Source organism: Pseudomonas sp. EA_15y_Pfl1_P101, from assembly GCF_963970835.1.
Lineage (GTDB): Bacteria > Pseudomonadota > Gammaproteobacteria > Pseudomonadales > Pseudomonadaceae > Aquipseudomonas > Aquipseudomonas tritici.
The window spans coordinates 115343-170106 of sequence record NZ_CAXAPA010000012.1; the positions used below are offsets into that span (position 1 = coordinate 115343).

The 54764-nt window shown below is 58.8% G+C and carries 59 protein-coding genes and 4 pseudogenes (2 of these 63 running past the window's edge); 27 read left to right on the forward strand and 36 right to left on the reverse strand.

The window, feature by feature from the left end; genetic code table 11:
- The 3 genes in view from AACY36_RS19620 to AACY36_RS19630 are tightly spaced (at most 37 nt apart) and all read left to right on the forward strand, a layout consistent with a single transcriptional unit that may run on beyond the window.
- On the forward strand, window positions 1-561 hold the 3' portion of the coding sequence (locus AACY36_RS19620; protein WP_339418826.1) for a PLP-dependent cysteine synthase family protein. It extends 354 nt beyond the left edge of the window; only the last 561 of its 915 coding nucleotides appear in the window; the start codon falls outside the window, past its left edge; its stop codon occupies window positions 559-561.
- A 37-nt stretch (window positions 562-598) separates the two neighbouring features.
- Window positions 599-1591, forward strand: a complete 993-nt coding sequence (locus AACY36_RS19625; protein WP_339418827.1) for a serine O-acetyltransferase — start codon at window positions 599-601, stop codon at window positions 1589-1591.
- A gap of 2 nt (window positions 1592-1593) precedes the next feature.
- Window positions 1594-2322 carry an alanyl-tRNA editing protein gene (locus AACY36_RS19630; protein ID WP_339418828.1) on the forward strand — a complete coding sequence of 243 codons (729 nt, stop codon included), beginning with the start codon at window positions 1594-1596 and terminating at the stop codon, window positions 2320-2322.
- A 75-nt stretch (window positions 2323-2397) separates the two neighbouring features.
- On the opposite strand, the gene prpD is transcribed toward AACY36_RS19630, so the two are convergent.
- The 6 genes from prpD to AACY36_RS19660 all read right to left on the reverse strand — a co-directional run bounded on the left by prpD (window position 2398) and on the right by AACY36_RS19660 (window position 10706).
- On the reverse strand, window positions 2398-3882 hold the full coding sequence (prpD, locus tag AACY36_RS19635) for a 2-methylcitrate dehydratase (RefSeq protein WP_339436455.1): 1485 nt from the start codon (window positions 3880-3882) through the stop codon (window positions 2398-2400).
- A gap of 124 nt (window positions 3883-4006) precedes the next feature.
- Window positions 4007-5197: a 2-methylaconitate cis-trans isomerase PrpF gene (gene prpF, locus AACY36_RS19640; protein WP_339418831.1), complete on the reverse strand. Its 1191-nt coding sequence runs from the start codon at window positions 5195-5197 to the stop codon at window positions 4007-4009.
- A gap of 9 nt (window positions 5198-5206) precedes the next feature.
- Window positions 5207-7801: a Fe/S-dependent 2-methylisocitrate dehydratase AcnD gene (gene acnD / locus AACY36_RS19645; RefSeq protein ID WP_339418832.1), complete on the reverse strand. Its 2595-nt coding sequence runs from the start codon at window positions 7799-7801 to the stop codon at window positions 5207-5209.
- 136 nt (window positions 7802-7937) lie between these two features.
- A complete protein-coding gene (gene prpC, locus AACY36_RS19650) occupies window positions 7938-9065 on the reverse strand; it encodes a bifunctional 2-methylcitrate synthase/citrate synthase (RefSeq protein ID WP_339418833.1) in 1128 nt (375 codons plus the stop codon).
- A 40-nt stretch (window positions 9066-9105) separates the two neighbouring features.
- Window positions 9106-9999, reverse strand: coding sequence for a methylisocitrate lyase (prpB, locus tag AACY36_RS19655; protein WP_025854214.1), 894 nt, complete (start codon window positions 9997-9999; stop codon window positions 9106-9108).
- Window positions 9996-10706 (reverse strand): GntR family transcriptional regulator, encoded by a 711-nt coding sequence (locus AACY36_RS19660; RefSeq protein ID WP_445262854.1) that lies wholly within the window; start codon window positions 10704-10706, stop codon window positions 9996-9998. Before AACY36_RS19660 ends, prpB begins: the two co-directional genes overlap by 4 nt.
- Window positions 10707-10978: 272 nt before the next feature.
- On the opposite strand from AACY36_RS19660, the gene rloA reads away from it, so the two are divergent.
- From rloA to AACY36_RS19685, 5 genes and pseudogenes are all read left to right on the forward strand, one after another.
- Window positions 10979-11512 carry a retropepsin-like aspartic peptidase RloA gene (gene rloA, locus AACY36_RS19665; protein WP_339418834.1) on the forward strand — a complete coding sequence of 178 codons (534 nt, stop codon included), beginning with the start codon at window positions 10979-10981 and terminating at the stop codon, window positions 11510-11512.
- Window positions 11513-11517: 5 nt separating this feature from the next.
- Window positions 11518-13050, forward strand: a complete 1533-nt coding sequence (rloB, locus tag AACY36_RS19670) for an osmotic stress tolerance membrane protein RloB (protein ID WP_339418836.1) — start codon at window positions 11518-11520, stop codon at window positions 13048-13050.
- Window positions 13050-14036 (forward strand): alpha-L-glutamate ligase-like protein, encoded by a 987-nt coding sequence (locus AACY36_RS19675; protein ID WP_339418837.1) that lies wholly within the window; start codon window positions 13050-13052, stop codon window positions 14034-14036. The genes rloB and AACY36_RS19675 overlap by 1 nt, the downstream gene beginning before the upstream one ends.
- 93 nt (window positions 14037-14129) lie before the next feature.
- Complete coding sequence (pabB, locus tag AACY36_RS19680; protein WP_339418839.1) at window positions 14130-15473, forward strand: aminodeoxychorismate synthase component I; 1344 nt, start codon at window positions 14130-14132, stop codon at window positions 15471-15473.
- 45 nt (window positions 15474-15518) lie between these two features.
- Window positions 15519-15638, forward strand: a pseudogene (locus tag AACY36_RS19685) (transcriptional regulator); the annotation flags it as partial.
- Between the two features lie 119 nt (window positions 15639-15757).
- On the opposite strand, the gene thrH reads toward AACY36_RS19685, so the two are convergent.
- On the reverse strand, window positions 15758-16375 hold the full coding sequence (gene thrH / locus AACY36_RS19690; RefSeq protein WP_339436457.1) for a bifunctional phosphoserine phosphatase/homoserine phosphotransferase ThrH: 618 nt from the start codon (window positions 16373-16375) through the stop codon (window positions 15758-15760).
- A gap of 153 nt (window positions 16376-16528) precedes the next feature.
- Here thrH and AACY36_RS19695 point away from each other — a divergent pair, with 153 nt between their 5' ends.
- The 4 genes and pseudogenes from AACY36_RS19695 to AACY36_RS19710 form a co-directional block, all read left to right on the forward strand.
- Window positions 16529-17263, forward strand: a complete 735-nt coding sequence (locus AACY36_RS19695; protein WP_339418842.1) for a phosphoadenylyl-sulfate reductase — start codon at window positions 16529-16531, stop codon at window positions 17261-17263.
- Between the two features lie 376 nt (window positions 17264-17639).
- Complete coding sequence (locus tag AACY36_RS19700; protein ID WP_339497436.1) at window positions 17640-19166, forward strand: NCS1 family nucleobase:cation symporter-1; 1527 nt, start codon at window positions 17640-17642, stop codon at window positions 19164-19166.
- A gap of 13 nt (window positions 19167-19179) precedes the next feature.
- A complete protein-coding gene (locus AACY36_RS19705) occupies window positions 19180-19908 on the forward strand; it encodes an aspartate/glutamate racemase family protein (protein WP_339427928.1) in 729 nt (242 codons plus the stop codon).
- A gap of 14 nt (window positions 19909-19922) precedes the next feature.
- A pseudogene (locus AACY36_RS19710) lies at window positions 19923-20075 on the forward strand (SDR family oxidoreductase); the annotation flags it as partial.
- Between the two features lie 76 nt (window positions 20076-20151).
- On the opposite strand, the gene AACY36_RS19715 reads toward AACY36_RS19710, so the two are convergent.
- On the reverse strand, window positions 20152-20841 hold the full coding sequence (locus AACY36_RS19715) for an HAD-IA family hydrolase (RefSeq protein WP_339418847.1): 690 nt from the start codon (window positions 20839-20841) through the stop codon (window positions 20152-20154).
- A 242-nt stretch (window positions 20842-21083) separates the two neighbouring features.
- Here AACY36_RS19715 and AACY36_RS19720 point away from each other — a divergent pair, with 242 nt between their 5' ends.
- The 3 genes and pseudogenes from AACY36_RS19720 (at window position 21084) to AACY36_RS19730 (ending at window position 22341) form a co-directional block, all read left to right on the forward strand.
- Window positions 21084-21410, forward strand: a complete 327-nt coding sequence (locus AACY36_RS19720; protein WP_339418849.1) for a helix-turn-helix domain-containing protein — start codon at window positions 21084-21086, stop codon at window positions 21408-21410.
- A 67-nt stretch (window positions 21411-21477) separates the two neighbouring features.
- A pseudogene (locus tag AACY36_RS19725) lies at window positions 21478-21708 on the forward strand (DUF2784 domain-containing protein); the annotation flags it as partial.
- 54 nt (window positions 21709-21762) lie between these two features.
- Window positions 21763-22341: a DUF4337 domain-containing protein gene (locus AACY36_RS19730; RefSeq protein WP_339427926.1), complete on the forward strand. Its 579-nt coding sequence runs from the start codon at window positions 21763-21765 to the stop codon at window positions 22339-22341.
- Between the two features lie 130 nt (window positions 22342-22471).
- Here the strand turns inward: AACY36_RS19730 and AACY36_RS19735 are convergent, their stop codons facing one another.
- The gene (locus AACY36_RS19735) at window positions 22472-22840 is read right to left on the reverse strand and encodes a hypothetical protein (protein ID WP_339418852.1); all 369 of its coding nucleotides are present in this window, start codon (window positions 22838-22840) and stop codon (window positions 22472-22474) included.
- Window positions 22841-23183: 343 nt separating this feature from the next.
- Between AACY36_RS19735 and AACY36_RS19740 the strand changes: the two are divergent.
- Together AACY36_RS19740 and AACY36_RS19745 are read left to right on the forward strand one after the other, a co-directional pair.
- Window positions 23184-23393: pseudogene (locus AACY36_RS19740) on the forward strand (EamA/RhaT family transporter); the annotation flags it as partial.
- Window positions 23394-23579: 186 nt separating this feature from the next.
- The gene (locus AACY36_RS19745; protein ID WP_339497437.1) at window positions 23580-23915 is read left to right on the forward strand and encodes a hypothetical protein; all 336 of its coding nucleotides are present in this window, start codon (window positions 23580-23582) and stop codon (window positions 23913-23915) included.
- An 89-nt stretch (window positions 23916-24004) separates the two neighbouring features.
- Here AACY36_RS19745 and AACY36_RS19750 read toward each other — a convergent pair whose 3' ends face one another.
- Window positions 24005-25069 carry a 2,3-butanediol dehydrogenase gene (locus AACY36_RS19750; protein WP_339418893.1) on the reverse strand — a complete coding sequence of 355 codons (1065 nt, stop codon included), beginning with the start codon at window positions 25067-25069 and terminating at the stop codon, window positions 24005-24007.
- Between the two features lie 1633 nt (window positions 25070-26702).
- On the opposite strand from AACY36_RS19750, the gene AACY36_RS19755 reads away from it, so the two are divergent.
- Entirely contained in the window at window positions 26703-28109 is a 1407-nt protein-coding gene (locus AACY36_RS19755) for a hypothetical protein (RefSeq protein WP_339497438.1), read from the forward strand.
- Between the two features lie 69 nt (window positions 28110-28178).
- Window positions 28179-28889 (forward strand): hypothetical protein, encoded by a 711-nt coding sequence (locus tag AACY36_RS19760; protein WP_339497439.1) that lies wholly within the window; start codon window positions 28179-28181, stop codon window positions 28887-28889.
- Here the strand turns inward: AACY36_RS19760 and AACY36_RS19765 are convergent.
- The 24 genes from AACY36_RS19765 to AACY36_RS19875 form a co-directional block, all read right to left on the reverse strand.
- On the reverse strand, window positions 28879-29850 hold the full coding sequence (locus AACY36_RS19765; RefSeq protein ID WP_339497440.1) for a hypothetical protein: 972 nt from the start codon (window positions 29848-29850) through the stop codon (window positions 28879-28881). The two genes, AACY36_RS19760 and AACY36_RS19765, sit on opposite strands and share 11 nt — an antisense overlap.
- Window positions 29823-30527, reverse strand: coding sequence for a hypothetical protein (locus AACY36_RS19770; RefSeq protein ID WP_339497441.1), 705 nt, complete (start codon window positions 30525-30527; stop codon window positions 29823-29825). The genes AACY36_RS19765 and AACY36_RS19770 overlap by 28 nt, the downstream gene beginning before the upstream one ends.
- The gene (locus AACY36_RS19775; RefSeq protein ID WP_339497442.1) at window positions 30524-31075 is read right to left on the reverse strand and encodes a baseplate complex protein; all 552 of its coding nucleotides are present in this window, start codon (window positions 31073-31075) and stop codon (window positions 30524-30526) included. The genes AACY36_RS19770 and AACY36_RS19775 overlap by 4 nt, the downstream gene beginning before the upstream one ends.
- Entirely contained in the window at window positions 31072-31995 is a 924-nt protein-coding gene (locus AACY36_RS19780; RefSeq protein WP_339497444.1) for a hypothetical protein, read from the reverse strand. The genes AACY36_RS19775 and AACY36_RS19780 overlap by 4 nt, the downstream gene beginning before the upstream one ends.
- A complete protein-coding gene (locus AACY36_RS19785) occupies window positions 31992-32429 on the reverse strand; it encodes a phage tail assembly chaperone (RefSeq protein ID WP_060765821.1) in 438 nt (145 codons plus the stop codon). Before AACY36_RS19785 ends, AACY36_RS19780 begins: the two co-directional genes overlap by 4 nt.
- Window positions 32430-32438: 9 nt before the next feature.
- Window positions 32439-34652 (reverse strand): phage tail protein, encoded by a 2214-nt coding sequence (locus AACY36_RS19790; protein WP_339497446.1) that lies wholly within the window; start codon window positions 34650-34652, stop codon window positions 32439-32441.
- 9 nt (window positions 34653-34661) lie between these two features.
- On the reverse strand, window positions 34662-35186 hold the full coding sequence (locus AACY36_RS19795) for a phage tail protein (protein ID WP_057976306.1): 525 nt from the start codon (window positions 35184-35186) through the stop codon (window positions 34662-34664).
- Window positions 35183-36355 carry a baseplate J/gp47 family protein gene (locus AACY36_RS19800; RefSeq protein ID WP_060765818.1) on the reverse strand — a complete coding sequence of 391 codons (1173 nt, stop codon included), beginning with the start codon at window positions 36353-36355 and terminating at the stop codon, window positions 35183-35185. The genes AACY36_RS19795 and AACY36_RS19800 overlap by 4 nt, the downstream gene beginning before the upstream one ends.
- Window positions 36352-36669 carry a DUF2590 family protein gene (locus tag AACY36_RS19805; protein WP_057976310.1) on the reverse strand — a complete coding sequence of 106 codons (318 nt, stop codon included), beginning with the start codon at window positions 36667-36669 and terminating at the stop codon, window positions 36352-36354. Before AACY36_RS19805 ends, AACY36_RS19800 begins: the two co-directional genes overlap by 4 nt.
- Window positions 36666-38900 carry a phage tail tape measure protein gene (locus AACY36_RS19810; protein ID WP_339497448.1) on the reverse strand — a complete coding sequence of 745 codons (2235 nt, stop codon included), beginning with the start codon at window positions 38898-38900 and terminating at the stop codon, window positions 36666-36668. The genes AACY36_RS19805 and AACY36_RS19810 overlap by 4 nt, the downstream gene beginning before the upstream one ends.
- 6 nt (window positions 38901-38906) lie before the next feature.
- Window positions 38907-39050, reverse strand: coding sequence for a DUF6890 family protein (locus tag AACY36_RS28365; protein ID WP_032872601.1), 144 nt, complete (start codon window positions 39048-39050; stop codon window positions 38907-38909).
- A 20-nt stretch (window positions 39051-39070) separates the two neighbouring features.
- Window positions 39071-39358, reverse strand: a complete 288-nt coding sequence (locus AACY36_RS19815) for a putative phage tail assembly chaperone (protein WP_038449138.1) — start codon at window positions 39356-39358, stop codon at window positions 39071-39073.
- Window positions 39359-39371: 13 nt separating this feature from the next.
- Entirely contained in the window at window positions 39372-39848 is a 477-nt protein-coding gene (locus tag AACY36_RS19820; RefSeq protein ID WP_339497449.1) for a lysis system i-spanin subunit Rz, read from the reverse strand.
- Window positions 39848-40381, reverse strand: coding sequence for a lysozyme (locus AACY36_RS19825; RefSeq protein WP_339497450.1), 534 nt, complete (start codon window positions 40379-40381; stop codon window positions 39848-39850). The genes AACY36_RS19820 and AACY36_RS19825 overlap by 1 nt, the downstream gene beginning before the upstream one ends.
- A complete protein-coding gene (locus tag AACY36_RS19830; RefSeq protein WP_057701077.1) occupies window positions 40378-40584 on the reverse strand; it encodes a hypothetical protein in 207 nt (68 codons plus the stop codon). Before AACY36_RS19830 ends, AACY36_RS19825 begins: the two co-directional genes overlap by 4 nt.
- Complete coding sequence (locus AACY36_RS19835) at window positions 40581-40799, reverse strand: TraR/DksA family transcriptional regulator (RefSeq protein ID WP_003235240.1); 219 nt, start codon at window positions 40797-40799, stop codon at window positions 40581-40583. Before AACY36_RS19835 ends, AACY36_RS19830 begins: the two co-directional genes overlap by 4 nt.
- Window positions 40799-41248, reverse strand: a complete 450-nt coding sequence (locus tag AACY36_RS19840) for a phage protein (protein WP_057976321.1) — start codon at window positions 41246-41248, stop codon at window positions 40799-40801. The genes AACY36_RS19835 and AACY36_RS19840 overlap by 1 nt, the downstream gene beginning before the upstream one ends.
- Window positions 41249-41252: 4 nt before the next feature.
- Window positions 41253-42368: a DUF2586 domain-containing protein gene (locus AACY36_RS19845; protein ID WP_057976323.1), complete on the reverse strand. Its 1116-nt coding sequence runs from the start codon at window positions 42366-42368 to the stop codon at window positions 41253-41255.
- Between the two features lie 11 nt (window positions 42369-42379).
- Window positions 42380-43060, reverse strand: coding sequence for a virion morphogenesis protein (locus tag AACY36_RS19850; RefSeq protein ID WP_339497453.1), 681 nt, complete (start codon window positions 43058-43060; stop codon window positions 42380-42382).
- Complete coding sequence (locus AACY36_RS19855; RefSeq protein ID WP_057976327.1) at window positions 43050-43499, reverse strand: phage tail protein; 450 nt, start codon at window positions 43497-43499, stop codon at window positions 43050-43052. Before AACY36_RS19855 ends, AACY36_RS19850 begins: the two co-directional genes overlap by 11 nt.
- The gene (locus AACY36_RS19860; RefSeq protein ID WP_057976328.1) at window positions 43496-43966 is read right to left on the reverse strand and encodes a head completion/stabilization protein; all 471 of its coding nucleotides are present in this window, start codon (window positions 43964-43966) and stop codon (window positions 43496-43498) included. The genes AACY36_RS19855 and AACY36_RS19860 overlap by 4 nt, the downstream gene beginning before the upstream one ends.
- 98 nt (window positions 43967-44064) lie before the next feature.
- On the reverse strand, window positions 44065-44793 hold the full coding sequence (gpM, locus tag AACY36_RS19865; RefSeq protein ID WP_339497456.1) for a phage terminase small subunit: 729 nt from the start codon (window positions 44791-44793) through the stop codon (window positions 44065-44067).
- A complete protein-coding gene (locus AACY36_RS19870; RefSeq protein WP_339497458.1) occupies window positions 44790-45812 on the reverse strand; it encodes a phage major capsid protein, P2 family in 1023 nt (340 codons plus the stop codon). Before AACY36_RS19870 ends, gpM begins: the two co-directional genes overlap by 4 nt.
- A 1-nt stretch (window position 45813) precedes the next feature.
- Entirely contained in the window at window positions 45814-46728 is a 915-nt protein-coding gene (locus AACY36_RS19875) for a GPO family capsid scaffolding protein (protein ID WP_339497460.1), read from the reverse strand.
- 163 nt (window positions 46729-46891) lie between these two features.
- Here AACY36_RS19875 and AACY36_RS19880 point away from each other — a divergent pair, with 163 nt between their 5' ends.
- The 3 genes from AACY36_RS19880 to AACY36_RS19890 all read left to right on the forward strand — a co-directional run bounded on the left by AACY36_RS19880 (window position 46892) and on the right by AACY36_RS19890 (window position 50056).
- On the forward strand, window positions 46892-48943 hold the full coding sequence (locus tag AACY36_RS19880; RefSeq protein WP_339497462.1) for a terminase large subunit domain-containing protein: 2052 nt from the start codon (window positions 46892-46894) through the stop codon (window positions 48941-48943).
- The gene (locus AACY36_RS19885; protein WP_339497496.1) at window positions 48855-49724 is read left to right on the forward strand and encodes a phage portal protein; all 870 of its coding nucleotides are present in this window, start codon (window positions 48855-48857) and stop codon (window positions 49722-49724) included. The genes AACY36_RS19880 and AACY36_RS19885 overlap by 89 nt, the downstream gene beginning before the upstream one ends.
- 74 nt (window positions 49725-49798) lie before the next feature.
- Window positions 49799-50056, forward strand: coding sequence for an ogr/Delta-like zinc finger family protein (locus tag AACY36_RS19890; RefSeq protein WP_083221499.1), 258 nt, complete (start codon window positions 49799-49801; stop codon window positions 50054-50056).
- Window positions 50057-50094: 38 nt separating this feature from the next.
- On the opposite strand, the gene AACY36_RS19895 is transcribed toward AACY36_RS19890, so the two are convergent.
- Window positions 50095-50280: a hypothetical protein gene (locus tag AACY36_RS19895; RefSeq protein WP_339497466.1), complete on the reverse strand. Its 186-nt coding sequence runs from the start codon at window positions 50278-50280 to the stop codon at window positions 50095-50097.
- Between the two features lie 75 nt (window positions 50281-50355).
- Window positions 50356-50706, reverse strand: coding sequence for a helix-turn-helix domain-containing protein (locus AACY36_RS19900; protein WP_339497468.1), 351 nt, complete (start codon window positions 50704-50706; stop codon window positions 50356-50358).
- Window positions 50707-50790: 84 nt separating this feature from the next.
- Here AACY36_RS19900 and AACY36_RS19905 point away from each other — a divergent pair, with 84 nt between their 5' ends.
- The 5 genes from AACY36_RS19905 to AACY36_RS19925 all read left to right on the forward strand — a co-directional run.
- On the forward strand, window positions 50791-51003 hold the full coding sequence (locus AACY36_RS19905; RefSeq protein ID WP_068932236.1) for a hypothetical protein: 213 nt from the start codon (window positions 50791-50793) through the stop codon (window positions 51001-51003).
- Between the two features lie 29 nt (window positions 51004-51032).
- Entirely contained in the window at window positions 51033-51512 is a 480-nt protein-coding gene (locus AACY36_RS19910) for a YmfL family putative regulatory protein (RefSeq protein ID WP_339497469.1), read from the forward strand.
- The gene (locus tag AACY36_RS19915; RefSeq protein WP_339497470.1) at window positions 51509-51871 is read left to right on the forward strand and encodes a hypothetical protein; all 363 of its coding nucleotides are present in this window, start codon (window positions 51509-51511) and stop codon (window positions 51869-51871) included. Before AACY36_RS19910 ends, AACY36_RS19915 begins: the two co-directional genes overlap by 4 nt.
- Window positions 51872-51943: 72 nt before the next feature.
- The gene (locus AACY36_RS19920) at window positions 51944-52177 is read left to right on the forward strand and encodes a hypothetical protein (RefSeq protein WP_306494215.1); all 234 of its coding nucleotides are present in this window, start codon (window positions 51944-51946) and stop codon (window positions 52175-52177) included.
- A 4-nt stretch (window positions 52178-52181) separates the two neighbouring features.
- Window positions 52182-54764, forward strand: partial view of a toprim domain-containing protein gene (locus tag AACY36_RS19925; protein ID WP_339497478.1) — the 5' portion only. It continues 216 nt past the right edge of the window; 2583 of the gene's 2799 nt are visible here — the first part of the coding sequence; it begins with the start codon at window positions 52182-52184; its stop codon lies off the right edge, out of view.

Genomic DNA, 54764 nt, shown 5'->3' on the forward strand with positions numbered 1-54764 from the left:
AGTCGCCTGGGTAACAACTCCCACGGCGAAAAGTGCATGGAGCTGCAGCTGGAAAACCCCAGCTATGTGATGCTCAACCAGCAGCGCAACGGCGCTAACCCACAGACTCATCGCGACACCACTGCACCAGAAATCCTCCGCGCCTTTGGCGAGCAACGCGCAGACTATTTCGTCAGCGGCATAGGCACCGGTGGGCATATCACCGGCATCGGCGAAACCCTGAAAGCTGCCTGGCCAGCCCTTCGCGTCATGGGCGTGGAACCGGAAGAATGTGACCTGCTGAAAAACCAGCACGCGCCGCACCACATCCAGGGCCTGTCGATTGGCCTGATACCAAGCATCCTCAACCTGAGCGTGATCGACGGCATGCTCAAGGTCTCGCGCCAGGAATGCATCGACATGATGAAACGCATCATGCGCACCGACGCCATCAGCCTGGGCCTGTCTTCCGCCGCCAGCATGGTGGCCATCGCCAAGCTTGCCCCCGAACTGCCGCCCGAAACGGTGGTGTTGACCATGGTCTACGACAATGCCGACAGCTACCTGCCGAGTTTCGAATAATCGGTTTTCCAACCATCCAGAACGCGGGGGTGCCTCTATGGGCGGCTTTATCGACATGCAACAGTTGCACGATGAGTTGATCACTCACCTCATCAAGACCCTCACACCCGTGCAAATGAAACAGCTGGAACCGCACCTGGCACCGTTGATCCAGAATGCCGCCCAGGCAGTGGCCGAGGACCTGATCGCCTACGCCTACCGCGATCCGGCATCACGTGGGCGTGGCGAGCTGATCCTGGAGTCCTACGCTTCGTTCAAGGCGGTGCTGTATTACCGGCTGGCGCACTTGGTGTGGAACTTTCCCGACCAGACCAACGGGATGTTTTCCCGCATCGCGCTCAAGCTCAGTAACCAGGGCAAAGTGCTCTCCGGCGCCGAGATTCACCCGGCAGCGCGGATCGGCCGACGCTTCGTGCTGGACCACGGCTACGGCACGGTGATCGGCGAAACCTGCGAGATTGGCAACGACTGCTACATCCTCTGCGGCGTCACCCTGGGCGCCCGTGGCATCGCCAACAACCCCGACGGCAAGCGCCACCCGCGCCTGGGCAATAACGTCGAAGTCGGCTCCGGCGCCCGCGTGCTGGGCTATGTACTGATCGGCGACAACGTATTTATCAGCCCATCCTGCGTGATCACGCAGGACGTTCCCGCTGGCACCAAAGTGAAGGTGGTGAACCAGATCCAACTGCAAAAGAACGATGAGTCGGACCACAGCAACTACCTCGGCGCCTTCGCCCTGGATGAGCGGTTACATGTGGTTGGCGAGATCAATGCCAGCCACAAGGTGACGGTGCTGGACGCCGACTTTCACCCCTTGCAGGGCCTGATGCTGGAGCCCACGGTAAAAGAGCGTCACCACCTGCAGTTCCGGTTGCACCGGGTGGAGTCGGGCAACCCATTGCCGCGCTTGCCACTGAACCTGAAGGTCTGCGGCCCCGAATTTGAAATCACCCTGCTCTCACCTCCTGGCTTGAGTGCAATGGTGCGTTCCCTGCTGCAAGCCAGCCCACTGATCGTGCGAGGTTGAACATGTCTGTGCACACCATGGAAACCCTGGCGCTGTTCGACAGCGCGCCCTACCAGAATGCTTTCAGCGCACGGGTGATTGCCGTCAGCGAACACGGCATTGCCCTGGAGCACACGCTGTTCTATCCCACGGGTGGCGGGCAGCCAGGCGACGCCGGCCACCTCACGCTGGCGGACGGTACGCGGGTCGAAGTGACGGGCACGGTGCGCGACCCGGTGCTGCGCTCGATCATCTGGCATCAGGTGGAATACTGCCCCGAGCAACTGGTCGCCGGGGTGCAGGTGGACGCCGGACTCGATTGGGATCGCCGTTACCAGCACATGAAAATGCACACCTGCCTGCACCTGTTGTGCTCGATCATCAACGCACCGGTAACGGGATGCAGCATCAGCGCGGACAAGGGGCGCCTGGATTTCGACCTGCCGGAAATGACCCTCGATAAAGACACCATCACCCGCGACCTCAATGCGCTGATTGAACAGGCTCACGCGGTGAAGACCCTGTCGATGCCGGCCTCGGAGTACGCCACCTTGCTGCAGATCACCCGCACCCAGGCGGTGGCTCCACCGGTGATTCAGGGCTCGGTCCGGGTGATTGAAATTGCCGGTATCGATATCCAGCCGTGTGGGGGCACGCATGTGACCAACACCGAAGAAATCGGCCGGGTGTTTTGCGAGAAGATCGAGAAGAAGAGCAAGCACAACCGCCGAGTTATTTTACGGTTCGAATGACCTCTGGCCCTGACTTGATAGCACTGACAATAAAGATCATTGATAGGGTTTCCACCGATGAATACGTAGTGCCAATCAGATCACGAACAGGTCCACGAACCGATTCACGGGCATCGCCTCAAGCCGCGCCTGGTCCTTGCACAACGCAACAATCTCGCCACAGCGCTGTGCAGTAAACCGCGTAGCCAGGTTGGCCTTGAACTTGTCTTCCAGCAAGGGAATGCCATCCACTCGGCGCCGGCGATGCCCAATCGGGTACTCAACCGCCACCTGCTCAGTGCTGCTGCCATCCGTGAAGAACACCTGAACGGCGTTGGCGATGGAACGCTTGTCGGCCTCCAGGTATTCACGGCTGTAGCGCGGGTTTTCGACAATGACCATTTTTTCCCGCAACTGATCGATAATTGGATGCGCGGCGTGGAATTCATCTTCGTACTGCTCGGCCACCAGATTGCCGAAGGCCAGCGGCACCGCAGTCATGTATTGCAGGCAATGGTCACGGTCCGCTGCATTCGCCAGTTGGCCGACCTTGGAGATAATGCGAATCGCCGACTCATGGGTGGTAATAACGATACGCTCGATTTCATGCAGGCGATCTTTTACCAATGGATGCAAGGTCACCGCCGCTTCACAGGCCGTTTGCGCGTGGAACTCTGCCGGGAAGCTGATCTTGAACAGCACGTTCTCCATCACATAAGTGCCGTAGGGCTGGGACAGGCTGAACGCGCGGTTGTCCTCCGGCTTGAGCATCAGGTCCTTGTTGGTGTGGCTGAACAGCACGTCGTAGAACCCCCACTGCGGCGCGCTCAATACGCTGGGAATACCCATCTCGCCACGCAACGCGATATGCGCCAGCCGCACACCCCGACTCGACGCATCCCCTGCCGCCCAGGATTTGCGCGACCCGGCGTTCGGCGCATGCCGATAAGTGCGCAACGCCTGCCCATCGACAAACGCATGGGACAACGCCGCAAGCAACTGCTCCCGGTTGGCGCCCATCAGCTTGGCGGTGACGGCCGTGGAGGCGACTTTTACCAACAGCACATGGTCTAGGCCGACGCGGTTGAACGAGTTTTCCAGGGCAATCACGCCCTGGATTTCGTGGGCCATGATCATCGCTTCCAGCACGGTGCGAACTGTCAGCGGTGCGTCGCCATTGGCCACGCGCTTTTGCGACAGGTGATCGGCGACGGCGAGGATGCCGCCGAGGTTATCCGAAGGGTGACCCCATTCGGCGGCGAGCCAGGTGTCGTTGTAGTCGAGCCAACGCACGATGCAACCGATGTCCCACGCCGCCTTGACCGGGTCCAGCCGGAACGACGTCCCCGGCACCCGCGCGCCAAACGGCACCACCGTGCCCTCGACGATCGGCCCCAGGTGCTTGGTGCACTCGGGGAAGCGCAAGGCCAGCAGGCCGCAACCTAATGTGTCCATCAAGCAGTGGCGGGCGGTGTCCAATGCGTCCTGCGAGTCGATCCGGTAGTTGAGGACATAGTCGGCGATGTCCTGCAGGACCTGGTCGTAGTCGGGGCGGTTGTTCTGGTCGACGTTGGCGCTCATGGCAGTGCTCCAAAAAATGGTTGGGGGGTAGTCCTCGGGGTCACGGTTGATCGGGTTGCGGCCGGTCTGGTTACCTGCCTATATGCGTAATGCACTACTTACCCTGTGGGGTCTGTGTTGGGGGTTAGAACGCGTCGCCGGGCACGCGTACAAAGCCTTCCATCAGCACCCGTGCGCTGCGGCTCATGATGGCTTTCTTAACAATCCATTCGCCGTTCACTTGAGTGGCTTCGGCCCCGACACGCAAGGTGCCGGACGGATGCCCAAACCGCACGGCGTTACGCTCGATACCACCGGCTGCGAGGTTGACCAAGGTCCCGGAAATGGCCGCCGCGGTGCCAATCGCCACCGCCGCCGTGCCCATCATCGCGTGGTGCAGCTTGCCCATGGACAGCGCACGCACCAGCAAGTCCACATCGTCGGCCTTGATCGTCTTTGCGCTGGAGGCCACGTAATCCGCAGGCTTGGCCACAAACGCCAGCTTCGGCGTGTGCTGGCGCTGCGCGGCTTCGTCCAGGTGTTTGATCAGGCCCATGCGCAACGCGCCGTAGGCCCGCACGGTTTCGAACATGGCCAACGCTTTCGGATCGCTGTTGATTGCGCCTTGCAGTTCGGTACCGGTGTAGCCGAGGTCTTCAGCGTTGATGAAAATCGTCGGGATGCCGGCATTGATCAGCGTCGCCTTGAAGGTGCCGACACCGGGTACTTCCAGGTCATCCACCAGGTTGCCAGTGGGGAACATCGAGCCACCACCGCCCTCCTCTTCCGCCGCCGGGTCCATGAACTCCAACTGCACTTCGGCTGCCGGGAAGGTCACGCCATCCAGTTCGAAATCGCCGGTTTCCTGCACAGCGCCGTCGGTGATCGGCACGTGGGCGATGATGGTCTTGCCGATATTCGCCTGCCACACGCGCACCACGGCCACGCCGTTACGGGGCACGCGGGCGGGGTCAACCAAACCGGCGCTGATGGCGAAGGCGCCGACTGCCGCCGACAGGTTGCCGCAGTTGCCGCTCCAGTCGACGAAGGGTTTATCGATGGATACCTGGCCGAACAGGTAGTCCACGTCATGCTCAGCGCGGGTGCTTTTGGCCAGGATCACGGTTTTGCTGGTGCTCGACGTGGCACCGCCCATACCGTCGATCTGCTTGTCATAGGGATCGGGACTGCCGATCACCCGCAGCAACAGGGCATCCCGCGCAGCGCCCGGTACCTGCGCCGCTTCGGGCAGGTCCTGGAGGCTGAAAAATACACCCTTGCTGGTGCCGCCACGCATGTAGGTGGCGGGGATCTTGATTTGCGCTACGTGTGCCATGGTTACCCCTCAGGCGGTCGCCGCCGATTCCAGGAAGTCCTGGGCAAAACGCTGCAACACGCCGCCCGCCTCGTAGATCGACACTTCTTCGGCGGTGTCCAGGCGGCAGGTCACCGGCACTTCGACACGTTCGCCATTCTTGCGGTTGATCACCAATGCCAGCGTGGCACGCGGGGTGCGCGCGCCGACCACGTCGTAGGTCTCGCTGCCGTCGATCTTCAGCGTATGGCGATCCGTGCCCGGCAGGAACTCCAGCGGCAACACGCCCATGCCCACCAGGTTGGTGCGGTGGATACGCTCGAAGCCCTCGGCGGCAATCGCTTCCACACCGGCCAGTCGCACGCCCTTGGCCGCCCAGTCGCGGGACGAGCCCTGGCCGTAGTCGGCGCCGGCGATGATGATCAGCGGCTGCTTGCGCTCCATGTAGGTTTCGATGGCTTCCCACATCCGCGTGACCTGGCCTTCCGGCTCGATGCGCGCCAGAGATCCCTGCTTGACCTTGCCGTTTTCAACAACCATTTCGTTGAACAGTTTCGGGTTGGCAAAAGTCGCGCGCTGCGCAGTCAAGTGGTCGCCACGATGCGTCGCGTAAGAGTTGAAGTCGACTTCCGGCAAGCCCATTTTCGCCAGGTATTCGCCGGCGGCGCTGTCGAGCATGATTGCGTTGGACGGCGACAGGTGGTCAGTGGTGATGTTGTCCGGCAGCACCGCCAGCGGGCGCATGCCCTTGAGCGGCCGCGCGCCGGCCAGCGCGCCTTCCCAATACGGCGGACGGCGGATATAGGTGCTCTGCGGGCGCCAGTCATACAGCGGCGCGACTTTCGGGCCGGTGTCTTCGTGGATCGCGAACATCGGAATGTAGACCTTGCGGAACTGCTCCGGCTTGACCGAGGCCTTGACCACCGCGTCGATCTCTTCGTCGCTCGGCCAGATGTCCTGCAGGCGGATGTCCTTGCCGTTGGCGTCGAGGCCGAGCACGTCCTTCTCGATATCGAAACGGATAGTGCCGGCAATCGCGTAAGCCACCACCAGCGGCGGCGAGGCCAGGAACGCTTGCTTGGCGTACGGGTGAATACGCCCGTCGAAGTTGCGGTTGCCCGAGAGCACGGCGGTCGCGTACAAGTCGCGGTCGATGATTTCCTGCTGGATGACCGGGTCGAGTGCGCCGGACATACCGTTGCAGGTGGTGCAGGCGAAGGCCACGACACCAAAACCAAGCTGCTCCAATTCAGTGGTCAAGCCGGCTTCGTCGAGGTACATCGCCACGGTTTTCGAACCGGGAGCCAGGGAGGATTTGACCCAAGGTTTGCGCACCAGCCCCAGTTTGTTGGCGTTGCGCGCCAAGAGGCCTGCGGCGATGACGTTGCGCGGGTTGCTGGTGTTGGTGCAACTGGTGATGGCGGCGATGATTACCGCGCCGTCGGGCATTTGCCCCGGCACTTCTTCCCACTGGCCAGAGATACCTTTGGCCGCCAGGTCACGGGTAGCGACGCGAGCGTGCGGGTTGCTCGGGCCGGCCATGTTGCGCACAACGCTGGACAGGTCGAAGGTGAGGCCGCGCTCGTATTGCGCGCCTTTGAGGTCATCGGCCCACAGGCCTGTGTGGCGGGCGTATTGCTCAACCAAGGTGACTTGTTCGTCTTCGCGGCCAGTAAGCTTGAGGTAAGCGATGGTCTGTTGATCGATGTAGAACATCGCCGCGGTGGCGCCGTATTCCGGTGCCATGTTGGAGATGGTTGCACGGTCGCCGAGGGTGAGGTTTGAAGCGCCCTCGCCGAAAAACTCCAGCCACGCGCCGACCACTTTTTGCTTACGCAGGAACTCGGTCAGCGCCAGCACCATATCGGTGGCGGTGATGCCGGGTTGCAGCTTGCCCGTCAGCTCCACGCCGACACTTTCCGGCAGGCGCATCCACGAGGCGCGACCGAGCATCACGCTTTCGGCTTCCAGACCACCGACGCCGATGGCGATCACACCCAGTGCGTCTACGTGCGGGGTGTGGCTGTCGGTGCCAACGCAGGTGTCGGGGAATGCAACACCGTCACGCACCTGAATCACCGGGGACATTTTCTCCAGGTTGATCTGGTGCATGATGCCGTTGCCTGGCGGGATCACGTCGACGTTCTTGAAGGCCTTCTTGGTCCACTCGATAAAGTGGAAACGGTCTTCGTTGCGACGGTCTTCGATGGCGCGGTTTTTCTCGAACGCGTCCGGGTCAAAACCGCCGGCTTCGACGGCCAGGGAATGGTCGACGATCAGTTGGGTCGGCACCACCGGATTGACCTGCGCCGGGTCACCGCCTTGCAGGGCGATGGCATCGCGCAAGCCGGCGAGGTCGACCAAGGCGGTCTGGCCGAGAATGTCGTGGCACACCACGCGCGCCGGGAACCACGGGAAGTCGAGGTCGCGCTTGCGTTCGATCAGTTGGCTCAGGGACGCGTTGAGGGTGGCCGGGTCGCAACGACGCACCAGGTTTTCTGCGAGGACGCGGGAGGTGTAGGGCAAGGTGGCGTAGGCGCCGGGGGTGATTGCCTCGACAGCCGCGCGGGCGTCGAAGAAATCCAGGCGGCTGCCGGGGAGTGGTTTGCGGAATTCAGTGTTCATCGTCAGGGCTCGGTCACGGTAGATACAAAAGGAAAAGACGACGCGGATTTGATGTGAAATGCGATCCAATGTAGGAGCGAGCAAGCCCGCTCCCACATTGGATTCAGTGACCACTTCAAGACGCCGGTCTCTTCATTCAGCGACGTTCGATTGGCACGAACTTGCGCTGCTCAACGCCGGTGTATTCGGCGCTTGGACGGATGATGCGGTTGTTGGCGCGCTGCTCGAAGACATGCGCGGCCCAGCCAGTCAGGCGCGAGCACACGAAGATCGGGGTGAACAGCTTGGTCGGGATGCCCATGAAGTGATACGCCGAGGCATGGTAGAAATCGGCGTTGGGAAACAGCTTCTTCTGTTCCCACATGGTTTTGTCGATGGCTTCGGAGACCGGAAACAACACCTTGTCACCCACCTCGTCAGCAAGTTTTTTCGACCAGCCCTTGATCACTTCATTGCGCGGGTCGTTGTCTTTGTAGATCGCGTGGCCAAAGCCCATGATCTTGTCCTTGCGCGCCAGCATGCCGAGCGTGCCTTCGACAGCTTCTTCAGCCGAAGAGAATCGCTCGATCATCTCCATCGCCGCTTCGTTGGCGCCGCCATGCAGCGGCCCGCGCAGGGAGCCGATGGCGGCGGTAACGCAGGAATAGAGATCGGACAGGGTCGACGCACACACGCGGGCGGTGAAGGTCGAAGCGTTGAATTCGTGCTCGGCGTAGAGAATCAGCGACACGTTCATGACTTTCTCGTGCAACTCGCTCGGTTTTTCGCCGTGCAACAGATGCAGGAAATGGCCGCCGATGGTCGGCTCGTCGGTCACGCAGTCGATACGCTTGCCGTCGTGGCTGAAGCGATACCAGTAGCACATGATCGCCGGGAAGGCCGCCAACAGACGATCGGTGACGTCGCGCTGCACGCTGAAGTCTTTCTCCGGCTCGATATTGCCAAGGAACGAGCAACCGGTGCGCATCACGTCCATCGGGTGGGCGTCGGCAGGAATGCGTTCCAGCACTTCCTTGAGCGCTTGGGGCAGGTCGCGCAGCTTGCCCAGCTTTTTGCGGTAGTCCGCCAGCTCGGCCTGGGTCGGCAGTTCGCCGTACAGCAGCAGGTAGGCGACTTCTTCAAACTGCGCATCGGCGGCCAGTTCACGCACGTCGTAGCCGCAATAGGTCAGGCCGGCGCCCGCTTGGCCGACGGTGGACAGTGCGGTCTGCCCGGCCACCTGGCCACGCAGGCCGGCGCCACTGAGTACTTTTGCTTCAGCCATGTTCTTTCTCCAATCTTGAATTTATTAGGGAGGCCATTCGTTACTTCTTGGCTGCGAACAGCGCGTCGAGCTTCTGCTCGAAGGTGTGGTAGTCGATGCGATCGTAAAGCTCCATGCGGGTTTGCATGGTGTCGATCACATTCTGTTGGGTGCCGTCGCGACGGATCGCGGTGTAGACGTTTTCGGCGGCCTTGTTCATGGCGCGGAACGCCGAGAGCGGGTACAGCACGATGGAAACATCAGCAGATTTCAACTGTTCGGTGGTGTACAGCGGTGTGGCGCCAAACTCGGTGATGTTGGCCAGGATCGGCGCTTTCACGCGGGAGGCAAACAGCTTGTACATCTCCAATTCGGTAATGGCCTCCGGAAACACCATGTCGGCGCCAGCTTCGATGCAGGCGGCGGCGCGTTCCAGGGCGGATTCCAAACCCTCGACGGCCAGGGCATCGGTGCGCGCCATGATCACGAAGCTGTCATCGGTGCGCGCATCCACGGCGGCCTTGATGCGGTCGACCATTTCCTGCTGCGACACAATTTCTTTGTTCGGGCGATGGCCGCAGCGCTTGGCGCCGACCTGGTCTTCGATATGGATGGCAGCCGCGCCAAACTTGATCATCGACTTGACGGTACGCGCCACGTTGAACGCCGAGGAGCCGAAACCGGTGTCCACGTCCACCAGCAGCGGCAGGTCGCACACATCCGTAATGCGGCGTACGTCGGTGAGTACGTCATCCAGGCCGGTGATGCCCAGGTCCGGCACGCCGAGGGAGCCGGCAGCCACCCCGCCACCCGACAGGTAGATCGCCTTGAAACCGGCGCGCTTGGCCAGCAGCGCGTGGTTGGCGTTGATCGCGCCGACCACCTGCAAGGGGTGCTCACTGGCGACGGCGTCACGGAAACGCTGGCCGGGGGTGCTTTTATTGTTAGAACTCATGACTCACCTCTATCAGTAGCACCGCCTGGGAAGTGACGGGCAATGTTGCGTTTGGACGCGCCGATGTGCCGGCGCATCAACAGTTCGGCCAATTCACCGTCGCGATCGGCAATCGCGTCAAGAATGCGGTGGTGCTCGGCAAAGGCCTGGCGTGGACGATGGGGGGTGGCGGAAAACTGGATTCGGTACATGCGCACCAGTTGGTACAGCTCGCCGCAGAGCATTTGGGTCAGGGTGCGGTTGCCAGCGCCTTGAATGATCCGGTAATGAAAGTCGAAGTCGCCTTCCTGCTGGTAATAACCGAGGCCGGCCTGGAACGCTTCATCGCGTTCGTGGGTGTGCAGCACTTGGCGCAGCTCTTCGATTTCAGCATCGGTCATGCGCTCGGCGGCCAGGCGACAGGCCATGCCTTCGAGAGATTCGCGGATTTCATAGAGTTCGATCAGCTCGGCATGGCTCAACGACACCACCCTCGCGCCGACGTGAGGCACACGCACCAGCAGGCGCTGGCCTTCCAAGCGATGGATCGCCTCACGCAACGGGCCACGGCTGATGCCGTAGGTGCGAGCCAGTTCCGGCTCGGAGATCTTGCTGCCCGGGGCGATCTCACCCTTGACGATGGCGGCCTGGATACGCCGGAAGACGTTCTCGGACATGGTCTGGGAATCGTCTTGCACCATCACTGGGGGTTCCAGCTGATCCAGCATATTGTCGACACCTTTAAAAACAATGCATTAAAAACTAGCCAATCAGACCAATATAGTCAAAGAATAAAACTACATTGTCGACAATCGTCTAATAACTACCTCTGAACGCGTGCACGGCATGGCCGCCTGCCAGCGCTGGCGCCAAAACAGCATCATGTTAGAATGCTCGCGGTATTTGCCTGACATCGCTAGATGAAACGGCGCACGAGGGAGCTTGCGCAGTAATGCCAGTCGCCTTGAATCAAACATCGCACTGCACCGCCTCAGGATTTATGAGACTCAAGCCCTTACCCCTGTTCTGCCTATTGTTCATGCCAGGCCTTGGCGTCGCTGCCGAGAAGACCGTGTATGGCCTCAACGAATACGCCCAATTGGCCGGCATCAATCTGGAAGTCGCCGCCAAACTGGACACCGGTGCCAAGACCGCCTCCCTCAGCGCCCGCGACATCAAGCGCTTCAAGCGCAATGGCGAATCCTGGGTTCGCTTCTACCTGGCCATCGACACCGCCCATTCCCACCCCATCGAACGCCCCCTGGCGCGCGTCAGCAAGATCAAGCGCCGTGCCGGTGACTACGACCCCGATGAGGACAAAAACTACACCGCCCGTCCGGTGATTGCCCTAGACATCTGCATGGGCACTGCTTTACGCAGCATCGAAGTGAACTTGACTGACCGCAGCGCATTCCAATACCCGCTGCTGATTGGCTCCGAAGCGCTGAAACGCTTTGATGCGCTGGTCGACCCCAGTCTTAAATACGCAGCGGGCAAGCCCGCTTGCGCCGCCGACGCTCATACCGCCGAGTAAAACGAATGCGCTCTCTGACCCTGCACCTGAAATTCCTGATCGCCATCCTGGTGGTGTTGGGTATTTCGGTCACCACCTATCAGATCTTCGTGCTGGGGATCCCCGTTACCGAGGACGCCACCGACGACTTGTGGAACATCGACGCCAAGGTCGAGTTCGTCGCCAACCCGAAAGATCCCGTGAAAATCCAGATGTTCGTACCGCCCTTGAGCCGCGACTTCGTCAGCCTCAACGAGAGCTTCATCTCGAATAATTACGGCGTGAGCGTCAACCGCACCGACGGCAACCGCAAGGTCACCTGGTCGGCACGCCGCGCCAAGGGCAACCAGACCCTGTATTACCGCCTGGTCCTGACCAAGCGCTACAGCGGCGAAAAGGTCAAGGTCAAGGGCCCCACCTTCCGCGACAGCATCGCGGTGGAAGGCCCGGAGAAGATCGCCGCCGAAGCCCTGCTTGCGCCGATCCGCCAGCACTCGGCCGACGTCGAGACCTTTATTACTGAAGCCATCAAGCGCACCAACAACCTCAACGACGACAATGTGAAACTGCTGCTCGCGGGCGATCCGTCGACGCCGCACAAAGCCAAGATCGTCGAATTGCTGCTGTCCATTGCCCACGTGCCGGTGGAAAAAGTCCACACCATCCGCCTGGTCGCCGACCAGCCGCAAAGCCCGGAACTGTGGCTGCGCAGCTTCAACGGCAATGAATGGTTGTACTTCAACCCGGAGACCGGCGAACAAGGCCTGCCCGCCGACCGCTTGCAGTGGTGGACCGGCGATGAAAACCTGATCACCGTCGATGGCGGCAAGAAGGCCATGGTGACCTTCAGCCTGAACAACAGCGAAATGAACGCGATTCGCCTGGCCAAGCTGACCGACGAGAACACCGACGCCAACTTCCTCGAATACTCGCTGTACGGCCTGCCGCTGCAAACCCAGCAGACCTTCATGATCATGGTGATGATCCCGATCGGCGTGTTGGTGATTTTGATCCTGCGCAACCTGATCGGCCTGCAGACCCTGGGAACGTTCACCCCGGTGCTGATCGCCCTCGCGTTCCGCGAGACGCAGCTGGGCTTCGGGATTGTGCTGTTTACGATTATCACGGCGCTGGGTTTGTCGCTCAGATCGTACCTGGAGCACTTGAAGCTGCAGATGCTGCCGAGGTTGTCGGTGGTGTTGACCTTTGTGGTGGTGCTGATCGCGGCCATCAGCCTGTTCAGCCATAAACTGGGGCTGGAGCGTGGGCTGTCGGTGGCGCTGTTCCCGATGGTGATTTTGACCATGACCATCGAACGCCTGTCCATCACCTGGGAAGAACGCGGCGCCAACCATGCGTTGAAAGTGGCGATTGGTACGCTGTTCGCCGCATCCCTCGCGCACTTGATCATGAGCGTGCCGGAGCTGATCTACTTTGTGTTCACCTTCCCAGCCATCCTGCTGATTTTGGTGGGCTTCATGCTGGCCATGGGTCGGTATCGCGGCTACCGCTTGACCGAGCTGGTGCGATTCAAGGCCTTCTTGAAGGCAGATCAGTAATGTTCGGATTCTGGAAGACCTGGAAGGCGCTGGAAGCGCGGGGGATCATGGGCATCAACCGGCGTAACGCCGACTACGTGCTCAAGTACAACAAGCGCAGCCTGTACCCGATTGTGGATGACAAGATCATCACCAAGGAACGCGCGCTGGCGGCCGGCATCCATGTGCCGGAAATGTACGGGGTGATCTCCACCGAGAAGGAAATCGACAAGCTCAACGAGATCATCGGCGGGCGCAGCGACTTCGTGATCAAGCCGGCCCAGGGCGCCGGCGGCGACGGCATCCTGGTGGTGGCGGACCGCTTTGAAGGGCGCTATCGAACGGTGTCCGGCAAGATCATCAGCCATGAGGAGATCGAACATCAGATTTCCAGCATCCTCACCGGCCTGTACTCATTGGGCGGCCACCGTGATCGCGCGCTGATCGAATACCGCGTGGTGCCTGACCAGATCTTCAAGAGCATCAGCTATGAAGGTGTGCCGGACATTCGCATCATCGTATTGATGGGTTACCCGGTGATGGCCATGCTGCGCTTGCCGACCCGCCAGTCGGGCGGCAAGGCCAACCTGCACCAGGGCGCGATTGGCGTCGGCGTCGATCTCGCCACCGGCTTGACCCTGCGCGGCACCTGGCTGAACACCATCATCACCAAACACCCCGATACCACCAACGCGGTGGATGGCGTGCAACTGCCCAACTGGGACGGTTTCATGAAGCTCGCAGCCGGCTGCTATGAGCTGTGCGGGCTGGGTTACATCGGCGTGGACATGGTGCTGGACCAGGAGAAAGGCCCGCTGATCCTGGAACTGAATGCGCGGCCTGGGTTGAATATTCAGATTGCCAACGACTGCGGTTTAACCTTGCGTACGCATGCGGTGGAAGCGCGACTGGAAGAACTGAAAGCAGCCGGCGTGACGGAAACCCCGGAAGAGCGGGTGAAGTTCGTGCAGGAAATGTTTGGGCATATTGGGGCTTTCGCCAGCTAAAAGCTGCAAGCTATAAGCTTCAAGACACAGCCCTCGTGTTTGTTACACTTGCAGCTTGAAGCTCAAAACTTGCAACTGCCTTTAAGGCCCCTCATGTCAACCTGTTCCGTACACCCGCTGCCCTACCGGGCCAACCCCGCCGAGTATTTCGCGGTCATTCGCCACGCGCCTGGTGCCGTGCTGCTGGACAGCGGCCGGCCAGCGGCTGAACGCGGGCGGTATGACCTTCTCAGCGCTTGGCCGCAAGCGACGCTGACGGTATCGCCTGACGAAAGCGGTGGCGATTTCCTGCAACGGTTGCGGGAAAATCTCACGCAGCTGGGTGAGGCGGATTTGCCTGTCGGGTATGAGCTGCCATTTGCCGGAGGCCTGATCGGCTACCTGAGCTATGACTTTGGTCGGCACCTTGAGCAGATGCCACACCTTGCAACAGACGACCTGCACCTGCCGGATGCGCGCTTTGGGCTGTATGCCTGGGCGCTGATCAGCGATCACCACACGCAGACCAGCCAGTTGGTGTTTCATCCGGCACTGGCCGACAGCGAGCAGCAACGGTTGATTGCGCTATTCAGCACTGGCGCTATCGACGCGCCCGCGTCCTTCAAACTTCAAGGCCCCATGGCCCCGGACCTCACCGCCGAGGCTTACCGCCAGGCCATCGCGCGCATCCAGGATTACATTCAGGCCGGCGACTGTTACCAGGTCAACTTTGCTCAACGCTTCCGTGCACCGTGCATTGGCGATCCATGGGTCGCCTACTGCGCATTGCGCAAAGCCTGCCCGACACCGTTCTCCGGGTTCCAAAGCCTGCCGGACGACGGCGCGGTACTGAGCCTGTCGCCCGAGCGCTTCGTGCACATCAGCAAGCGTCGCGTCGAAACCCGCCCCATCAAAGGCACCCGCCCACGTGGCCTGACGCCCGAAGAAGACGCTGCCAACGCTGCCGAACTGCTGGCCAGCCCCAAGGACCGCGCCGAAAACCTGATGATCGTCGACCTGTTGCGCAACGACCTCGGCCGTACCTGCCGCACCGGCTCGGTGAGCGTGCCGGAGCTGTTCAGCCTGGAAAGCTACCCTAACGTCCACCATCTGGTGAGCAGCGTTATCGGCGAGTTGGCCGACGACAAAGACGCTCTCGACCTGATCGCGGGCAGCTTTCCCGGCGGCTCCATCACTGGCGCACCGAAGATCCGTGCGATGCAGATCATCGACGAGCTGGAGCCTACTCGACGCGGGCTGTACTGCGGTTCTTTGGTGTATCTGGATGTTCGGGGGGAGATGGACAGCTCCATCGCCATCCGTAGCTTGCTGGTCAAGGAGGGGCAGGTCTGCTGCTGGGGCGGCGGCGGGATTGTGGCGGACTCGCAATGGGAGGCGGAGTATCAGGAGTCGCTGACGAAGGTGCGGGTGTTGTTACACACTTTGGAAGGCTTGTAGCGTCAGCGCCCCCGAGTTCCAGGTGGGAATTTACTCTTTGAAACGGGTACCAGTGGGCGGGTATCAGAGGTGTTGAACCACAAGCGCACGCTCAGCCTGTCGATGATCAAGCGGCTGCACGAAGGCTTGCGTATTCCTTATGAGAGCTTGCTGGCAGGGGTTTAGGCGGTGAACCTGCTGACCCCATCGCAGGCAAGCCCGGCTCCCACATTTGATCGGGTTCACATCATTCAAATGTGGGAGCTGGCTTGCCTGCGAAGAGGCCACCAGCCGCGCCGAAGGACTTACAGGCTCAACGGGCGATTCGACGCCTTGATGAACTCGTTCTTCAAATCCTCAAACGTATGCACCGCCGGGAACTGCGGGAACTCGCGGATCACATTCTCCGGCGCATGGAACAGAATCCCACGGTCGGCTTCGCCCAGCATGGTGGTGTCGTTGTAGGAATCGCCTGCGGCGATCACGCGGTAGTACAGGCTCTTGAAGGCCAATACCGACTGGCGCTTGGGGTCTTTCTGACGCAATTGATAACTCACCACGCGGTCGGTTTCGTCGGTGATCAGACGGTGGCAGAGCAGGGTAGGGAAACCCAGTTGGCGCATCAGCGGCTGGGAGAATTCGTAGAAGGTGTCTGACAGGATCACCACCTGAAAGCGCTCACGCAGCCAGTTGACGAACTCGATAGCGCCGTCCAGCGGCTTGAGGGTGGCGATCACTTCCTGGATGTCGGCGAGCTTGAGCCCGTGTTCATCGAGGATGCGCAGGCGTTGCTTCATCAGCACGTCGTAGTCGGGAATGTCCCGGGTGGTGGCCCGCAGGGATTCAATACCGGTTTTTTCGGCGAAGGCGATCCAGATTTCCGGAACCAGTACCCCTTCCAGGTCAAGACAGGCAATTTCCACAAGACACTCCCATTTAGATGTTGTTGATTGAGCGGGCAAAAGGACTGCCGAACTCTAGCGACTCACGCTCGCCGCCGCAACGCAGGGCGGATTTTGATACCATCACTCCCCTATAGAGCGCTCAGCGCCACTGACCTGTAGGAAACCGTCCTGATGAACCAAGCCTTCGACGTCGTTGAACTCGCCGCGACTTACGCCAACAAGTCTGCGCAGGACATTCTCAAGCTGGCGTTCAGCCAGTTCGGTGATGATCTGTGGATTTCCTTCAGCGGCGCCGAGGACGTGGTGCTGGTAGACATGGCCTGGAAGCTGAACAAGAACGTCAAAGTGTTCAGCCTCGACACCGGCCGCCTGCACCCGCAGACCTACCGGTTTATCGAGCAGGTGCGCGACTTCTACAAGATAGACATCGAGTTGATCTCACCAGACCAGCGCGAGCTGGAGCCCTTCGTCAAAGAGAAGGGCCTGTTCAGCTTTTACAAGGACGGCCATGGCGAATGCTGCGGCGTGCGCAAGATCGAGCCGCTGCGCCGCAAGCTTTCCGGCGTAAATGCCTGGGCCACCGGCCAGCGCCGCGACCAGAGCCCGGGTACACGGAGCCAGGTGGCTGCACTGGAAATCGACACGGCGTTCTCTACGCCTGAGCGCACTTTGTACAAGTTCAACCCGCTGGCGCAGATGACCAGTGAGGAAGTCTGGGGTTACATCCGCATGCTGGAGCTGCCGTATAACAGCTTGCATGAGCGTGGTTTCATCAGCATTGGTTGCGAACCTTGCACGCGTCCGGTGTTGCCGAACCAGCATGAACGCGAGGGGCGTTGGTGGTGGGAAGAGGCTACACAGAAGGAATGTGGGTTGCATGCGGGGAACATCATCAGTAAGGCCTAAGTCCTTAGCGCCCACATTTGTTTTGTGTTGACCTCTAGAATGTACACATAGATGTAACCATCGGTGCCATTTATGTGTGCAATCCTCCTCGATGCGCACCATAACGTAACACCTCTACTCGCCCTCTGTTTTCCGTCGTGATCTATCCCTCTCCCATAGAAAAATAAATAGCTGTTCAAACGGTCAATTTATATCGCTTTTAATTCAGCGAGTTATTTATAAAATCTACAAAAAGGAAATTATCCGTCGTTTTCATAGATCGAAAACTGGCACGCATGTGGCTTAAGGTGAAATACGCTTTGTATACAATAAATACAAAACCTACATACACTTTGCCATCTGCGGCCCGACTGCTGATGTGCCGGAGCCTGCCGGAATGCGTACTAGCCTCTCGAATGACATCGCACTGGATCTGCCCTCCTCCCTGAACCCCGAGGCGACACTTCCGGGCCCGCTGGTACTCAGCCCGCGCCTACATAACAAGGACCTGGCGCCCACCAAGGTCGAAGGCCGGCGTTGGGGGCGCTACAGCATCTTTGCGTTATGGACCAACGACGTACACAACATCGCCAACTACTCGTTCGCCATTGGCTTGTATGCATTGGGCCTGGGCGGCTGGCAGATCTTGTTGTCCCTCGGCATCGGTGCGGCGCTGGTGTACTTCTTCATGAACTTGTCGGGCTATATGGGGCAGAAGACCGGCGTACCGTTTCCGGTGATCAGCCGCATCAGTTTCGGCATTCATGGCGCACAGATTCCGGCGTTGATCCGCGCGGTGATTGCGATTGCCTGGTTCGGTATCCAGACCTACTTGGCCTCGGTGGTTTTCCGCGTATTGCTGACAGCCATTCATCCAGGCTTCGCCGACTACGACCACAACTCCATCCTCGGTCTGTCATCCCTCGGCTGGGCCTGTTTTGTGGCGATCTGGCTGGTGCAACTGGTGATCCTGGCCTACGGCATGGAAATGGTGCGCCGCTATGAAGGCTTCGCCGGGCCGGTGATTCTGCTGACGGTAGCCTCGTTGGCCGGTTGGATGTACTTCCAGGTCGGCGGCAATATAGCCTGGTCGATCCGTGAACCGCTGAGTGGTGGCGAGATGTGGCGCAATATCTTTGCCGGCGGCGCGCTGTGGCTGTCGATCTACGGCACGTTGATTCTGAACTTCTGCGACTTCGCCCGCTCTTCGCCGTGCCGCAAGACCATTCAGGTCGGCAACTTCTGGGGCCTGCCGGTGAATATTCTGGTGTTCGCTGCGATCACGGTGCTGCTGTGCGGCGGGCAGTTCCAGCTCAATGGCCGGGTGATCGAAAGCCCGACCGAGATCATCGCAGCCATCCCTGATACCGTGTTTCTGGTACTGGGTTGCCTGGCGTTCCTGATCGTCACCGTGGCGGTGAACATCATGGCCAACTTTGTCGCGCCGGCCTTTGTGCTGAGCAACCTGGCGCCCAAGTACCTGAACTTCCGTCGCGCCGGGTTGATCAGCGCGACCGTGGCCGTATTGATCCTGCCGTGGAACCTCTACAACAGCCCGCTAGTGATCGTGTATTTCCTGTCTGGCCTGGGCGCACTGCTGGGGCCGTTGTACGGGGTGATCATGGTCGATTACTGGTTGATCCGTAAAACCCAGGTGGACGTGCCACAGTTGTATAGCGAAGACCCCCGTGGTGTTTATTACTACAGCCGCGGGGTCAATTTACGTGCAGTGGCGGCGTTTGTTCCTGCGGCAGTGATCGCCATTCTCCTGGCCCTGCTGCCCGGTTTCGCCAGCGTCTCACCGTTTTCCTGGATGTTTGGCGCCGGTATTGCAGCGCTGCTGTATGGGCTGATCGCCAAGCGCCAGCCGTTCTACGCCGATGTCAGCGGCGAAAGCATTGCAGTCGATAACGTCAGTCATTAATCAAGGACATTCCATGCGTATCCTCGTGGTCAACGTCAACACCACCGAATCCATCACTGAAACCATCGCCCAGCAGGCACGGGCCGTGGCCGCGCCGGGCACCGAGATTGTCGGGCTCACGCCCTACTTCGGCGCGGAGTCGGTAGAGGGCAATTTTGAAAGCTACCTGGCGGCCCTCGCGGTGATGGACCGGGTGATGGCCTACGACCAGCCGTTCGACGCGGTGATCCAGGCCGGCTACGGCGAACACGGTCGCGAAGGCTTGCAAGAATTGCTCAACGTGCCGGTGGTGGACATCACCGAAGCCGCCGCCAGCACCGCGATGTTCCTGGGCCATGCGTACTCAGTGGTGACCACCCTGGACCGCACTGTGCCGCTGATCGAAGACCGCCTGAAACTCGCCGGCCTGTACCAGCGTTGCGCCTCGGTGCGGGCCAGTGGCATGGCGGTGCTGGAGCTGGAAGAAGACCCGTTGGCGGCGATGGAGGCTATCGTGCGTCAGGCCGAACTGGCCATCCGCGAGGACAAAGCTGAGGTGATCTGCCTGGGGTGTGGTGGCATGGCCGGGCTGGATGAGCAGATTCGCCAGCGCACCGGGGTGCCGGTGGTGGATGGCGTGACGGCGGCGGTGACCATTGCTGAGTCCTTGGTACGGTTGCGGTTGTCGACGTCGAAGATCAGGACGTATGCGACGCCGCGGCCGAAGAAAATCATTGGCTGGCCGGGCCAGTTCGGCCGGTAGACCGAGGTGTGGTCATCCTTGGCTTGACCAAAGGGTTGGCGCGGGATCTGGGGCCTCGCGGGATTACCATCAATAACGTGCAGCCTGGGCCGGTAGATACTGATATGAACCCGGCGAACAGTGATTTTGCCGAGAGTTTAATTGGGTTGATAGCGGTGGCGGTGTATCAGCCAATTTATCCAGCGACTGATACTCCGCTATCGCAGGCAAGCCAGCTCCCACATTTTTTTGACCGCGTTTTGGTCAGGAGAGCGGCGGCAGGCCGTAGGCGGCCAGGTCGAAATCCGCGAGTTTGCGGATGATCTGGTCGGCGTGGTGGTATTTGCTGTCGGCCATTGCTTCATCCGGCACGGCGATGGCGGTCATGTGGGCAGCCTTCGCGGCGGTCACGCCGAAGGGCGAATCTTCGAACACCAGGCAATCCTCGGGCGCAACGCCCAGGCGGCGCGCGGCGGTGAGGAAAATGTCCGGCGCAGGTTTGGCGGCGCCGACTTCCGGGTCGTCAGCGGTGACGATGGTGTCGAACAGGGCAAACCATTCGCGGTGCAACGTGGTCTTGTGACCAAACGAATTGCGCGACGAACTGGTGCCCACAGCAATCGGAATATTGTGCGCTTTCAGGTGCCGCACCAATGCTTCGGCGCCGGGCATGCCCAACGCCTTGGGGAAGCGCTCGCTCATCAGCGGTTCACGGATCTCGAGAAACTCGGCCGGTGTGATCGGCAAATCCAGCGCCTTGACCACGTAGTCGGCCAAATCCTGAGCGCCACGCCCGATGATGTGCTGCTTAATGCTCCAGTCATAGGTACGGTCGTAGCGTTCGGCGATGATCTGCGTGACTTCGGTGTAGATGCCTTCAGTGTCCAGCAACAACCCGTCCATGTCGAAAATCACGGCCTTGATCGGACCGACTGCGGTATGCGGTGCATTCATCACTACAGAACCCTGGAGGAAGGACTAAAAGGATTCAGCACAATACCGGCCCGCGCGGCTTGCAAGCAACCTGTGCAGTTGCCAAGCAACAATCACATACAGCAACAGCTCTGATCGCCTGACTTCAGCGGGACAAGCTAACGTTGGGAGGCACCGGGTGTAAGGTATTCCCGAAAAAACCTCAAAACACTTATTAAATCCTTATAAAAATATAAGATTTATATAAGGCTAAACAGGAAAAAATGGTTAATACATCTCCCCACATACAGATCATCAACGATACCAAAGGCGAGCCTGCGTTTGTGGTCATCCCATACTGGCAGTACTTTTCACAGCTGGGACGGGACCACCTTATCCCGCATCAAGTCGTCGGCCTGATTGTCGATGGCTTTACTCCCATCCGCGCCTGGCGCGAGCACCTGAATCCAACGCAAAAAGAAGCAGCCAACCGCCTGGGCATCTCCCAATCGGCATTTGCTCAGCAAGAAACGGTGAACAAGCCTCGTAAGATCACACGAGAGAAGATAGCCAAAGCGTTCGGCATCCATCCGAACCCGTTGAAGCTTTAGGATCTATGGCAAGTCATCATCCACACCCCTTCCTTTCACGCCTGCGACGTTGCAGTCTCACGCGACCATTGCAGTCGAGGTGTTTCACCTGCCTTGCCCATTGACCCGTTGGGAAAACCTGTTTCGTCATCTCGCCGGGCAGGACGTCTATGGCGGTGGGTTCATCGAGCATTACATCCTCACACTCATCTACCCCGCCGGGCTGACCCCACAGATCCAATGGGGCTTAGGCGCGCTGGTGCTGATGATTAATATCGCGGTGTATGCGCGGTTGATCCGGCGTTACGTACAGGCTTGAGACAGCTTCGCTGGTGAAGAATCAGACGCCCTCATTCCCTTCACAGACGCCGCCATGTCCGAAGCCTTCGAAGTCCCCAGCCCCCACGAAAAACACGTCGAACACACCACCGAACATGCCCACGGCCGCGGGGACAATTTCGCCAGTCGTATCGCCGTGATGACCGCCCTCATGGCCACCCTCGGCGCCATGCTCAGCTACCAGGCCAGCTCCACGGAAAGCGAAGCGGCGATGGACAAAAACAACGCCGCCATTTTCAAGACCGAAGCCGCCAACCAGTGGAATTACTACCAGGCCAAATCCAGCCGACAAAACCTCGCGGAACTCGCCACGCACATTCCAGGTGTGGACGCGGTGCATTACAAGGAAGAGATCGAGCGCTACAAGGGCCAGAAGGAAGACGTGCGCAAGCAGGCCGAAAAGCTTGAAGCCACGTCAACGCAGTGGGATGAGAAGTCGGAGCAGGCGCTGCACCAGCATCATCGCTGGGCCCAGGCGATGACCGCGATTCAGATCGCGATTTCGTTGGCGGCGATTACGTTGCTGACGAGGAAGGAGTGGTTGAAGCGTGTGTCCTACGCGGCAGCGGGTGTGGCCGTGCTGTTGGGTAGCTTGGCATGGCTGCATATCTGACACGGCGCAGGCTAAATGTGGGAGCTGGCTTGCCTGCGATGACGGACCATCACTCAACATCATCGTTGACTGTCACACCGTAATCGCAGTCTGGCCAACTACCAGATCTACTGACTTGCGCTGAACTGAATCAGGCCCGATTCGCCGCTCTGCTGTGGTGGAAGTACAAGTAAGCCAGCCCAACTGGCGCAATGAAAATAGCCATGCTCCAGCAGATCGCCATGGTGAACACCTTGACGGTCAGCATCAGAATCGCATTCACGAAGAACACGTTGTTGCCAAAGATGTAATCCATGATGCTTTCGTAAACGAAGCGTGCGTAGGGGTAAAGCACGCTGTTGACCACGCAATAAAACAGAGCACCCATTGTGAACACTCCGGTTTTCGAGTGGGTAAGCGCGGTATAGATCAGCACGGGAAAAATCAGCCCGAACAGAAAATTGCGAATGTAGTACTGGGCAGAAAGCCCGCCGAATGTCTTGCGAAGCACCGGATGCATTTAGATCCCTCTGAATGGCGTGTTGGAAAGGCGGCGACCTTAGCAAGTCCTGGAATTCATGACCAGCATTTGTAATGCCCTTTGCCATCACACCGCGATAGCGTAAAACCTCAAACAAATCCGTCCCGTTTATCCATCTATCTACAAGGAAGTACTCATGCGGGCGCCGGGGGAAACCATTGTTATCGACAACGTACTGCTGATGGTGCGGCGGCGAGCCCGATAGCACCGTTGCGGATTGGGATGGGCAGTTATCCGTTTGGGTCGGCGGGGCCGTTATTGAGTACGCAAGAGACACCCTGAACGAGCGGCGTACCATGGGCCTGACTTTCGGAGATGCCCCATGAATCTCAGCATTGTTTACGCACTCGCGGCAGCTGCCCTTTTCGGCGCCAGCACCCCACTCGCCAAAAGTCTCGGCCTGGGCCTGCTCGCAGGGTTGCTGTACCTCGGCAGCGGCCTAGGACTCGCCGTCTTACGCCTCATCCGTGATCGCGGCTGGAAACCTTCCGGGCTGACGTCTTCGGAGTGGCCCTGGTTGCTGGGTGCCATTGGGTTGGTTGCTGGACTGGTGAACTGCAGCCTCGCGCTCTATCTGGTTCTCCTGACTGTTTTTCCGATTACATGCAGGTATCGGAACATGAAATCTTCAGGCAATTGATTTCAATATGTTGCCCGAGCAATTAGAGTAGCGCCCCTCGAGAATTGGATCTCGATATTTTGTCCATGGAGTTACACAGTGAAGTACGTCAGTAAAGCAGTTGCCGCAGCCGTTCTTGGTCTCGCCCTCGCAGGTTGCACCGGCACCGCTATCAAATCCCCGCAATACGACAGCAGCCAATACACCGTGCTGGGTCACAGCGAAGCCAGCGCCACTGGCATCATGCTGTTCGGCGTCATCCCGATCGGCCAGAACAGCCGTTTCGTTCGCGCCCAGGATGCTGCCATCAAGGCAAAAGGCGGCGATGCGCTGATCAACACTCAGGTCCAGGAAAAATGGTTTTGGGCGTGGGTGCTGAGCGGTTACACCACCAAGATTTCGGGTGATGTGGTCAAGTTGAAAGCTGCGAAATAAAGCAGTACGCATAAAAAAACACCGGGCATTGCCCGGTGTTTTGGTTTTTTGAATGTGGATTTAATGCATCACGCCCCCCATCACTCGTTTCAGACTCGAGCGGGTGACACGATGATTTTCACATTGTGCTCCTTGTTGTTGACCAGTTCCTCGAAGCCCTGACCCACGATCTGCTCCAACTGAATGCGCCCAGTCACCAGCGGTGTGATGTCCAGCCGTCCATCCGCGATAAAAGCGATCACGTCAGCGAACTCGCCGTTGTAGGCCAGTGCACCCAGTACCTGCTTTTCCGTGGCCACCAACTCGAAAAAGTTGAACTCGCTGGGCTCCTCGAAAATCCCCACCAGTACGCACTTGCCGGCCTTGCGGATCAAATCGATCGCGAGCTTGGCCGTGTGTTTGTTACCGATGCATTCGAAACTGACATCCGCCCCGAGCCCACCCGTCAGGCGTCGTACCTCAGCCATAACGTCGCATTGATTGGGATCGAGCACATGCGTCGCCCCCACTTCCAGGGCCTTGGCCTTGCGCGCTCCGGACATTTCCAGAGCGATCACCTGAGCCGCACCGGCCGCTTTGGCGCACATGATGGTGCACAGGCCAATGGTGCCGGCACCGACCACCACAACGTGTTGCCCGAGTAGGCTTCCGGCTTTTTTCACCGCGTGCATGCCCACTGCCAGCGGCTCAATCAGTGCCCCCGCTTCGGCCGGAAAGTTCGCCGGCAACTTGTACAGCAGGTTGGCTGGCACATTGACCAGTTCGGCGAAGGCACCATTATTCATCAACCCAGTGAACGCCAGATTCTCGCAAATGTTGTACAGCCCGTGGGTGCAGTAGTAGCACGTGCCGCAATGTTGGCACGCATCGGCCGCCACCGGTTCGCCGACACTGAAGCCCTGCACACCGTCACCGAGTTCGACGATCTCGCCACAAAACTCATGACCGAGAATGCATTGGCCCTTAATCCCGGTCAGCGGGTGCGGAGCGTCAACCGGTATGAACACCGGCCCCGCCACGTACTCATGCAAATCGGACCCGCAAATTCCGCACCATTGCACACGGATCTGCACCCAACCAGCAGGCGGCGAAATCGGCAGCGGAACATCCTCGACACGAATATCATTGCGGCCGTGCCAGACAGCGGCACGCATGCTGCGTTGCGGTTTGATCGAAAGGGTCATCGCGACATCTCCTTGAGACGGTTGGTCCTGGCGCCCCGCAACCGTCCGCCGGCAGAGGCCTCAGTGCTATTGCACAGCGGCCAAAACCAGTCGATTGAGCGAGACATCGGGCACTTCTTTTTATTATTGGTTGACCAGTCGGGCTGGGTACTGGGGCTAGAGCAAAGCCGGTGCCAGATCCGCAAAAACACCTGGGCAACCCTTTTTTAGAGCGGCGGGATGGGTACTCAAGGATGGCGAGGATCGAGTTCAGGTGAGACGCTGCAGGTCAGACCACATTAGGTAGACACGAGACGGTGAGACGTTGCGTCTCAGCGCTAGGCGCGAGCAATGAAGCAAGTAGGGATCAATGAAGACGGCCATACCAGCAGCCTGTGTTCCCATGGATATTCCCATATGGGCCTTTTTTGACCTTCTGAAAACACAAAACCCCTGAAAACTTTAACGTTTTCAGGGGTTTTGTCGTTTCAAATTTGGCGGTGAAGGAGAGATTCGAAACTACCCGTTCGCTGTTTTTGAAAGCAAAGCCCCCGGTTTATAAGGGCTGCAGCCCGGTGGTGCGCGCAAGATCTGTCCCATGTCAGTCCCATGGCTTAAATGCACCAGGTTGCGGAAAACGGTCAGAACAGGCGTTTTGAGTGATTTATGTTGAGGCATGGGAAAAAGGTAATTTTGGTAATGAGCTATGAAAAACCGGATAAATCCCAATAAAATCAGGTATTTGATATAGTTTTATAGAGGTAATAATAAGGTAAGTAAATGGTTAGAAAATTACTTTCAGTGCTAGTAATGTCAGTGAGCCGCCAAACCCAGTAAAATGGGGACTTGAACAAAATATTACCTCTCTCGTTACCTTATATTACCCTCCAAGGTAATGGCTGAAATCCACGTCCCGTAAGGGTTCCAGCCCGTTCTGACCTACCGATTACTAATATTACCCTTTCCCCATCCCTCGCCTGAAAAATAGCCATGCGCTAACGGTTTTGCCGTTTTTTTCCACACGCTTTTGATGGGTACTGACAGCCGGCAATTGATGGCGATGCTGTGCAACGTCTCAGAATGCCGGAAACCCAGACAGGCTGGGCCTCACAGTCGTTTTCGCGTAGGACTCGACAGCGGCTGGTAGGCCTCTGATATGAATGGTTCCGAAAACGAAAACATCGCCTGCAGCAGGTTTTCACAACCATACTCCCCGTAAACCGGGCGCCTCGTCTGCGTGACCACTCCGCTGCCGTCCTGTGACGCATATGCAAGGCCACTGCACTTTTTTGCAAAGCCTTGCACTCTGTGCAATCGCGAAACATCCCCCAGACCCCGCAGCGGGCTTGGGCAAGGGCACCGTTTGCACCCACTACCCGTTTGCACAAAAAAGGGACACAAAGCCCGTCGGCGGGAGGGGGATAAGTGCTTTTTCGCGATTATTTTTCCCGTATTACACGTTTTTTTGCTAGAGGGATAATGGACTAATTGACAGCACCCAGATTGACTGGCGTACTGCCATGCATAAAAGGAAGGTCAGCAATGGCCGAATTCAAAGCGGGCGTATACGACGTCGGAAAGAAACCGATGCGCAGTGCCGGTAGCTTCCACAGGGAGCAGTGCGATGTTTTCGTTAAAAGATTACGCAGAGAGTGTTCGTCAGGGAGACTTGCTTATTGATTTCGTGTCTATGACTGTCTGGCAACCGTGCGCCAACGGATTAGAACTAGGCGGTCACGGACTTATAAAAATCAATGTCTCCGGGGCTCTACTCTGCGATTTTATTTGCACGAGCGCTAACGGCTTAAAATTATCCATGTATGGTGAAAGCTATCAATTTGACAACGAAGACGATTCGAAGAATCTTAAATTTATAGCTGTCGACGTCCAGGGCAATACATGGGTAGCGGAAAACTTCGCACTACATTTAAGAATAATGAATGCCACCCCGCCTTTCAAATGTAATTTTTTGCTAAGCGAAATAATACATCATACCAAGCAAAGCATACCTGGACAGCAACAGAACTACCTTTGGTTTGAAAGCCTAGAATCCAGCCACATCCCAAAAAACACAGTAAACTCAATCGAAGACACTCTTACAGGCAAGTCATTTAATAGAAACCAGACCAATCTTGACCTAGACAATTTCAAAGTATCAATCGTAGATCAAGAAAACTATACGACCGTTTATGCAAACGGGAGCTTTGATGTAGACCGCTTATTCGAAGCGTTAAAATTTTATATCGGCTTCACGAGTGGAACCATGCTCACTGCATGTGTTTTAACAACGCGAACGGGCGACGACATAAAACATCACATCCGAAGCATAAACAAAAAAATCAACAAAACAAAGATTCCCAAGCCAGTTAATGACCTGCTTATGCTTTCTCAAGATGAGTGGAATGACCCTTATCACTTCCAACTACTTCCAAACATTCTAACAATCCAGAAAAAACTTCCACGTTTTTTTAACAGCACCGTTAGCCAGTGGAAGAGAGTATGGCAGGGCTTTAATGCTACACAATCGATTACAGCATTGACGCTTACTGTATCAATAGAAGGGCTACTGATAGATCTGTTTATTCCAAAACTGGAAACGGATAGCGCGGACTCTAACTTCGAACTTCAAAAAGATGAGATAATTAAAACACTAAGAAAAACTGAAATAAACTCTACTCATTTAGAGACGATCATTACAAACGTAAAGCGTTGGGGAAACATTCACGCTAATGCAGCATTAAAAATTCTTGCTGAAAAAGGGCTTATTACAAAAGACGAAGTCAAAGCATGGATAGATCTGAGAAACTCGTCTGCGCACCCCAAATTCGCTGAAATGACGGCAAAGAGAGAAGCTAGGGAACGCGGTCGATTGATGCGGTGCCTGAGCCTCTACTACAAACTAAATCTGAACATATATGGATATACAGGTGCTTATACATTTTACGAACCCCACAAAATCATGGATGTCATGATGCCGATTGTTGAAATATTCAACGTAGAATTTGACCGATCAAATAACTGCAAACAATAGCCCCCTTCAACATAACGCCTGTTGCAAATGCGTCCCCAACCAATTCACTAACAAAAAGGCTAGACAGACATGCAGTTAATTGACATTTCAAACCTTATTATAGCGGCCATAGGAAAACTGTTCTCAACAGAGGTATTTATAGCGCTAACTGCCGCATATATTGGGGCAAGAGCAACCAGCAAAGCAACAACAAAAGCTCATAACTATTCAATCAACAAATCAAAACACGACGAAATTGAAACTACCCGAAACACGCTTAAACTGATCAAGGTCGAGTTAACGTCAGCGTGGGAAATCTATTTCTCTGAATACGGCTCCGACTTATTGGAACTACCGAACGGAGAACCCTGTACAGATATTTTTCCTATCGGGAAAAATCCATTTCCGATTTACGACTCTGCACCTTCCTGCCTAGCCAACATAGACCCTCAATTATCAGCAAAAATAATCCGTAGTTACATGCGAGTCAAAGGCTTAATATCAATGATCAATCTAAACAATGCTGACTGCCAGATCGCATTTAGCGCAGGCAGGAATGCTACTCAAGAACTAGCAAATCGGGCGATCGCAGAGGGAAAAGAAATAAATGAGGAACTCACAAAAAGACTCGATGAATATCACGATTACTACGCAATTCAAGAAGCGCGGAAGCTAAGAATGGACCAAACAGCACACGCGATGAAGCTCCTCACGATAGAGCTACAAGACTTGCTTTCGATAGTTTCAAAAGACATAGATTGCTTCATCAGCACAGCACCAGAAAATTTAATCACAAAGTAATTGATTCAAGCTCACCATTCAGAGCCCTTAAGCTTTGTGCATACTGCATAAAAGCGCTAGCGTTAGAAGGTACTGGTGTTGAAGCATGGGTATGTGTCGCTAGCTGTATGTTCATTTGCTCAACTACTCCAAGCAAATCACATACTACTTGGAAGATATTAACCGCCTCAGACCCCATATGATTTTTAGGAGCGACCAACCGCTGACTGACCGCGGACAAGCTTTCGCGCAGCCCCGCGATCCTTTCCTCCATATCGCCACCCACCGTGGCGTTGTGCTTCTGCCCCACTACTAGGTTCAAGTCCCGCCCAGTCGCCTGGTGCAGATCATCCACCGCCGCCAGGCTCGCAGACCCGCCCGAAAGCAGCTTGAGCGCGCCCAACGCCTCGATCGTCTTGATCCCACCCACTGACTCAGTGGAATGGTCGTCCACCGTCATGGTGTGGGTCTGGAACGTTTCCATGTTGCCCATGGCCTCGACTTCCCGCTCGATCGCCTTATCTCGAATCTTGCCGTCCGTTTGACGCAGCCAGTTGCCGTCCGCGTCCACACGCTGCTGACAGGCTTCGCTGTGCTGCCACACCTGGTCACCCTTCGGCACGCTGGGCATGCTCAGGCCGTGGGGCAGGATTGTCTGGATATAAGGCTTGTGCGGCAGGCCGTAGGCAAAGCACACCACGACTTGGGTGCCTTCCTCGGGGAACGCATAGATCCCCATTTCCTCGCCACCAGTGGGCAGGGGCAACGGCACACCGGCCAGGATCGGCAGCTTGGTGTCTGGCTCGCCGTCCGGCCCCATGACCTCGATGTCGACCGCATAGCGCGGCCGGAAGTCGTCACAGATGCCGGCGCCGGCCGGGGCGTCGGCCACGGCGACAACGCGGGCGAAGCGTGGCAGGTGATAACCACCGGTGAGTTCGGGGAATTGTCGTTCTACGCTGCGGCGGATTGCGTCGTCCATCGGATGGCCATCTGGTTGTCGATGAGCGCCATACTGGTGATGCGCTCGCCTTGGTTGATTGTTGCACCTGGTCGCAACCCGGGAAGGGCTGCAATCATTGCGCTTTGATTGCCCTGGTAGTCGTCGAACAGTTCCACCGGCAGCTGCAGCGGCGAGCGAACGCCAAAGAAGCTGTCGGCCCAACTGCCCACGAACACCTCCCCGTCACCCTGCTGCTGCCAGATGAAGTCGGGAATGTTGAAAACCCGGGCCAGGCTGTCCATGGCTTGGTAGCCGGCAGCCAGGCTGTAGAAGAACGGCGCCTTAACGCCGGCGTAGGAACGATCCGGGACGCGAAAGCGCAACCCGGTGTGCTGGCCGATCTCGATCAGGACGGCGCGCAGATCGACGTGGCGCAGATTCAGCGGCAGCGGGTTGGCCAGGATCGCGGCCAACTCGCGGCAGAACAGCACCTGTTGGGTGCTGCTGGCCGTGGTGGAGCGTTCGACGTAGCCAATGAAGTGTCGCTGCAGCGTGTTGCCGTTGTAGCCGATATCGAGCGTCACCAGCCCCTTGACCGGCGCCGAGGCTTGAATGGTGAATGTCGCCCGGCCGGGGCTTTTCACGTCCAGCCGGACTTCGCTTTTGACCAGGACATAGGGCACGCCGTTGATGGCCAACTCCTTGTGCAGCTTCATGTGTTAGCCCCGCCCAGCCAACCGTCCACCTTTTTCAGCGTGGCTTCAAAGCCGGTCAGATCCTCCGGCCCGCTGCTGGAATCGCCACCGGTACCGCCGCTGCCACCCACTGCCCCGCCGGGGCCAGATTGTGCGGTGACCGCGTTACCCGATCGCCGGCCCTCGACTTTCTCAGGGTTCGACAGCTTTTCAGTCAGGGTGAACTGGATCAGCCAGCCGCGCAGGTTGTCGTCCTCCCGGGCGCTCACGCCTTCGGTGAACGTCACTTGGCGCATACCAAACGCGGCGGCGGTGTCGTTGACGATGCGGTAGGTCTTGAGCTGGCCACCGCCTTCGGTCGCTTCCACCAGGCGCATCAGGTCGCGCAATTGCACCTGGTCAACGAACGGAATCATCAGGTTGACGGTCAGGGTCTTGGGCTTGAAGCCCTTGTGCCCCTTGTCCGTATTGCTGGTCTGGCCTGACAAATCGTCACTCTCGATGCGCAGATTGCCGGTGACCTTGAGGTTCTTCCCGCGTACCTCTTGTCCATCCAGTAGCAGCGTCATAGGCCAACCAACTCGCGGACGAAGCTCAACCCCTTTTCCGATCCCACAAGGAGCGCGCCGGCACAGAGCACCCATTCATGCCCCGGGGCGTCACCGGCCAGCAACGCCTGGCGCAGCTCGGTGGCGTTGCCTGGTCCGATCAGGCGCGCGCGCGTACTGCTGTCAGGGAGGCCGCCGGCGAGTGAGGCTTTCAGGTCGGCCAGTTGCTGATCCCGGCCCTGCTGTTGTGCCGCCTTGCGGTTGGCAAGCGCGGCAAGGTCGGCCATGGGCGAGCTGTCGGCCGCGTAGCTCTCCAGTACCGCGAGCTGGCCAGACATGGATTGTTGCGCGGCCGTGACCACGGTGCAGCGCTCCAGGGGCAACGCCTGCCAACGCGGCAGCGTGCCGGCGGCGGGGATCTCCCATTTTTCCGTCTCCAGCTTCGACAGGTGCCGTGCGCGGCGCTCGGCTCGCACCAGGTCAGGCATGGGCAACAGCGCATTGAAGCGGGCCAGGCTCTCGGCCAGTTGATCAAAGCGCGTGGCCAGGAACATCAGGCACAAGGCGAACTGGGGGCCATCCGGCCGACCGTTGTCGCTCACGTCCACCAGTTTGCCGGCCAGGTGCTGCAGCAGGTTCGGTGCCGACAGGAAGCGCTGATAGCCGCGACCCTGGCCGATACCACTTTGAAACGGCGTCACCACCAAGCACGCCGGGGCCTCGCCCATCTGATCCGCCAATGCCCCGCGGCCGGCTACGATCGCGCCCTGGGCGGCGTCACCCACCGGCCCCGGGTTGGTGCTGGTCTTGCCGTTCAGATCCGCCAAGCGCTTGGCAGTACTGACCTGCTCGGTGCTGGCCAGCTCCTTGGCCGCTGACAGCTGCCCCATCCAGTGGGTAGCCTGAGCCGGCCAGCGCATTGCGACGGGCGCCCAGGTCATGGGTTCAATACCAACTGAGACTCAAGCCAAACAGGCTCAGCGGGTCGATGCGAAACCTTGGGAAAGAACTCCGACTCGGGCCAATCCCGCAATGCCCGACGATAAACCAGTAACTCGGCGAACTGCTCATCTGTCAGAACGGAAGGGACGTTCATCTCCCGATCGTCACGGTGACGCGTTACCAGCCATTCGTTGAGAGACAGCTGTGTATCCCGCCACCGGCGTTCCATCGTCGCCAGAGCATTGGAATCCTGCTCAACCTTGATCAAGCAAGGCTTATTTTTCGCATTGAGCGACAACTGCAGGCCGTGCGACGGGCCGGAAACCAACTGTTCGTGAAGCTCATCCGAAATCTCGAAAGCATCAGTGGGTATCGAGAGGCTGAATTCGGTGTCGTAAAAGCCCATTGTTGAAGCGCTGAATAACTTGCTCATGATCGTTCCTCAGAACCCTACGGCAAACCAGCTATAGCCGCTGTCTTGGCCGATGTTGGTGATGTTGTAGTCTTGTCGGTAGGCCGTAAACCCGGTCACGCTCTTGCTCACGACCTGATAACCGGAGTCAGCGTTTGCACCACCGCTCGCGTTGTTGGTAGTAGGGAGCACCCCAAAACACACGACGTTGAACGCCACGCGGAAACTCACTGATTGAGCGACAGCAGGGTGCGCAGCGACCGTCCCCCATTGAAGAACCACACCTGTGTCAGCGCAGCGCCAAAAACCGATATCGCCCAGGCTCGCCGTATTTTTCGGGCCGTTACCGCTGTGCCACAGGGGCCTCCCGTTCCATAGCAGTTCTCCGGCGGCGTTCATGCTCAGGCCACCGGAGGCGACCGAACGCCAATGAAAAGAGATTCGCGGCGCGTATTGAGCGGCGCCGCTACCGCTGCCGATGGCTTCCGCTTCGCGGATCTCAAGCGCGCCACGATCAACGCCGTCCCCTGATTGCGGGGCGTAAAGCTGGGGCCGTTTATTGGTTAACCCCGTCGGAATGGCGTTGGTAATGCCATAGCCTTCAAGTGTCGTAGCCGCATCAGCTTTAGTGTTTGGGTCGAAATTCCCGTTGTGCCAGACAGAGCGCGTAGGCGTCCAATCCCCTGTCTTGTTCACCGAGCGAACCAGCAATTTGACGTCATCAGTCCCTTGCTGCAGGCCGATCTGGCCTGAATAAGAGGAAGTGCCGTAGGGAATATTGATCAGGCCGACGTACTCACTAAAGGTTGTGTAGCCAGCTCCAAAGTAGTGAAAGCCGCCAGGAAGGTCTTTATGGTCGATGGCAGATGAAGGCGATGTAGTGCCCGCCAGACCGTAGTCCCCGGCATGTATTGCGTCGGTGATGCCGTAACCGTTGAGCGTATTAGGCTTACCGCTGGTGATCTTGCTCCAGTCCAAACCAGGGATATCCTGGGCCGTGAGCGCCTGGGCTCCGACTACGATGCCTTTCGCATTCACTTGAACTTTAGGGTACGTGCCAGCCTTGACCCCACTGTCTGCAAGTGTCAGCGGGATGGTGGCGTTGTCACCACCATCAAACTGCGCCTCGCCCGTGCCCGCTCCGCTGATTGATAGCGTTCTGGCGGTTTCCAGCCGTTTCGCCTTCCCGGCTGGCGTGTCTCCCGAGATGATTTTATCTATCGCCTGCTGCAGCAGACGGCGCACAGAGTTGACCGCTTTGGTCGTGGCGATGATCAAGCTGTTATCTGTCGCGTAATCGTCGCTGATGGCGTTAGGAAGGCTACCCAACCCTACGTCACCCTTAGTTGTTGCTCGGGCGCGCAACTGCGCGTAGTCCCCAGTGCGTGCCGCGAAATGACTGATGAGCGGGCTGTTTATAGGCTCTGCAGGACGATAGTCGCTGATCTGTGAAGGCGTCAGGTCCGCCAGCGCAATGCAGTAATGTCGGGTGCCAGAGCTATCAGTGTAATCAGCCTGATTTGCCTCGTATCCCAACGTCCAGCTGGCCACCACGTCACTCAATTCACGGCGCAGTGATGCGATCAAATAAACTGCGCTCGGCAACCTGGGCACCGCGACTGGGAAGAACTCAGGTAAAACTAGGCGAATCCCTTCGACATAGGCCATTCCAGGCTTAAGTCGGTAATCACTGCCGACTTTCTCCACCTGAAAAGCGCTGCCAAAAAAACAAGCTCGTCCGTAGATATCGCGATTGCTCAAGCGTTCGCGTTCATCGATACCGTGGAGGCGCACAGTGAAATCATGCTGCCAAGTGCTTGCGTCGACGGTGATGCCTGTTAGCGCCTGCGCACCGTCGAACACCACCAGGAAGTTGCGCGTGACGTTGTTGCCCACTTGCTGCGGTGGGATGTTCTTGCGCTTTTGCTGTACAGGCACATACGCCACTGCCAACAACACATTTTCAGCGGTTTCCAGGCCGATCCAGTTCCAGTCAAAGTCTCCAATATCACTGCCCATCATCAGGCTGTAGACGACTTGGTTAGGGTTCACGAACCCTTTTTGCGTGACGTCATAACTCGCGACCAAGTGCGCCGCCGGCTTCGGCGCCGCACGATCAACCGGGCCGTTGGGGTTCAGCCCAGGCACATTGGCCAGAACAAAACGGGACACGATCAGGGGTTGTTGTGCGCCTTGTTTTTGCGCGATCAGGCTTTCACCTGCAAGGGTAATGCTGGCTCCCACGGGAGGCTCCTACAGGCTGGCAACCAGCGTTTGCTGGTCGTCGTTGAAGTCCACCGCGACAATGCGCAGTGATACGGGGGTGATGGTCACGAAGTCATAACGCCGGCACGTGCGGCCGTACTGCTGGATCAGAACCCGCATCAGCTCAGGGTTTTGCGACAGCTGCGAGTCGGACAGGCGCAGCAGCACCACGTCCCAGTCTCGATCGGGCATACGCTCGTCGATCTCGACGTAGCCGACGCCCAGGCGCTGCAGGATGCGCTTGAGGCCCGCTGTGCTGCCGGCATCGACGGCGTTTATAAAGGCGAACTTGACGCGCAAGCGGTACAGGTTTTCGGGTTCGTCCTTGAAGCGGCTGATATCTCGCTGCCAGGCCAGCAGATCGAGGACGGTCAAATGGCAGGTGTCTGCATCCATCTGCAGCAAGGGCCATTGCAACCAGCCCTCGACCTTTCCCCACCAGGTCTGGCTGGCCGACTTGAGCTTGGCCAACTGCGGGCCGTCCAGCCAGAACGGCAAGTTCAGCTTGATCATGCGAACACCACCTGCAGCGATTGAATCCGGGGGATGCTCAACTCCGACACGATGTCAGCGTTATCAAAGTGCAGCGATTCAATGCCGGCGAACTGCTGGTGGAGTTCTTCGCCCAGGCGGCTGAATGAAAACCGCGACTGCGGATAGGTCAGCGTCGGCTGATAGTCACCGGTGCCGCTCTCGCGGAAGGCGGCGCGGATAAACTGATCGACGTCGGCCTGCAGCTTGGCGCGCTGTTCGGCGCCCAATAATGCGCGTGGCCACAAGGTCAGCCGTAGCGCGTGCTGGGTTTCAGGCATGACCATCACCAGCAGATCGTCGCCGTGGCCATGGTTGCCCTGGTCGCGGATATGCGCGTTGATTTGCTCCAGGTAAGTCGCCGCCGGCACGTCCGCTTCAAACAGCACATAGGCGTTGGCGCTGCCTGGTCCCCGGGGTGCGCCGTGCAGGAAGTACACACCATCCGGCCGCACGCCCGGAAAAGCCGAAATCATCGCCCGGTAGACTGCATCGGTGTGCCACTGGTTGACCGCCGAGAACTGGTTACGCACGCGCAAACGCAGTTGATCGTCCGGCTCAGGATCTGCACCTGGTGCAATCAGCCAACCATCCGCGTTCACCACCTGGACAATGCCGGCAATCGGTACCGGCAGGATCGCGTAATAACCCGGGGCCAGGTTGTAGCCGCTGCCCACCTCCTGGGCTTCTACTGGGACTTCCAGCTGCATCAGTCCATCGGTAAAGGTTGCGGCCTGGGTGGTCACCAGTTGATAGATATGGCCGTTGATCGCTGCAGACTGCACCAGGATGCCGGCGGGCAGTTCGAGCGCACCGCCGGCGACGTCGCGAATAAACAGCAACACGCCTTTGGCTTTGGTCGCGCCTTTACGCTCAACGTTGACCGCCCAGGCCAGCATGTCCAGCCACTTGTCGCGGGCAGTTTTCACAAAGAAGTTAGGCAGCACGGTGTCGCTGATAAAGCTGATCAGCCACATGACCGGCTTGGTCACCAGTGCCGTGATTACCCGCCAGAACGGCGAATAGGCGCTGGTGTTACTCATCTTGCTGCCCTGGGCGGCCACTTCCTTTTCCCAGGCTTGGCGCAGTCCTTCCTCGGTGGTCGGAATGCCGGCGTCTATCAGCGCCTGTTTGAAATCGACGTCGCTCACAGGGTCACCTCAATGTCACCGAATTTCAGCGTTTTGGCCGTGACCAGGTACTGTCCGGACTGCACCTGGTTAATCAACGCAGTGCCCGGTACCAGGCGTGCGTCGGCCTCCACCAGCAGCTCCAACTGCTGGATGCAGTCGCGCTGACGCAACTTGCTGCGCTCGGCCACCAGGGTGACCAGCAAGCCGCTCTCGCGGATCATGTGCGCAATGTCCTGCGCGATGCTGGCGCGGTCCTCGATCAGCAGCGGCTGACGGGATGGGTCCAGCGCCAGATCGTTGTCGACGATCAACAGGTCGATGTATTCGCTCATCCACCCACCGCCATGGCCAACATCCCTTCCAGCTCCAGCGGATTCATTTGCTTACCGGTGTGAATGTTCACGTTCTCCACGTGGGTGCCCTTGTTTTGGGTTTGGTTGTTGTTCTGGATGCTCGCCAGCAAGCCGCCCCGGGGCACGGCGTCGGGCCGTTTCGGTGACAGGCTGGCCACGGCGCCGTTAATGCGCTGCTGGCTCTGTTCGGCCTTCTCTGTGGGCGCCGGTGCCAACACCAGGGCCGGCGGCTGACGTGGTGGCTCCAAGGCAGCGAGTGGCTGCGCGATCGGCGCCGGGGTTTTCGGTACCGGGGCTAGGACCAAGGCCGGCGCTTGAGCCTGGGTCTGGGTCTGCAGGGCGTTTAGGGTCGGCATGGCTGACGGCTGCATTTTCGGTGTGGTGGCCATCATCAGCGGCGCCTGGATCGGCTGCTGGGGTGCACTCACCAGTTGCGGCAGCAACGGCGCCTCAACACTGGGTGCGCTGATACCTGGCAGCTCAAGCGCTGCTGGCATGTCACCGAACGCCGCTTCAATGTTTACGCCGGGGATCTTGTTCAACATCTCGATCAAGCCATTGATGGCCTGTTTAAAGATGCTGACGATGCCGTCCCAGGCGGCGCTGGCCATGCTCGACCAGCCGCCCATCGAATCGAACCAGTCAGACAAGGCGGTCAGTTGGCCGCTGACCCATTTGAACGCCTCGCTGTTGAGTAGCGCGCTTGTCCACTGGTCCCAGTAAATGATCGCCGCCGCCACGGCCGCGACCAGGGCAACAATGCCGATCACAACCCAGGTCACCGGGTTGGCCAGCAACGCGGTGTTGACCAACCAGATAGCGCCCTGCCACAGCAGCATGGCGCCCTTAACCAGGCCCATCCAGGCGACCATCAGCACCAGGCCGGCCACGAAGCCGATCACCATAACGGTGTGGTACAGGAACATAGCGATACTGCGCAGGCCGGCCATAGTCAGCACTTTCCACACCGTGACCAGGCCCAACCAGACCATCTTCGACATGCCCACGGTCAAAGTAAGCAAGGACATGGCGGCGATGATGCCGAACACCACCAACGTGGCGATGCCGATCACGCGGGTAATGTTGGGGAACAGCTGGGTCCAGCGAGTCAGCGTGCTGGCGATCCCCACCAGGCGATCCATCAGCGGCGCCAGGATCGGGATCAATGACTGGCCGAAGGCAACACGCAGGGCCTGCACAGCGGCGCCGAACTGTTGCCACGGGTCCACCATGTTCTTGGCCATACGCTCGGCGTTCTCCAGGCCGCGCACGTTGCCCAACTGTTCCATGCCGTTTTTCAAGCGGCCGGTGTCGCCCATCAAGGTGGTGATCAGGCGGGCCGCTTCACCACCAAAGGCGTCGCGCAGTTGCTTGCCGTTGGCCTCGATCGACAGATCCCCGAACTTGCCCTTGAGCTTGTCCAGGATGTCCATCATTGGCAGCAACTTGCCCTGCTGGTCGACAAAGGACATGCCGAGCTTTTCAGATGCGCCGCTGACGTTCTCAAAAAACGACTTGTAGAGGCCACCGGCCTCCCCGCCGTCCATGGTGCCGCCCAAGGTGCCAAGCACCGCCATTTGTTCGGCCAGGCTTACACCGGCGGTGCTGGCCAGACCACCGGCGCTTTTGAATGCCTCGCCGATCTGCTCGCCACTGGTGCGGAACAGTTGCACGGCGGTGGCAGTTTGGCCGGCCAGCGTTTCAACCCACTGGCCCTTGCCCATGGCGTCGGCCTGGCCCTTGAATAGGTTGTACATGGTGCCGACGTAGGTGCCCATGGTGTCTGCGTCGGCCTTGGTGGCCTTGGCCAGCACGTCGCTGGCGTTCGTGAACGTCGCCAGCTGATTGCCCACCAGCCCTTTGATCGCACCTTCAATGTGGTATGCCGAGGCGACAAAATCCCGGGCGTTTTCCCCATAAGCGACGGAGAATTCCAGCGACTTGCGATTCAGTGCGTTCAGCGCATCTTCGGCCACGCCCAGCGATCGGACTTCGCCCAGGGCGCGGTTCATCTCCAGGGCTGGTTCCAGTGATTGGGTGATGGCCACACCGGCGCCCACCATCCCAGCCAGGCCAAGGCCCATCTGGGTGATGTTCTTCTGGCCTTGTTGGGCCAAGTCAGAAAAGCTCGTCTTCACCTTGCCCATAGGGGCTGTGACCTTATCGGTCAGGCTCAAAATGAAGGCCAGGCGGGCGCTACGGTCGGTCATCAATGTTTATCCGTTGAGTGCGTGGGCGATACCGTTGGCGATGGCAATTTCCATCCGCCGCCAGTGCTCGTCCTCCAGCCATTTGGCCGTGCCCATCACCTCGGCGGTGGGCTCGGCCCCAGGTAGCCAGCGGCTGGCCAGGGCTACCAGTTGGCCAAGGCCGTTTTCGGTCAGTCGTTCGGCGTGGTCGAGGGCTTTTTTACGGTGACTTCAACATCAGGGCCGTACTCCTCGAGGAGCGTGCCGGCGAGCTGCATAACCAACACCGGGTTGCCCAACATCCCTTTGAGGCGGGCGCGTTCTTCTTGCTTGACGGTGGTTACCAGCAGGTTGTTGGCGGGTGAAACCTTGTTGTTCTGGTTCACCGCGTTGAAGTATTTGGTGACGTCCTGCGGGGTCAGCTCAAAGGTGAATTCCTGGTCGCCAATTTCCAGTGTGATGTCGCGTTTATCGGTCATGGTGTAACTCCGTTCAGGGGTTGAGTGTCTGTTGTGGTTGGCGCGGGCATACCCGCAGGGCGTGGTCTTGCAGGCCCAAAATCATTTTTTTGCTCAGGGCGAGCTGGTCGACGAGGGTGAAATAATCCGGTCGAGCGTCTGCTGTGAGTTCGGCGGCGGCTGCATCAGCCACGCCGCTGGCGCCGGCACTGGAGGACACTGAGGCGCTGCAGGTGGCGGTGACGCGCAACCGCTTACGGCCAGCAGCAACGTCAAGGCGCAAAGCGTCGTTTTCAGCACGTTCATGGTTCAGTTCCAGGGTTCGTTGAAGGTCTATAGCGTCACGCTCGGCCAGCATCGCGCCGCTGATGCGCGCCGCTTCACGCAGGCCGCTGGCTTCGAATAGCGCGGCGTCACGCTCGCTACGAGCGGTGTCGCGCTGGCCTTGCAGCAGGTCGAAGCCGAACCAGGCCACCAGGCACAGCACCAGGATGAAAGCGCCCTCACGCATCACAGGCCCGCCTCGCACAGAGCCACTTCCGCCAGACGGCGCGCGTGCAGGCCAGGGACAAACACCTTCTTGCCTTGGGCGGTGGTGACAAAGGCCCATACCGGGGTTTTGCCGTCAGGCGCCCAGGCCAGGGCCTGACAGCCCTCTTTGATGCGGCCGGCGTTGATCAAGCCCACGGCGCGACTGGCGCAGGTGCTGGGGGTACCGACGTTATGGCCATGGCTGCTCAGAGCGTCGAACGTGTTCTGGCCCACGTTCTGGTTGGTGATGCAGTCGGCCAGCTGCAGCTGGCCTTTGCTGATCACCAACTGCTCTACCTCGTCGCACCGGGCGTCCGACCAGTAGTCACCCACAACCACGGGGTATGGGCTTGTATGACGGGTGATGCCTTTGCACACGGTGGGCAAGCCACGGGCCAGCTTGTCGGCGTGGACAGTGTGTTGGCCGTTGCCTTCCCAGGTGCCCAGGAACACCACCAGCGTGGAGCTGCACAGCGCAATGGCACCGGCGGCGATCTTGCCGCGCAGGCTCATAGCTTCACCTTCCAGTCGCGCAACATCTGGCGATATTTGGGAACCAACAGCAGGATCTGCAGCACCATGTAAACGGCAGTGAGCATGTAGGCGACAGCCGACCAGTCGACGGCCCCTGTCGCTCCAGTGGCAGCTACACCGATCGCAGGTGACGCCTTCGCCAGTGCGATTGCGGTGTCCTGGGCCGCCTGATTCGTGCTCATCTCTGCACTCCTTTTTCGAAAAAAGACTGGCACGGGACGCAACGGGTCTTGCCGCCGAGCGCCTGGCGCGCTGCAGGAATCTCGTTGTCACAGTCCTGGCAGTGAGTAAGACTTGGGCCCGCTGACTCACGCCGGGCCTGGGCCAACTGGGCGTTGATAGCCTGGTCCCGCTGACGTTGTTCCAGGGCTTGGGCGCGATCGAACGGGCAGACCATCAGCTAATGCCCTCAATCTCGGTGGCATCCAGGTACGGCACGCCATTGATGCGGATGAAGTCCGGGCTGGTGACCTCAAAAGGCACCTTGTGCTTGGTCTTCTCCCCGCCCTTGGGATCGATGTTCAACAGGCTGGAAACCTTCAACTTGCAGCCGAACGCCTCAATGCGCAGCTCGTCGTCGCCGGCCTTGGCGAAGAACACCACGTCGAACGCTTCCAGCTTGCGAAAGCTGCCTGCCGTACGTGCTGCCTCAACGACCAGGCCGAAGTTGGTCGAGTCCAGTTCCATCTCACCCGCTGCCGCTACGTCGCCGTCGACGTAGCCGTCAGGCACGCCACGGGTTTGCGCGGTCTTGCTGTTGTCGGTGATATCCAGGGTGCAGCTCTCGACGTGGACCTGCAGATCGCCCAGGTTCACGTCGAAGTTCTTGCCGCCAATACGTGACATGGGGTTACTCCGAATCGTCGGTGGAAAGGTCCAGGGCGATGTTCGCCGTGAGGTCTTTCGGGCAGTTGTGGGGCTTGAGCTTGATGTACACCTCGACGGCGGTTTTGCTCGTCCAGGTCAGCACGATGTCGCCGTCCTTGGGCGTTTGGATCTCGCCCGGGAACACCTGGCCGGCGAACTTGGTCGACTTGGCCATCTTGCGCAGTGGTGCCATCAGCGCGTTGACGTTCACAGCCATACTGTTGGCGGTGCTGTTCAAGCGGCGATCAGCCACGCGGCGGATCAACAGGGGGCGGATCTGGCGAGCGGCCTTGTCAGCCAGGCGCAGGTATTCGATCACCAGGTAATCGCTGCCAGGCGTATCCAGCATGTTGCCGTCACCCCAGTACACGCCCGGGTAGTCGGGATAGGTCTGGGCGACCGAGAAGCGGGCTTTATCCAACTCGGCACGAATCGCGGATGGCAGCGGGATGCCTTCGGCGTCGACCGGGACTGGCCCCAGGCCCAGCACGGGGCCGCTGGCCACGCGCATGGGGCTGTCAGCGATACTGACGGCGGCATTGGCCAGGCGACCGGCCAACACGCCCAGGTCATTGCCGTGGAGCTGCGGAACCACCAGCACACGCGGCGCGGCCACATCGGCGGTGATTGGCTTTTGCTCGACCAGGTACTGCGACCAGGTCAGCGGTGCGACGATGCCAGCAGACGCAGCCATGACGAATACGCGTCGGCCGTAGGTGTTGTTCAGGGAAATAGCCGCGTCATGCATGGCCGACAGTTCGTCGCCCTTGGATACCGGCTTGGTGATCACTACTGCTTCGACGGAAAAGCCCTGTTGCTGCGCGGTTTCCAGGGCGATTTTCCAGTCACCGTCAGCGCTGATCGGCGCCGCCAGGCAGGCCCAGCGATCACCGCCGTTCAAGCGGGCAGCAGTGACCTGGGTTTTCAAGTCGCTGGCCGGCACACCCAGCTGCGAATCCAGGTCGCTGTCGGTGTTGAGGGCGATCAATTTGCCGGTGTTTTTCGGGCCGGGACCGATGAACAGAAAATAGCGCTCGATCTCAGTCACGGCGCCTTGGCCCAGATTGAGATTGTTAACGCTGACTTTGCCAAGTGCCATGCTGTGCCTCGTTAGCGGGGTGAATTAAGGATTTGTTGGAACACCTGGTTAACCAGGTCGCGGGTTTCGTTTCCGCTCTCCACACCGAGGAACTGGCGTTTTGGCAGGGTGATATCCCAGCTTTGCGCGCCCGTTGTTTCGGTTCGTTCGTCGTTCAAAATGCGGATCAGCAGGCCGGCCTTGGCGTAGTTCACATGCTCTTGAATCCAAGCCACTGATGGCCTGGCCAATGCCTTTTTGCCCTTCTGGCGGACACGGAAGCCCAGCCGGCGCAAGCGCTTGGCCTGTTTGTCGGTGCAGGCGATGCCTGGGGGGACTTTGTTCCAGCGCCGCATCTGCGCGGCGGTACGTCGCTCGCTGACGCCGTTGTGCTGTTGCGCGGCGACCCAGCGGGTCAGGGCGTTTTTCCAGCCCAGTTCGGCTTCGTCGGAGCTGACGCGGGTGACCTGCAGCAGCTTGGCCAGGCCGGCTTCCATCTTCTTTTTGCCTTTGGCAGAGCCCTTGCGTTCAGCGAACGGCGTGCCGTCCAGGTTCTTTTGTTCGCGCACCCGCTTACGGCTCATCGTCCGCACGCGCTTGGTTACGTTGTTCAGCAGTCGTCGGCGTAACTGGGGCGGTAGCCCAAGCAACGCCAACTGAGCGTCGACGTTGACCATGCCCCGGACATCGAGGGCGAGCGGATTAGCGGCCATCGCTGCTCACCTCGCCTTGCTCAGCTACCCACAGATCGAAGGGGACGAACGCCCAGGTCTTGCCGAACGCCTCGATCTCGCCGGCAGGATCTTCGGCCAGGTATTGCGGCTCGATGAATTCAAGCGACAGCTCCACGTCGAAGCTGTCCTGGTCAAGTGGTTCAACGGTAAACATCGGTGCCGGCAGCTCGTGGCGGTCGCGGTCGCTGTCATGGGTTTCCAACCAACTACCGACCAGGGCCATCAGCCTGGAAGGATTGCCGGTGAAGCTCTCCAGCGAGAACACAGCGCGGTAGCGCATGTCAGCCATGTGCAAGCCGTCGCGGTCGGGCTTCCAGATCAGCTCAAGGCTGACCTGCTCCGTCCAGCTGTCGAATAGCTCAGGCGCCACTAGGTTACGGGCCATCAGGTAGGCGGTTAGCGCCTGCAGCTGGATCATTGCAACGACGCCGTAATGCGGCCGCGACCTTGCAGCGCACGCACGGCCTGCTGGCTGAAAGCCAGGAAGGTTTCGGCACGCTCTGGCGCTTCCTTGCCGGTGTTTTCCGCGCTTTCGCGGCGGGTCACGGTGGCAAACTGGGGCAGTGAATTGCCCTTGGCGCGGCTGTAGACAGCGCGTTTATAGAGCGTGACCTTATAGGCGTAAGCCCATTCTGCCGGGGTGGCCACACCGGCCGCTTCCTGCAGGTTCGATACCCCTGCCGTCTGCAGCTTCGCTTTCACGCGGGCCAGGTCGGTGTTCACTTCGAACATGGCGCTTTTCAATGTGTCGACTAGCAGCTCCACCAGGTACTCCGCCGGCACGCGTTGTTCTTTCTGAAACTCGGTCACAGAAAGGTCCGGCCAGAAGCCGTCATTTTCGATCGTCAGTTCCACAAAGGTGGTGGTTTTCCCGGAAAAGCTCATTGCTGGCCGCTCAAATAGGGCGGGGAGCCTGTTTTCAGTGGGACGGTCCATTAATGGACGGCTCACTTCCACAGGTCCCCGCTGGGGGGGGTAGTCGGTTATTCGGAGACCGGGGTGGCGGCCGCTTGTTTTTCCAAGGCCCTGCGGACCTTCTTGATGCGGGTGTCGTTGCCGGCTTTCGGGTACAGCTCGGTGGAGCGCTCCAAATGCTTGAGCGCGGTTTCCCACTGCTCAGCCTCAATAGCGCGCATTCCAATCAACTTGTGGTATTTGCTCGGGATCTGCTCAGGCAGGTCCCATTCGCCGTCAACCCGGGGCAACAGGTCGGATAGGTAGGGCTCAGGGCTGCGGCCCGCGTTGTATTCGTCATAGGCCCAGTCGGCTACCGCATCAGCAACAAAGGTCTGGATGTCGCGGCGCATGAATCGCTCCGGCATCTTCTGGCCCTGCTCCATCAGGAAGTCGGCCAGCTCCAGCGCGTCTTCGAACTGGGCGGTGTCGAACAGCCACACCATCACCTGCACCGCAACGCGGTTAGGGAAGTTCAGTCCCGACTCGCAGTAGCGCTGGACGTATTCCTGGTACTTGGGCAGCAGCTCGTCGCGCTTGAGCAATTGGCGTCCCGCCAAAGCCCCTTTCATCGCGCTCAGGCGCTCCAGGTCCTGGTCCAATGCCGCTTCCTGCAATAGCAAGTGTTTGCGCGCATTGGCGGGACTGCTCAGCGCATCGGCCGGCGAATAGGCCAAGCTTGCAGCAGCGGACATCGCCGCTACTGCAGCACTGCCCATGGCCAGGGTGCGGCGCTTGTGCTCCAGGGCCAAACTCACGCCGCCACCAATTCAACGTTTTCAGTGAACGCGATCTTTTCCAGCTGCTCGATCACGTAGCCTTCGTTGCGGCTGTTGTAGTCCTCGACGCGGGAGCGTTTCGGGTTCTCGATCGTCTGCTTACGCCAGCTGGTGTCCTGGTAGTAAATCGACAGGTTGTCCCAACTGGTGACCAGCACCGCGTTGACCGGGAAGTTCGGCACGCTGAAAGCCGGCAGGCCGCCATAAGTCGCAATCACCTGGGCGTTTTCGATGCGCTCTTTTTCGGTCGGCGTGTCGCCTTGCTTGGTGTACAGCTTGGCCTTGTCGGACGCGAGCAAGTCGGTACCGATGATCGCGACCAGGTCGCCGTCTTCGCGCAGGATCTCGTCCACCATCTGCTTGGTGTCGTGCACCAGGGCGTCAAGGTTGGCGTAGTCACCACCGGCGCCCAGCCTGACCTTGCCTGCCGTGGTGCCCTCTTTAAGTACCTGCTGCGGGGCCTGCTCGCGCAGTTGTTGCAGCCAGCCCTTGTTCACGTCCTGCAGCTTTGGATTGGCTGCCAGGTCTGTCTGAGGCGCCGCACTGACTCCGTGGAAACCGATAACAATACGGTCCTGGGCGATGCGCTTTTGCACTGCAGCGGAATAGCGCTCTTTGAAGTCGGGAAACTTCGCCCAAGCATCGATCTTGGCGTACGGCAGGCCCACGTCCGACTGAGTATCAGCCAGTTCGTAGGTGGTGTTGTCCAGCGCCGAAGCGTCCTTGGCCTCGCGGTCGGTGGTCTTGGTGTTGGTACGGCCAGTGACCGGACCATTCACACCGATAAAGACCTTTTCGCCCTTGATCTCACTCACCGGAACAACGTTGATACGCTCCAGGAAGTCAGCTTTCGCGGTGATAGCGTCGTTCAGTTCCTGGGCAATCGTCGGGTCCACACTGAACATGCGGCTCGATCGCTCGACGCCGTACGCTTCGGCCATCGCTTCCTGCAGCTCGGCATATTGTTTTGCGCCACGGGCGCTCAATGGCTGGGCCATATCAGAGCACCCGCTTTTTAGTGGTGGTCACCGGCCCGGCGTTACGGGGCAACAGGCGACCAGTCGAGGTGTTCTGCAGTGCGGAGAATTGCTTTTGCAGCTTCTCCAACTGAACCAGAACGGCCTTGTTCGAACTACCACTACGGCGGAACTCACGTTCTTCCTCGGCGGTTGTGACGATATCGTCTACGGCCGCGCTCACGTCGTCGATGGGTGCCTGGTCGGGTTCTGGTGCATCTGCGGCGGCGGGTTCAATCACAGCCTGAATGCCGGCAGCGACGACAAGCAGCTGCTCCAGCAGGGCTTTGAGGGCCGTTGCGGTAGCTTCATCCATTGGGGTTTTGCTCTCAGTTGGGGTGGTAGGTTCGGCGGGCTCGGCATCCGTGGCAAAGCGCTTGAACAGGCCAGTGAGCAAGCCGATCAGCTTGCCGACCTCGCTCTGCGGTTCGGCTTCAAAGGAGCCCAGTTCGACGGAGGCGGCATAGAAGGAGTTTTGGTGGGTCTGCTTGGAAAAATAGAGTTCCTGGGTGCCCAGGCTGGCGGGCTCATCGGTGACGCCAAGACCTGTCAGGTAGGCTTTTCCGCTGCCGGCGAAGTTCGGGGTGATCTCGATGCTGGAGAAAAGCTTTTGGCCCTGATCATTCAGCTGCAGCAGGCGATCATTCGGCTTGAGCTGTGCCTCCAAGGCGATTTGCCCAGGCTCAAGGTCTTCACCTTCTTCCACCAAGCGCACCGCAAAGACGGTGCCGTGGGAACCGCTCCAGCGTTCGTGGTCACACCAGATCACTGCCGTATATTTGGACGGCTTGTAGGTTTCAGCGATATCGCGCAGTTCCTGGGGAAGGATCTCGCGGCCATCGGCGGTGGTGCCGCTGGTGGCGACACGTTTCCAGTACGAAACGAGGGAACGGGGCATGGACGTTAACTGCGCTCAATCGGTTGAATGAGCCGCCACGATAGGGAGCTGCCAGGCCCCAAACAAACGGTTCAAATGCGCGTTTCTCCTATATCCGCGATATAGGTGGATCACGGAATTTAACCCCGCGTTTCATGACTTTTCGCCGCATAGACTGCGGCCCATGTACTACTCGACCGAAGTTAAAGAAGCTGCCAAACGCCTGTTTCTACGCCGCTGTAAGGCCAAGGAAATTCAGGCGCAGCTCAACCTGCCCAACATCCGCATCGTCTACTACTGGATACGCCAGGGCGGTTGGGAGGACATGCTGTCGGACGAAGAACCGCTGACGGCCGTCGGCCGGCGAATCACACTGCTCCTGGACAAAGCCAGCAGCCTGACCAAGGACGAACTCAACGAGCTGGACCGGCTGACCACGGTGCGCGAGCGCCTGTTAAAGCAAGCGGTGAAACCGGCGCCGGCACCGGCCGGGGAAGCAGCCAGCGAACCCCTGGAGCGCCACCAGGGCGCGCGTGGCGAACGTTCTGGCCGTGGCGATAGCGGAGGGAAGAAACGCGAGAAGAAAGCCAAGAACGACATCAGCGGGCTGACCGAAGTCGACTTTCTGGATAAGTTCATCAGCAAGATGTACCGCTATCAGCAGGAGCTGTTCGCGGCCAAACAAAACCCGCTGACGTGCCGAATCCGCAACATCCTGAAAAGCCGCCAGGTTGGCCTGACGTACTACTTCGCAGGCGAAGCCTTCATGGATGCGGTGCTGACTGGCGACAACCAGGTGTTCCTGTCGGCCAGCCGCTCGCAGTCGGAGATTTTTCGCAGCTACATCATCCAGTTTGCCAAGCAGTGGTTCGACATTGAGCTGACGGGCAACCCGATTACGCTCAGCAACGGCGCCGAGCTGCGTTTTCTCAGCACCAACAGCAGCACCGCCCAGGGCTACCATGGCCACGTCTACGTCGATGAGTATTTCTGGATACGTGACTTCGACAAACTCAGCACCGTGGCCAGCGCCATGGGCACCCACAAGAAGTGGCGTAAAACCTATTTCTCGACGCCCAGCGCGGTGTCGCACCAAGCGTACCCATTCTGGTCCGGTGAGGAATTCCGCAACAGCAAACGCGGCAAGAAGGCCGGCGGCACCTGGCCCACCGAGGCGTCTTACACCGAGGGCGCGCTGTGCCCGGACGGCCAATGGCGCAAGACCATCACCCTGGACGACGCCATCGCCGGTGGCTGCGATCTGTTCGACTTGGAGCAGCTGCAGCTGGAGTACGACGAAGACAAATTCCAGCAGCTATTTTACTGCAAGTTCATCGACAGCAGCCAGAGCGCGTTCGGGCTCAAGGATCTGGAGCGTTGCTACTCCGACCTATCGCTATGGGAGGACTACAACCCGGAGCTGGATCGACCTTTCGGAAACAGCCCGGTTTGGCTTGGCTACGATCCGAGCCGGACCCGCGACGACGCCACGTGTGTGGTGGTCGCCCCGCCACTGGAACCCGGGGCGAAATTCCGCATCCTGGAAAAACACAGTTGGCGTGGGCAGTCGTTCAAGTACCAGGCCGACCAGGTCAAGAAACTTACCGAGCGTTTCAACGTGCAGCACATCGGCATCGACACGACCGGTATCGGTTACGGCGTGTTTGACCTGGTACGGGACTTCTACCCGCGTGCGACCGCTATCCATTACAGCCTTGAAACCAAAAATACCCTGGTACTCAAGGCCCAGGACACGATCCAGGGCAGTCGCATCGAGTGGGACGCCGGCTGGACCGACATCGCCCAGGCGTTTCTGACCATTAAACGCGGCACCACCACCAGCGGCCAGGTTACCTACAGCGCTTCGCGCACCGACGCCACCGGTCATGCCGATATCGCCTGGTCGATCATGCACGCCCTGTTCAATGAACCCCTCAATACCAACAAGCGGCGCCGTAGCCGCTACGTCACGAGCGGAAACAATGCCCAAGCCACGACACAAAAAGCCCCAGGCCAACCGGCAGGCGCGACAGCAGCAGCCCATGCGGGCGTTCACGTTCGGGGAACCCGAACAGGTGCTGTCCGGCAACATCGGCGAGTACCTGGGGGTGTTTCTCAGCGACGACGGCGAAATCTACAAGCCACCGGTGTCCCGGGCGGGCCTAGCCAAGCTGCTACGCGCCAACGCGCACCACGGCGCCATTCCCAAGTTCAAGCGCAACTTGCTGTTGCGTGAATTCATCCCGTCCGAGGGCTGCAGCACGCAGACCATGGGGCGGGCGAGCCTGGATTACATGGTGTTTGGGGAGGCCTATTTCTACCGCGACACCAATGCATTCGGCGAGGTGCTGGAGATGCAGCACCTGCCAGCGATCAACATGCGGGTAAAGGTCGACGGCGGATTCAGGATGCTGCTGCCAGACAGCAAGTACATGGACTTCCACCAGGACGAAATCGAACACGTCCTGGACTACGACGTGGAACAGAACATCTACGGAGTGCCCGACTACCTGGGCGGCCTGCAGGCACTGTTGCTCAACGAAGCCGCGACCCTGTTCCGCCGGCGCTACTACAGCAACGGTGCACACGCGGGTTACATCTTCTACACCAACGACCCGGACCTGACCGAAGAAGACGAAGAGAACCTGCGCGCTCAGATCAGCGCCAGCAAGGGCGTGGGCAACTTTCGCTCGATGTTCGTTAACATTCCCAACGGTAAGGAAAACGCGATCCAGATCATCCCTGTGGGGGATTTTCAGGCCAAAGACGAGTTGGAGAAGGTGAAGAACATCACGCGCAATGACGTGATCGCTGCCTGGCGAATGAACCCTGCCCTGGCCGGAATCATCCCGGAAAACAGCGGCGGGTTTGGAGACATCGAAAAAATCGATCGCGTGTACACCAGCAACGAAATCAGGCCGATCTGTCAGCTGTTCAACCAGCTCAATGACGCACTACGCCATGACAGGCGCATCGACTGGAAAAAGATCGAGAACGCAGGCGAAACCACTACCTGATATTTCAAAGATAGAGAAATATCCTGCATCACATGCGAACATAGTGGCAATTCGCTGCACCCTGGGGAGGGAACATGAGAGTGACTTGTAAGTGCGGGCACAAAGGTCGGATCGCATCGCGTGAGGTGCTATCCGCTGACTTCGCGAAACTTTACTGCCAATGCCTCGACGCCAAGTGCGGGCATAGCTGGGTGGCGAACCTTACGTTTTCCCATACGCTCAGCCCCTCCGCGCAGACATTCGACAGGTTGCTGATTGATCGGCTGAGGGACATGCCTAGGGCGCAGCAGCGGGAGCTATTTGAAAAGCTTGGATCGCAGGCGGTCGCGTGATGTTTGCCGCCGACAGCAACATGTCGGCGGCTAAAAAATCAATCCTCGTCGGACTGGTCTGGGTTGCTCATCAGCGCTTCGGTCAGTCGGCGCAATTGCTCCTGGTCACGCTGACTCAATTGGCGATAGGACCCAATCAGGCGACGTTCAATATGCGAAAGCTCATACCGCGCAGATGCAGCTATTTCAACGTAACCGGCATCGGCGTTCGTGCGATCCAACATGCTTACCACTCCATAAAATCCATTGCTGACGCAGTGATATGGGGGCGAGCTGGCGGCAAGGCAGGTACAGAGTGGTCAGCTCTCTCCTTTGACAGCATCGTCTGCCATGGCCTTGACGAAGCGTCGAATGGCTCGTTGATCGTCTGGAGGGATGCTGCGGTACTGCTGAACAATGCTGTCCTCAACCTCCGACAACGCATCGGACTTCAACGTGGTGCGTATTCCGCTCACGATGTAGAGAACATCAAAATCCAGCACGCTTGCAGCCATGCTCAAGTAGGACGCAGGGGGATCGCTGGCACCGGACTCATAATTTCCTTGAGTCCGTTTCGAGACACCAAGCTGCTCCGCAATTTGATCTTGTGTCAGCCCAGCCTGGGCACGTTGTTGGCGCAGCCGTGCGCCAATCTCTTCAGAGAGAGTCAATATTTTTCCATCCACATATTTACAATGGCAGTTTTTTGCCACATCCTGCGCTTGTCATCACACGAAAACGCAAGGAATTGCACTATGCCCAACTCAACCATCACCGAGCAAGCACGCCAGCAAGCGCGTGCGTCCCTGGAGAAGCGTGGTCAGACTGCGAAAAATTTTGCTGCTCTACACAACCTCAACCCCAGCACCGTCTATGCGGTACTGAATGGCCAAAGCCAATGTCGCCGTGGGGAGGCACATCGCGCAGCCGTACTCTTGGGTATCAAAGACGGCGTAATCGCACAGTAATGGCCAGCGCACTGAGGGAACAGCAGAAGATGGAAAGCCAGGTTCTAAAAACACGTCGCGAAGTCGTGAGCGCAATCATTTGCACCTTTGAAGGTGGCCGCGAATGCGCCGCCGCCCGTATTGGCCTGCCACTTAAGAAGTTTGATAACCACGCCTACGAAAACAACAATTGCCGTCCTTTGACGGATACGCAGATCTTCCTGCTAGAGCAAGTCACGGGCACCCAGCACTTTCCAAACTACGTGGCGGCTATGTACGGCGGCATGTTCGTGCCGGTGGCCCACCCCGAGAACTTGGACAACGTGGAGATGTATGCACGGGCTATGCAGAGTTCGGCCAAACAGGGAACTGTCGATCAAGCCATTGCCCAGGCGCTTGAAGACGGTGTGATCACCGACACCGAAGCCGAGTTGATTCAGAACGCCCACACATTGCACATAGCAGCACGGACTGCCGAGGTCTATGCCGCGATCGATCTCTACCGCGCCAAATCGGGGAAAGCCAAATGAACAACGCCTGCACAGGCATGGACTATCGCAGCACCATCCGGGCCGCTGCACTCGCATTCCTCGAACGTCATCAGGCCGAACACTTGGGCGATCAAGGTCAATTCATTGAGCGGACCGTCAACCACCTGGTGGATAGCTTCCAGGCCGATAAGCCGTTTGCGCTTCGTATCACTTGTGAGGCTTTGGGCGACCTTGCCGAAATCAATATTCGGCAGCGGATCGACCTCAAAGCAAGCGAATCTCATGCCGTGGTCATAACTGACCCCGTGCGCGGCTGCACTTGGTCAGTCCCGGTCCATCTGATCTATGAACACCTGATATCCGCTGGCCGCGCCACCCGCATTAACTCCGCAACCTAACACCTCTTAACCAATCGCCAGCCCCACTTACCGTGGGTTTGGGTGAGCTGCGCCCAAAATCGAGGTTTAACGATGGCTAACGCCGTAATTGTCACCACCCAACTGCCTCCTGCCGAGGCCGAAGCGTTGCTGGCCAACCTGCGCGAACAGTATCGCTTGAGCCTCAACGAACACTGGTATGACGACCAATTCCGCCTTGTTGCGGCCGGTCTGCGCCACGGCGCGATTCTCGCCCACATTCCGGTCATGGCTGCACAAAAACGCCTCATGGCAGCCCTGTCCCACAGCCTTAAAGCAGTGAAGTAACCCCATGAAAGAAGAACTTCGCCAAGACGTGTTGCAACGCCTCCAGTCCGACTTCGGACTCAAGCACCGCACGGGCACCGACTACATGCGCGGCGGCACCTGCCCGAAGTGCAAAAAGAAAGAGCTGTACTCCCGTTTTGACACGCCATGGATGGTGATTTGTGGTCGCCCTGAAAAGTGTGGCCACACCCTGCACGTGAAAGAACTGTACGACGACCTGTTTGAAGATTGGAGCAAACGTGCGCCGGCGACAGACCAACATCCCAACGCCACCGCACGCGCTTACCTCGAGTTCGCCCGAGGCTTTCGGTTTGAGCTGATCCAGGGATGGTTCACCCAGGAAACGTTCTATTCGGTTGAACACAACGCAGGTAGCGCGACAGTGCGTTTCGCACTGGAAAAAGGCGGTTGGTGGGAACGCCTGATCGATCAACCGCATCGCTTCGGAAAGATGAAGGCCCGCTTCAAATCCAAGGACAGCTATCGCGGCGTCTGGTGGTGCCCGCCCTGCGTCAACCTGCTGGAAGCCAAGGAAATTTGGATTGTCGAAGGGATCTTCGATGCCATCGCCCTGGTGCACAACGACATCGCGGCCGTATCTGCAATGTCCTCCAACGCATTCCCCGGGGACTCGCTCAAGGCTCTGATTAAAAACCGGGAAGGCGGAAAGCTGCCCAAGCTGGTTTGGGCTTTGGATAACGAGCCGAGCGCAAACGCCTACACCAGGCGTTGGGTCCGCGAAGCCCGTGCCCTGGGCTTCATCTGCGAGTCAGCGCAGATCCCACAACGCGACGGTCGCAAGTCGGATTGGAACGACCTTCATCAGCGCTGGAGCTTCATCCAGGACGAAACCAAACGCGCCGACCAGATCGCCACTGACCTCAAACAAGCCCGCCATCAGGGCGCCCTGCTGCTGGCCGAAAGCGCGGCGGAAAAAGCCTTGCTCATGTACGACTGGAACAAGCGCGGGGAATTTCACCTGGGCTTCGGGAGCCGCCTGTACTGGTTCAAGTTGGACATGGAGAAATTCAATCGAGCCATGTCCGACATCGAGGACAGCGAGAATCACGACGACCAGTTGCTGAACCAGGCGCAACAGCGAGAAAAAGCGCTGCAGCAATCCGGCAGCGTCGTGGAAATCGCCAACTGCTACCCCCAGGCGCTGTACTTCCAACGTAACGAGGTAACAGACGAGTCCTGGTACTACATGCGCGTGGACTTCCCCCACGACTCCGAAAGCGTGAAAAACACGTTCACCAGCGGCCAGCTATCGGCCGCGAGCGAATTCAAAAAGCGGCTGCTGGGTATGGCGGCAGGTGCCATGTTCACAGGCAGTGGCCAGCAGCTCGACAAGCTCATGAAAGACCAGTTGTTCGGCATCAAAACCGTCTCAACGATCGACTACGTGGGCTACAGCAAGGAATACGCCTGCTACGTCTACGGTGACATCGCGATCAAGGACGGCACCACCTACAAGGTCAACAGCGAAGACTATTTCGAGTTCGGCAAGCTGCGCCTGAAAACCCTGCAGAAAGGCGTCCCGATCAAGCTGCAGCGCGAAGCGAAGGGCTTTGACGAGAAGTGGGTGCAGTTGCTGTGGACCTGCTTCGGCGCCCAGGGCTTCGTCGCGCTGGTGTTCTTCTTCGGCTCGCTGTTCTGCGAACAGATCCGCGCCCGCTATCAGTCCTTCCCTTTCCTGGAAGCCACAGGTGAAGCCGGCGCCGGCAAAACCACCCTCTTGAACCTCCTTTGGAAACTACTCGGCCGCGAAGGCTATGAAGGATTTGACCCTTTGAAATCCACCAAGGCTGGGCGCTCTCGCCTGATGGGCCAGGTCTCCGGAATGCCAGTGGTGTTCCTGGAAGCGGATCGCCATGGCGATGATCGGGCACACGCTAAAACCTTCGAATGGGACGAGCTGAAAGACTTCTACGGCGGCGGCACATTGGCCACCAAAGGCGTCAAGACGGCCGGCAACGAAACATACGAGCCTCCATTCAGGGGAACGATCGCGATCAGCCAGAACGCGGCTGTGGTCGCCCACGAAGCAATCATGACGCGGATTGTGAAGCTGCACTTCGTGCGCCCGACCGTCACGCCGGAAAGCCGTGCTGCTGCTGATCAACTCAACGCCCTGGACGGGGGCACCCTCAGCCACTTCCTTTTGCGGGCCGTGGGCAAGGAATCCGCGGTGCTTGAGCTGTTCGCCCAACGTATGCCCGAACACGAATCGAAGCTGCGCCGTTTGCACACCCATTGTTTCGCCTGCAGCACGGCCTATGCCAGTGACCAGGGCAATTGCACCAGTTGCGGCTATGACCTGCGCGGCTACATCCGCGTGGAGCGCATCAGCAAAAACCACGCGCAAATGCTCTCGCTGCTGGACGGCATTCGTCTGGTACTGAAATTGAGTGACCCACAGGTCGCCGCCACACAGCGACAGATCGTACGGATGGCCATCGAGCGCCAGGCGTCGATCAGCTCCGACCATGCAGCCGTGGCCGAGTTTTGGGAGGTTTACGACTACCTCGAATCCTTGAGCGAAGACCCGGTGGTCGACCACAGCAGCGACCCCACCGTGATTGCT

What these genes read in the sequence shown, in the direction of transcription:
- acnD (WP_339418832.1), bottom strand. Translation starts at nt 7,801, where the DNA reads ATGAACACTGAATTCCGCAAACCACTCCCCGGCAGCCGCCTGGATTTC.
- AACY36_RS19765 (WP_339497440.1), bottom strand. Translation starts at nt 29,850, where the DNA reads ATGGACGACGCAATCCGCCGCAGCGTAGAACGACAATTCCCCGAACTC.
- AACY36_RS19850 (WP_339497453.1), bottom strand. Translation starts at nt 43,060, where the DNA reads ATGGCCGCTAATCCGCTCGCCCTCGATGTCCGGGGCATGGTCAACGTC.
- AACY36_RS19715 (WP_339418847.1), bottom strand. Translation starts at nt 20,841, where the DNA reads ATGAATGCACCGCATACCGCAGTCGGTCCGATCAAGGCCGTGATTTTC.
- AACY36_RS19750 (WP_339418893.1), bottom strand. Translation starts at nt 25,069, where the DNA reads ATGCGTGCCGCTGTCTGGCACGGCCGCAATGATATTCGTGTCGAGGAT.
- AACY36_RS19815 (WP_038449138.1), bottom strand. Translation starts at nt 39,358, where the DNA reads ATGACCGATAAACGCGACATCACACTGGAAATTGGCGACCAGGAATTC.
- AACY36_RS19910 (WP_339497469.1), top strand. Translation starts at nt 51,033, where the DNA reads ATGGAAAGCCAGGTTCTAAAAACACGTCGCGAAGTCGTGAGCGCAATC.
- AACY36_RS19660 (WP_445262854.1), bottom strand. Translation starts at nt 10,706, where the DNA reads ATGCTGGATCAGCTGGAACCCCCAGTGATGGTGCAAGACGATTCCCAG.
- AACY36_RS19630 (WP_339418828.1), top strand. Translation starts at nt 1,594, where the DNA reads ATGTCTGTGCACACCATGGAAACCCTGGCGCTGTTCGACAGCGCGCCC.
- AACY36_RS19755 (WP_339497438.1), top strand. Translation starts at nt 26,703, where the DNA reads ATGTTTTCGTTAAAAGATTACGCAGAGAGTGTTCGTCAGGGAGACTTG.
- AACY36_RS19860 (WP_057976328.1), bottom strand. Translation starts at nt 43,966, where the DNA reads ATGAGCTTTTCCGGGAAAACCACCACCTTTGTGGAACTGACGATCGAA.
- AACY36_RS19705 (WP_339427928.1), top strand. Translation starts at nt 19,180, where the DNA reads ATGCGTATCCTCGTGGTCAACGTCAACACCACCGAATCCATCACTGAA.
- AACY36_RS19770 (WP_339497441.1), bottom strand. Translation starts at nt 30,527, where the DNA reads ATGAAGCTGCACAAGGAGTTGGCCATCAACGGCGTGCCCTATGTCCTG.
- AACY36_RS19895 (WP_339497466.1), bottom strand. Translation starts at nt 50,280, where the DNA reads ATGTTGGATCGCACGAACGCCGATGCCGGTTACGTTGAAATAGCTGCA.
- AACY36_RS19780 (WP_339497444.1), bottom strand. Translation starts at nt 31,995, where the DNA reads ATGACCTGGGCGCCCGTCGCAATGCGCTGGCCGGCTCAGGCTACCCAC.
- AACY36_RS19855 (WP_057976327.1), bottom strand. Translation starts at nt 43,499, where the DNA reads ATGATCCAGCTGCAGGCGCTAACCGCCTACCTGATGGCCCGTAACCTA.
- AACY36_RS19840 (WP_057976321.1), bottom strand. Translation starts at nt 41,248, where the DNA reads ATGTCACGTATTGGCGGCAAGAACTTCGACGTGAACCTGGGCGATCTG.
- prpC (WP_339418833.1), bottom strand. Translation starts at nt 9,065, where the DNA reads ATGGCTGAAGCAAAAGTACTCAGTGGCGCCGGCCTGCGTGGCCAGGTG.
- AACY36_RS19820 (WP_339497449.1), bottom strand. Translation starts at nt 39,848, where the DNA reads ATGCGTGAGGGCGCTTTCATCCTGGTGCTGTGCCTGGTGGCCTGGTTC.
- AACY36_RS19915 (WP_339497470.1), top strand. Translation starts at nt 51,509, where the DNA reads ATGAACAACGCCTGCACAGGCATGGACTATCGCAGCACCATCCGGGCC.
- pabB (WP_339418839.1), top strand. Translation starts at nt 14,130, where the DNA reads ATGTCAACCTGTTCCGTACACCCGCTGCCCTACCGGGCCAACCCCGCC.
- prpF (WP_339418831.1), bottom strand. Translation starts at nt 5,197, where the DNA reads ATGGCACACGTAGCGCAAATCAAGATCCCCGCCACCTACATGCGTGGC.
- AACY36_RS19845 (WP_057976323.1), bottom strand. Translation starts at nt 42,368, where the DNA reads ATGGCACTTGGCAAAGTCAGCGTTAACAATCTCAATCTGGGCCAAGGC.
- rloA (WP_339418834.1), top strand. Translation starts at nt 10,979, where the DNA reads ATGAGACTCAAGCCCTTACCCCTGTTCTGCCTATTGTTCATGCCAGGC.
- AACY36_RS19920 (WP_306494215.1), top strand. Translation starts at nt 51,944, where the DNA reads ATGGCTAACGCCGTAATTGTCACCACCCAACTGCCTCCTGCCGAGGCC.
- AACY36_RS19720 (WP_339418849.1), top strand. Translation starts at nt 21,084, where the DNA reads ATGGTTAATACATCTCCCCACATACAGATCATCAACGATACCAAAGGC.
- prpB (WP_025854214.1), bottom strand. Translation starts at nt 9,999, where the DNA reads ATGAGTTCTAACAATAAAAGCACCCCCGGCCAGCGTTTCCGTGACGCC.
- prpD (WP_339436455.1), bottom strand. Translation starts at nt 3,882, where the DNA reads ATGAGCGCCAACGTCGACCAGAACAACCGCCCCGACTACGACCAGGTC.
- AACY36_RS19695 (WP_339418842.1), top strand. Translation starts at nt 16,529, where the DNA reads ATGAACCAAGCCTTCGACGTCGTTGAACTCGCCGCGACTTACGCCAAC.
- AACY36_RS19825 (WP_339497450.1), bottom strand. Translation starts at nt 40,381, where the DNA reads ATGAGCCTGCGCGGCAAGATCGCCGCCGGTGCCATTGCGCTGTGCAGC.
- AACY36_RS19730 (WP_339427926.1), top strand. Translation starts at nt 21,763, where the DNA reads ATGTCCGAAGCCTTCGAAGTCCCCAGCCCCCACGAAAAACACGTCGAA.
- AACY36_RS19625 (WP_339418827.1), top strand. Translation starts at nt 599, where the DNA reads ATGGGCGGCTTTATCGACATGCAACAGTTGCACGATGAGTTGATCACT.
- AACY36_RS19810 (WP_339497448.1), bottom strand. Translation starts at nt 38,900, where the DNA reads ATGACCGACCGTAGCGCCCGCCTGGCCTTCATTTTGAGCCTGACCGAT.
- rloB (WP_339418836.1), top strand. Translation starts at nt 11,518, where the DNA reads ATGCGCTCTCTGACCCTGCACCTGAAATTCCTGATCGCCATCCTGGTG.
- AACY36_RS19805 (WP_057976310.1), bottom strand. Translation starts at nt 36,669, where the DNA reads ATGAGCGAATACATCGACCTGTTGATCGTCGACAACGATCTGGCGCTG.
- AACY36_RS19795 (WP_057976306.1), bottom strand. Translation starts at nt 35,186, where the DNA reads ATGATCAAGCTGAACTTGCCGTTCTGGCTGGACGGCCCGCAGTTGGCC.
- AACY36_RS19675 (WP_339418837.1), top strand. Translation starts at nt 13,050, where the DNA reads ATGTTCGGATTCTGGAAGACCTGGAAGGCGCTGGAAGCGCGGGGGATC.
- AACY36_RS19870 (WP_339497458.1), bottom strand. Translation starts at nt 45,812, where the DNA reads ATGGCCCAGCCATTGAGCGCCCGTGGCGCAAAACAATATGCCGAGCTG.
- AACY36_RS19890 (WP_083221499.1), top strand. Translation starts at nt 49,799, where the DNA reads ATGAGAGTGACTTGTAAGTGCGGGCACAAAGGTCGGATCGCATCGCGT.
- AACY36_RS19700 (WP_339497436.1), top strand. Translation starts at nt 17,640, where the DNA reads ATGCGTACTAGCCTCTCGAATGACATCGCACTGGATCTGCCCTCCTCC.
- AACY36_RS19905 (WP_068932236.1), top strand. Translation starts at nt 50,791, where the DNA reads ATGCCCAACTCAACCATCACCGAGCAAGCACGCCAGCAAGCGCGTGCG.
- AACY36_RS19775 (WP_339497442.1), bottom strand. Translation starts at nt 31,075, where the DNA reads ATGACGCTGCTACTGGATGGACAAGAGGTACGCGGGAAGAACCTCAAG.
- AACY36_RS19875 (WP_339497460.1), bottom strand. Translation starts at nt 46,728, where the DNA reads ATGCCCCGTTCCCTCGTTTCGTACTGGAAACGTGTCGCCACCAGCGGC.
- AACY36_RS19880 (WP_339497462.1), top strand. Translation starts at nt 46,892, where the DNA reads ATGTACTACTCGACCGAAGTTAAAGAAGCTGCCAAACGCCTGTTTCTA.
- AACY36_RS19760 (WP_339497439.1), top strand. Translation starts at nt 28,179, where the DNA reads ATGCAGTTAATTGACATTTCAAACCTTATTATAGCGGCCATAGGAAAA.
- AACY36_RS19785 (WP_060765821.1), bottom strand. Translation starts at nt 32,429, where the DNA reads ATGAGCAAGTTATTCAGCGCTTCAACAATGGGCTTTTACGACACCGAA.
- AACY36_RS19830 (WP_057701077.1), bottom strand. Translation starts at nt 40,584, where the DNA reads ATGAGCACGAATCAGGCGGCCCAGGACACCGCAATCGCACTGGCGAAG.
- AACY36_RS19835 (WP_003235240.1), bottom strand. Translation starts at nt 40,799, where the DNA reads ATGGTCTGCCCGTTCGATCGCGCCCAAGCCCTGGAACAACGTCAGCGG.
- AACY36_RS19735 (WP_339418852.1), bottom strand. Translation starts at nt 22,840, where the DNA reads ATGCATCCGGTGCTTCGCAAGACATTCGGCGGGCTTTCTGCCCAGTAC.